The sequence below is a fragment of the Methylocystis sp. H62 genome, assembly GCF_015709515.1.
Classification (GTDB): domain Bacteria; phylum Pseudomonadota; class Alphaproteobacteria; order Rhizobiales; family Beijerinckiaceae; genus Methylocystis.
In genome coordinates this window covers 57158-114554 of the sequence record NZ_JADNQZ010000053.1, presented here as the reverse complement: position 1 = coordinate 114554, position 57397 = coordinate 57158, and the positions used below count along the sequence as shown (strand labels likewise).

51 protein-coding genes (2 of these 51 cut by a window edge) are annotated in these 57397 nt (G+C 64.2%); 37 read left to right on the top strand and 14 right to left on the bottom strand.

The window, feature by feature from the left end; genetic code table 11:
* From ahcY to addA, 6 genes are all read left to right on the top strand, one after another.
* On the top strand, positions 1–599 hold the end of the coding sequence (gene ahcY / locus IYY11_RS11395; protein ID WP_196403964.1) for an adenosylhomocysteinase. 811 nt of this gene lie to the left of the window's left edge; the window shows 599 of its 1410 coding nt (coding positions 812–1410); its start codon lies beyond the left edge, outside the window; the stop codon is at positions 597–599.
* A 354-nt stretch (positions 600–953) separates the two neighbouring features.
* Positions 954–3458 (top strand): ATP-binding protein, encoded by a 2505-nt coding sequence (locus IYY11_RS11390; RefSeq protein WP_196403963.1) that lies wholly within the window; start codon positions 954–956, stop codon positions 3456–3458.
* Positions 3455–4993: a tRNA (adenosine(37)-N6)-threonylcarbamoyltransferase complex ATPase subunit type 1 TsaE gene (gene tsaE / locus IYY11_RS11385; protein WP_196403962.1), complete on the top strand. Its 1539-nt coding sequence runs from the start codon at positions 3455–3457 to the stop codon at positions 4991–4993. The genes IYY11_RS11390 and tsaE overlap by 4 nt, the downstream gene beginning before the upstream one ends.
* A 34-nt stretch (positions 4994–5027) precedes the next feature.
* Entirely contained in the window at positions 5028–5720 is a 693-nt protein-coding gene (locus tag IYY11_RS11380; protein WP_196403961.1) for a nucleotidyltransferase family protein, read from the top strand.
* A gap of 5 nt (positions 5721–5725) precedes the next feature.
* Complete coding sequence (gene addB / locus IYY11_RS11375) at positions 5726–8833, top strand: double-strand break repair protein AddB (protein ID WP_196403960.1); 3108 nt, start codon at positions 5726–5728, stop codon at positions 8831–8833.
* The gene (gene addA / locus IYY11_RS11370) at positions 8830–12279 is read left to right on the top strand and encodes a double-strand break repair helicase AddA (protein ID WP_196403959.1); all 3450 of its coding nucleotides are present in this window, start codon (positions 8830–8832) and stop codon (positions 12277–12279) included. Before addB ends, addA begins: the two co-directional genes overlap by 4 nt.
* Positions 12280–12295: 16 nt before the next feature.
* Here the strand turns inward: addA and IYY11_RS11365 are convergent, their stop codons facing one another.
* The 5 genes from IYY11_RS11365 to IYY11_RS11345 form a co-directional block, all read right to left on the bottom strand.
* Positions 12296–13369: an AI-2E family transporter gene (locus tag IYY11_RS11365; protein ID WP_196403958.1), complete on the bottom strand. Its 1074-nt coding sequence runs from the start codon at positions 13367–13369 to the stop codon at positions 12296–12298.
* A 190-nt stretch (positions 13370–13559) separates the two neighbouring features.
* Positions 13560–15710 (bottom strand): polyribonucleotide nucleotidyltransferase, encoded by a 2151-nt coding sequence (pnp, locus tag IYY11_RS11360; protein ID WP_196403957.1) that lies wholly within the window; start codon positions 15708–15710, stop codon positions 13560–13562.
* Positions 15711–15905: 195 nt separating this feature from the next.
* Positions 15906–16175 (bottom strand): 30S ribosomal protein S15, encoded by a 270-nt coding sequence (gene rpsO, locus IYY11_RS11355; RefSeq protein WP_029648958.1) that lies wholly within the window; start codon positions 16173–16175, stop codon positions 15906–15908.
* Positions 16176–16323: 148 nt separating this feature from the next.
* Positions 16324–16776 carry a PAS domain-containing protein gene (locus tag IYY11_RS11350; RefSeq protein ID WP_196403956.1) on the bottom strand — a complete coding sequence of 151 codons (453 nt, stop codon included), beginning with the start codon at positions 16774–16776 and terminating at the stop codon, positions 16324–16326.
* Positions 16777–16788: 12 nt separating this feature from the next.
* Positions 16789–17316, bottom strand: coding sequence for an SRPBCC family protein (locus IYY11_RS11345; RefSeq protein ID WP_196403955.1), 528 nt, complete (start codon positions 17314–17316; stop codon positions 16789–16791).
* A gap of 220 nt (positions 17317–17536) precedes the next feature.
* Between IYY11_RS11345 and IYY11_RS11340 the strand changes: the two genes are divergently transcribed.
* On the top strand, positions 17537–18346 hold the full coding sequence (locus IYY11_RS11340) for a sterol desaturase family protein (RefSeq protein WP_196403954.1): 810 nt from the start codon (positions 17537–17539) through the stop codon (positions 18344–18346).
* Positions 18347–18466: 120 nt separating this feature from the next.
* On the opposite strand, the gene IYY11_RS11335 is transcribed toward IYY11_RS11340, so the two are convergent.
* The 3 genes from IYY11_RS11335 to IYY11_RS11325 all read right to left on the bottom strand — a co-directional run bounded on the left by IYY11_RS11335 (position 18467) and on the right by IYY11_RS11325 (position 21839).
* Positions 18467–20245 (bottom strand): sodium:solute symporter, encoded by a 1779-nt coding sequence (locus tag IYY11_RS11335; protein ID WP_196403953.1) that lies wholly within the window; start codon positions 20243–20245, stop codon positions 18467–18469.
* 105 nt (positions 20246–20350) lie between these two features.
* Positions 20351–20953 (bottom strand): MotA/TolQ/ExbB proton channel family protein, encoded by a 603-nt coding sequence (locus tag IYY11_RS11330; RefSeq protein ID WP_409455248.1) that lies wholly within the window; start codon positions 20951–20953, stop codon positions 20351–20353.
* A gap of 64 nt (positions 20954–21017) precedes the next feature.
* Positions 21018–21839 carry a hypothetical protein gene (locus tag IYY11_RS11325; protein ID WP_196403952.1) on the bottom strand — a complete coding sequence of 274 codons (822 nt, stop codon included), beginning with the start codon at positions 21837–21839 and terminating at the stop codon, positions 21018–21020.
* 174 nt (positions 21840–22013) lie between these two features.
* Here IYY11_RS11325 and IYY11_RS11320 point away from each other — a divergent pair, with 174 nt between their 5' ends.
* From IYY11_RS11320 to IYY11_RS11230, 19 genes are all read left to right on the top strand, one after another.
* Positions 22014–23087, top strand: coding sequence for an RluA family pseudouridine synthase (locus IYY11_RS11320; protein WP_196403951.1), 1074 nt, complete (start codon positions 22014–22016; stop codon positions 23085–23087).
* A gap of 59 nt (positions 23088–23146) precedes the next feature.
* On the top strand, positions 23147–23959 hold the full coding sequence (locus tag IYY11_RS11315; protein WP_196403950.1) for an ATP12 family chaperone protein: 813 nt from the start codon (positions 23147–23149) through the stop codon (positions 23957–23959).
* Between the two features lie 184 nt (positions 23960–24143).
* On the top strand, positions 24144–24506 hold the full coding sequence (locus tag IYY11_RS11310; protein WP_014891230.1) for an NADH-quinone oxidoreductase subunit A: 363 nt from the start codon (positions 24144–24146) through the stop codon (positions 24504–24506).
* Positions 24497–25087, top strand: a complete 591-nt coding sequence (locus tag IYY11_RS11305; RefSeq protein WP_018407003.1) for a NuoB/complex I 20 kDa subunit family protein — start codon at positions 24497–24499, stop codon at positions 25085–25087. The genes IYY11_RS11310 and IYY11_RS11305 overlap by 10 nt, the downstream gene beginning before the upstream one ends.
* A 160-nt stretch (positions 25088–25247) precedes the next feature.
* Positions 25248–25850, top strand: a complete 603-nt coding sequence (locus tag IYY11_RS11300; protein ID WP_196403949.1) for an NADH-quinone oxidoreductase subunit C — start codon at positions 25248–25250, stop codon at positions 25848–25850.
* Between the two features lie 10 nt (positions 25851–25860).
* Positions 25861–27081: an NADH-quinone oxidoreductase subunit D gene (locus IYY11_RS11295; protein ID WP_196403948.1), complete on the top strand. Its 1221-nt coding sequence runs from the start codon at positions 25861–25863 to the stop codon at positions 27079–27081.
* Positions 27081–27695 carry an NADH-quinone oxidoreductase subunit NuoE gene (gene nuoE / locus IYY11_RS11290; protein ID WP_196403947.1) on the top strand — a complete coding sequence of 205 codons (615 nt, stop codon included), beginning with the start codon at positions 27081–27083 and terminating at the stop codon, positions 27693–27695. The genes IYY11_RS11295 and nuoE overlap by 1 nt, the downstream gene beginning before the upstream one ends.
* Positions 27696–27715: 20 nt before the next feature.
* Positions 27716–29020, top strand: coding sequence for an NADH-quinone oxidoreductase subunit NuoF (gene nuoF, locus IYY11_RS11285; RefSeq protein ID WP_196403946.1), 1305 nt, complete (start codon positions 27716–27718; stop codon positions 29018–29020).
* A 5-nt stretch (positions 29021–29025) separates the two neighbouring features.
* Entirely contained in the window at positions 29026–29319 is a 294-nt protein-coding gene (locus tag IYY11_RS11280; RefSeq protein WP_196403945.1) for a hypothetical protein, read from the top strand.
* Positions 29316–31376 (top strand): NADH-quinone oxidoreductase subunit NuoG, encoded by a 2061-nt coding sequence (nuoG, locus tag IYY11_RS11275; protein WP_196403944.1) that lies wholly within the window; start codon positions 29316–29318, stop codon positions 31374–31376. Before IYY11_RS11280 ends, nuoG begins: the two co-directional genes overlap by 4 nt.
* A 5-nt stretch (positions 31377–31381) precedes the next feature.
* Positions 31382–32434: an NADH-quinone oxidoreductase subunit NuoH gene (gene nuoH / locus IYY11_RS11270; RefSeq protein WP_210331315.1), complete on the top strand. Its 1053-nt coding sequence runs from the start codon at positions 31382–31384 to the stop codon at positions 32432–32434.
* A 7-nt stretch (positions 32435–32441) separates the two neighbouring features.
* Positions 32442–32930, top strand: coding sequence for an NADH-quinone oxidoreductase subunit NuoI (gene nuoI / locus IYY11_RS11265; RefSeq protein ID WP_196403943.1), 489 nt, complete (start codon positions 32442–32444; stop codon positions 32928–32930).
* Between the two features lie 109 nt (positions 32931–33039).
* Positions 33040–33642, top strand: coding sequence for an NADH-quinone oxidoreductase subunit J (locus IYY11_RS11260; RefSeq protein WP_123177172.1), 603 nt, complete (start codon positions 33040–33042; stop codon positions 33640–33642).
* A gap of 11 nt (positions 33643–33653) precedes the next feature.
* Complete coding sequence (nuoK, locus tag IYY11_RS11255; protein ID WP_409455244.1) at positions 33654–33965, top strand: NADH-quinone oxidoreductase subunit NuoK; 312 nt, start codon at positions 33654–33656, stop codon at positions 33963–33965.
* 8 nt (positions 33966–33973) lie between these two features.
* Positions 33974–36031, top strand: coding sequence for an NADH-quinone oxidoreductase subunit L (nuoL, locus tag IYY11_RS11250; protein WP_196403942.1), 2058 nt, complete (start codon positions 33974–33976; stop codon positions 36029–36031).
* Positions 36031–37539 (top strand): NADH-quinone oxidoreductase subunit M, encoded by a 1509-nt coding sequence (locus IYY11_RS11245; protein ID WP_196403941.1) that lies wholly within the window; start codon positions 36031–36033, stop codon positions 37537–37539. The genes nuoL and IYY11_RS11245 overlap by 1 nt, the downstream gene beginning before the upstream one ends.
* A 13-nt stretch (positions 37540–37552) precedes the next feature.
* Positions 37553–38986 (top strand): NADH-quinone oxidoreductase subunit NuoN, encoded by a 1434-nt coding sequence (gene nuoN / locus IYY11_RS11240; RefSeq protein ID WP_196403940.1) that lies wholly within the window; start codon positions 37553–37555, stop codon positions 38984–38986.
* A 30-nt stretch (positions 38987–39016) separates the two neighbouring features.
* Positions 39017–39805 (top strand): biotin--[acetyl-CoA-carboxylase] ligase, encoded by a 789-nt coding sequence (locus IYY11_RS11235; protein WP_210331314.1) that lies wholly within the window; start codon positions 39017–39019, stop codon positions 39803–39805.
* Entirely contained in the window at positions 39802–41472 is a 1671-nt protein-coding gene (locus tag IYY11_RS11230; protein WP_196403938.1) for a ribonuclease J, read from the top strand. Before IYY11_RS11235 ends, IYY11_RS11230 begins: the two co-directional genes overlap by 4 nt.
* Before the next feature lie 28 nt (positions 41473–41500).
* Here IYY11_RS11230 and IYY11_RS11225 read toward each other — a convergent pair whose 3' ends face one another.
* Positions 41501–41809: a hypothetical protein gene (locus tag IYY11_RS11225; protein WP_196403937.1), complete on the bottom strand. Its 309-nt coding sequence runs from the start codon at positions 41807–41809 to the stop codon at positions 41501–41503.
* 224 nt (positions 41810–42033) lie between these two features.
* On the opposite strand from IYY11_RS11225, the gene IYY11_RS11220 reads away from it, so the two are divergent.
* Both IYY11_RS11220 and IYY11_RS11215 read left to right on the top strand, forming a co-directional pair.
* Positions 42034–43245, top strand: a complete 1212-nt coding sequence (locus tag IYY11_RS11220; protein ID WP_196403936.1) for a DNA cytosine methyltransferase — start codon at positions 42034–42036, stop codon at positions 43243–43245.
* 151 nt (positions 43246–43396) lie between these two features.
* Entirely contained in the window at positions 43397–43804 is a 408-nt protein-coding gene (locus IYY11_RS11215; RefSeq protein WP_196403935.1) for a very short patch repair endonuclease, read from the top strand.
* 117 nt (positions 43805–43921) lie between these two features.
* Here the strand turns inward: IYY11_RS11215 and efp are convergent, their stop codons facing one another.
* Positions 43922–44491 (bottom strand): elongation factor P, encoded by a 570-nt coding sequence (gene efp / locus IYY11_RS11210; RefSeq protein WP_018407021.1) that lies wholly within the window; start codon positions 44489–44491, stop codon positions 43922–43924.
* Positions 44492–44587: 96 nt separating this feature from the next.
* Here efp and epmA point away from each other — a divergent pair, with 96 nt between their 5' ends.
* The 4 genes from epmA (at position 44588) to IYY11_RS11190 (ending at position 49558) form a co-directional block, all read left to right on the top strand.
* Complete coding sequence (epmA, locus tag IYY11_RS11205) at positions 44588–45631, top strand: EF-P lysine aminoacylase EpmA (RefSeq protein ID WP_196403934.1); 1044 nt, start codon at positions 44588–44590, stop codon at positions 45629–45631.
* A gap of 135 nt (positions 45632–45766) precedes the next feature.
* On the top strand, positions 45767–47245 hold the full coding sequence (locus tag IYY11_RS11200) for a hypothetical protein (RefSeq protein WP_196403933.1): 1479 nt from the start codon (positions 45767–45769) through the stop codon (positions 47243–47245).
* 175 nt (positions 47246–47420) lie between these two features.
* Positions 47421–49241 carry a translational GTPase TypA gene (typA, locus tag IYY11_RS11195; RefSeq protein WP_196403932.1) on the top strand — a complete coding sequence of 607 codons (1821 nt, stop codon included), beginning with the start codon at positions 47421–47423 and terminating at the stop codon, positions 49239–49241.
* Positions 49242–49258: 17 nt separating this feature from the next.
* Complete coding sequence (locus tag IYY11_RS11190; RefSeq protein ID WP_196403931.1) at positions 49259–49558, top strand: hypothetical protein; 300 nt, start codon at positions 49259–49261, stop codon at positions 49556–49558.
* A gap of 40 nt (positions 49559–49598) precedes the next feature.
* Here IYY11_RS11190 and IYY11_RS11185 read toward each other — a convergent pair whose 3' ends face one another.
* On the bottom strand, positions 49599–50615 hold the full coding sequence (locus IYY11_RS11185; RefSeq protein ID WP_196403930.1) for a ribonuclease T2 family protein: 1017 nt from the start codon (positions 50613–50615) through the stop codon (positions 49599–49601).
* Positions 50616–50767: 152 nt separating this feature from the next.
* Between IYY11_RS11185 and IYY11_RS11180 the strand changes: the two genes are divergently transcribed.
* Both IYY11_RS11180 and IYY11_RS11175 read left to right on the top strand, forming a co-directional pair.
* Positions 50768–51013: a type II toxin-antitoxin system ParD family antitoxin gene (locus IYY11_RS11180; protein ID WP_196403929.1), complete on the top strand. Its 246-nt coding sequence runs from the start codon at positions 50768–50770 to the stop codon at positions 51011–51013.
* Complete coding sequence (locus tag IYY11_RS11175) at positions 51010–51300, top strand: type II toxin-antitoxin system RelE/ParE family toxin (protein ID WP_196403928.1); 291 nt, start codon at positions 51010–51012, stop codon at positions 51298–51300. Before IYY11_RS11180 ends, IYY11_RS11175 begins: the two co-directional genes overlap by 4 nt.
* Here the strand turns inward: IYY11_RS11175 and IYY11_RS11170 are convergent.
* Complete coding sequence (locus tag IYY11_RS11170; protein WP_196403927.1) at positions 51297–52346, bottom strand: RluA family pseudouridine synthase; 1050 nt, start codon at positions 52344–52346, stop codon at positions 51297–51299. The genes IYY11_RS11175 and IYY11_RS11170 overlap by 4 nt on opposite strands.
* 76 nt (positions 52347–52422) lie before the next feature.
* Between IYY11_RS11170 and IYY11_RS11165 the strand changes: the two genes are divergently transcribed.
* Positions 52423–53799: a TIGR03862 family flavoprotein gene (locus tag IYY11_RS11165; RefSeq protein WP_312029720.1), complete on the top strand. Its 1377-nt coding sequence runs from the start codon at positions 52423–52425 to the stop codon at positions 53797–53799.
* On the opposite strand, the gene IYY11_RS11160 is transcribed toward IYY11_RS11165, so the two are convergent.
* The gene (locus IYY11_RS11160; protein WP_246719871.1) at positions 53727–54197 is read right to left on the bottom strand and encodes a DUF411 domain-containing protein; all 471 of its coding nucleotides are present in this window, start codon (positions 54195–54197) and stop codon (positions 53727–53729) included. The two genes, IYY11_RS11165 and IYY11_RS11160, sit on opposite strands and share 73 nt — an antisense overlap.
* A 167-nt stretch (positions 54198–54364) precedes the next feature.
* On the opposite strand from IYY11_RS11160, the gene IYY11_RS11155 reads away from it, so the two are divergent.
* Entirely contained in the window at positions 54365–55549 is a 1185-nt protein-coding gene (locus tag IYY11_RS11155; RefSeq protein ID WP_196403925.1) for a hypothetical protein, read from the top strand.
* A gap of 57 nt (positions 55550–55606) precedes the next feature.
* Positions 55607–56422: a creatininase family protein gene (locus tag IYY11_RS11150; protein WP_196403924.1), complete on the top strand. Its 816-nt coding sequence runs from the start codon at positions 55607–55609 to the stop codon at positions 56420–56422.
* A 3-nt stretch (positions 56423–56425) separates the two neighbouring features.
* On the opposite strand, the gene IYY11_RS11145 is transcribed toward IYY11_RS11150, so the two are convergent.
* Positions 56426–57397: the 3' portion of a glucan biosynthesis protein gene (locus IYY11_RS11145; RefSeq protein WP_196403923.1), read on the bottom strand. It continues 597 nt past the right edge of the window; only the last 972 of its 1569 coding nucleotides appear in the window; its start codon lies beyond the right edge, outside the window; it ends in the stop codon at positions 56426–56428.

The window sequence follows — 57397 nt, the reverse complement described above, 5'->3', positions numbered from 1 at the left end:
TGCGCAACGCCGGTTGCCGCGTGCTGGTCACCGAAATCGACCCGATCTGCGCCCTGCAGGCGGCGATGGAAGGTTATGAAGTCACGACGATGGAAGACGCTGCGCCGCGCGGCGACATCTTCTGCACGGCGACGGGCAATGTCGACGTCATCACCGTCGACCATATGCGCGCCATGAAGGACCGCGCCATCGTCTGCAACATCGGCCATTTCGACTCGGAGATTCAGGTCGCCGGCCTGAAGAACCTGAAGTGGCACAATGTGAAGCCGCAGGTCGACGAGATCGAGTTCGCGGACGGCAAGCGCATCCTGCTGCTCGCCGAAGGCCGCCTCGTGAACCTGGGCTGCGCGACGGGTCATCCCTCCTTCGTGATGTCGGCGTCCTTCACCAATCAGACGCTGGCGCAGATCGAACTTTGGACCAAGCAGGGCCAGTATCCGGTCGGCGTCTACACGTTGCCCAAGCACCTCGACGAGAAGGTCGCCTCGCTGCATCTCGACAAGATCGGCGTGAAGCTGACGCAGATGACCGATGAGCAGGCCAAATATCTGAACCTGCCCAAGAACGGCCCCTTCAAGCCGGAACATTACCGCTACTGAACGCAGTTCAGGTTTTTGCCCATTTTGCGGCCTCGCTCCTTGCCTGGAGCGAGGCCGTCTTTTGAGATGGCTCGGCTTATGGCCGAAACGCCGATTCCGTTTTGAGCAATTGCGCTTTAGATTGGGGTTGATTCGTGTGCGGCGCGGCGGGCCACCGACGGAGCCCTCCGTCTTCCTGTCGTCGGAGCCTATCCGCATCCTGCGCCCGGCAGGCTGCGTCCGCGTTCTGCAAGAAACCGTTTACGGCGTTGTTGTGTTGAGCACCCGCAATTGATCGTGGAGACCGGTTCTCATGACGCGCCAATTCGATCGTTTGCAACAATTCGATCGCTTGCAAGCGGAGTCGTCCTCGCAATGACGAGACGGCGGCGCGCGATCAACCACTCTGGCGCTCCTCCCTTTGCTGGCGCTTCCCTCGGGTCTTTGCTTCTATGGCTCGAGGCGACGCCGGCGCGCGCGGCAGGCTTCCTCGAGGATCTGGCGATTGATCCGCAGATCGTCAGCTTCGCTTTTAGCGGCGGACTGGCGATTTTCGCCGCTGCGATCGTTGCGACGCATGTGCGCGAACGCGCCGCCTGGTGCCGCCGCGAAGCCGCCTTGAGCGTCGAGCTCGACGACGCCCGCGCCCAGCTCGGCCGGGCGAAAACCTTCCTCGCGTCCGAGCCGCAGATCTTCGTCGCGTGGACGGCGCCCGACGCCGAGCCCGATATCCATTCTTCGTCTCTGATCATGACCGGGGCTGTCGCCGCGCCGCGCCGCATATTGAGTTTTGGCGCCTGGCTTGCGCCCAAAGACGCTCAGGCGCTCGAAAACGCCGTCGACCGTCTGCGCAAGAGCGGCGAAAGCTTCCGCCTGGCGCTTGCCGGCGTCGCCGGTCGGCATTTTGACGCCGACGGTCGAGCGGTTGGCGGCAGCGTCGTGTTGCGCGTCCGCGAAGTCTCCGGCGACCGGTTGGAGCTGATCGGCCTTCGTGCGCGCCACGCGTCGGCGCAATCCGAACTCTCCGGTCTGCGCGCGATGCTCCAGACGCTGCCCGCGCCATTCTGGATACGCGACGACAAGGGCGAACTCATCTTCGTCAACGACGCCTATGCGCAGGCGGTCGAAGCCAAGAACCCCGAGGACGCCCTCGCCCGCAAACTGGAGTTGCTCGACCAGACGGCGCGTAGCGCCGCCGAGGAAGCGCGCGCCAAGAACACCGTTTGGCGTGAGCGCGTCAACGCCGTCGTCGCGGGCGCGCGCCATCGGCTCGACGTCACACAGGCCTCCGCCGCGGGCGCCGCCGCCGCCATCGCGATCGATCGTCATGAGGTCGAGACGGTGCGCGCCGATCTTGAGCAGCAGATGCAATCGCATGTGCGCACGCTCGATCAGCTGCCGACGGCGGTCGCGAGCTTCGATCGCGCGCGGCGACTCATTTACAGCAACGACGCTTACGCCAAGCTGTGGCAGCTCGACCCAAGGTTCCTCGAACAACGGCCGACCGACGGACAGATTCTCGACCGTCTGCGCGCCGAGCAGCGCGTGCCCGTCGAATCGGATTACAGGGCGTGGAAGGAGCGGCTGTTCGAAGCCTATCGCTCGCCAGAGCCCATACGCCACACATGGCATCTGCCGGATGGCCGCATCATCGACGTCGTCGCGCATCCGAACCCCAAAGGCGGCGTCACCTATCTTTATGACGACGCCACCAAGGCTTACGATCTCCAGACCCGTTTCAACGCGCTCGCCCGCATGCAGAGCGAAACGCTCGAGACGCTGCATGAGGGCGTGGCGGTTTTCGGTTCCGACGGGCGTTTGAAATTCAGCAATCCCGCCTTCGCCCATTTGTGGCGGCTCGATCCCGAGGAGCTCACGAAGCGGCCGCGCTTCGACGCGCTCGCCGCGAAATGCCGCGCGCTGCACGCCACAGAGGAGACATGGGCGGCGTTGCAAGGCTTCGTCACCGGTCTCAATGAGCTGCGCGAAGGCTTTACCCGGCGCATCGAACGCAGCGATGGCGTCGTCTTGGACTGTACGGCGCAATCACTGCTCGATGGCGCGGCGCTCCTGACCTTCGTCGACGTTTCCGCCGACGTGAATGTCGAACGCGCATTGACGGACCGCAACAAGGCGCTGCTCGCCGCAGAAAAGCTGCGCAATGACTTCATCCATCACGTCAGTTACGAGTTGCGCTCGCCGCTCAACAACATCAACGGCTTCGTGCATCTCCTCGGAGAGGATTCAACCGGCCCGCTCAATCCGCGCCAGCGCGAATATCTCGGCTATGTCAACAAATCCTCCGCGGCGCTGCTCGCCATCGTCGACGATATTCTCGATCTGGCGACCATCGACGAGGATGCGCTGGAGCTTGAAGTTTCCGAGGTTGACGTCGAGGCGACGATGCGCGCCGCGATCGAAGGCGTGCAGGATCGGCTCGCCGAGAATTCGATCGACGTGCAGATCGTCGCCATGGACGATGTCGGATCGTTCCGCGGCGACGCCAAACGCGTGCGCCAGATCCTGTTCAATCTTCTTTCGAACGCCATCGGATTTTCGCGTCCGGGGCAGACGGTGACGCTTGCCGTGTTGCGGCGCGAGACCGAAATCGTCTTCAAAGTCACGGATCGCGGCCGCGGCATTTCGCCGGAAATCCTCGAACGCATCTTCGATCGCTTTGAGTCGCACACCGCCGGTTCCCGCCACCGCGGCGTCGGGCTCGGCCTTTCCATCGTGCGCGCCTTGATGGAGCTTCATGGCGGCAGAGTCTTGATTGATTCCGCCCCTGGCGAAGGCACGACCGTCACCTGCATCTTTCCCGCGCATGCCGCGCAAGAAGAGGTGCCTCTTCTGGCGGCGAGCGCTGGAGGCGCGGAATGAGCGAGGAGGCGGCGCCGAAATCTGTCTGGCGCCTCGATGTCGCCAGCGAAGCCGAGACGATCGAACTCGCGCAAGAACTTTCGACGCTCGTTCGCAACGGCGACGCCGTCATGCTTTCGGGCGATCTCGGCGCCGGCAAGACCACGTTCGCACGCGCGATGATCCGCGCCTTGGTCGAAGACCCGCGGCTTGAGGCGCCAAGCCCGACCTTCACGCTGATGCAAATCTACGAGGGCGCAGGCAATCGTATCGTCCACGCCGATTTCTATCGGCTGGAGAACACTGGGGAGCTTGAGGGACTAGGCTGGGAGGAGGCGACCGACGACGCGATCGTGCTCGTCGAATGGGCGGAACGTGCGCGCGAAGCGCTCTCGCCCGATCGTCTCGAAGTGCGACTAAGCTTCGTCGACGGCGACAATCGCGAGGCGCGTCGGTTCACGATTTCCGGCTATGGCGGCTTCGTGTCGCGCCTCGCGTCGTTCAAGGCGCTGTACGAGCTTGTGCGAAAGGCGGGCTGGAGCGACGCCAAGCGCAGCTTTTTGCAAGGCGACGCCTCGACGCGCGCCTATGAGCGGCTCGAAAAGGAAAATGGACAGCGCGCGATCCTGATGATCTCGCCGGCGCGTCCGGACGGACCGCCGATCCGCTTCGGCAAATCCTATAGCGCGATCGCGCGCCTCGCCGAAAATGTCGCTCCTTTTGTCGCGATGTCTCAAGGGCTGCGTGGCTTGGGGCTCTCGGCTCCGGAAGTCTACGCCAAAGATGTCGACGCCGGCCTGCTGATCATCGAGGACTTTGGCGGCGAGGGCGTCGTCGATGGGAGCGGCCCGATCGTCGAGCGCTATCTCGAAGCGGCGGGCGCGCTCGCCTATCTTCACGCGCAGCGCCTGCCGGATACGGTCATGATCGAGGGCGACGGCGATTACCGCATCCCGCCCTATGACCTCGACGCATTGCTGATCGAAGTGGAATTGCTCGCCGACTGGTATCTCACGCGCCAGAAGGCGTCGGTCTCGTCCGGCGCCAAGGCCATCTTTCTCAATCTTTGGCGCCAAGCGCTTGTTGATGTCGCGAGCGCCGCGCCGACATGGACTCTGAGAGACTATCACTCTCCCAATCTTTTGTGGCTCGCGCAGCGGAATGGTCTGGCGCGGATCGGCATCCTTGATTTCCAGGACTGTGTGTTCGGCCATCCCGCCTATGACGTTGCTTCGCTTGGGCAGGACGCCCGCGTCGACGTGCCCGACGATTTGGAGTTGAAGCTCCTCGCCCATTACGCCAAACTGCGCCGCGACGCCGACTCCGCATTCGACATGGCCGCTTTCGCCAAGGCTTATGCGATCCTGGCGGCGCAGCGCGCGACAAAGATCCTGGGGATTTTCGCGCGGCTGGATCAGCGCGACGGCAAGCCGCAATATCTCGCGCATCTTCCGCGCGTTGAATCCTATCTCAAAAAGAGCCTCCGCCATCCGGCGCTGGCCGACATCAGGGCGTGGTATGAGGCCAACATCCCCGGCTTGTTTGGCGACGCCTGAGAAGCGCGCGCGCGCGCCTGCGCCGAGCGTCGCGATGGTGTTCGCCGCCGGATTTGGCGCGCGCATGCGGCCGATCACCGAGAAGACGCCAAAGCCGCTCGTTTCCGTCGCCGGCCGCACGCTGATCGATCGCGCGCTCGATGAATTCGAAAGCGCTGGCGTCGAACGCGTCATCGTCAACGTCCATCATCTCGCCGATCAGATCGAAACGCATCTCGCGAGCCGCGTCCGTCCGCGAGTCGTCATTTCTGACGAACGCGCGCTGCTGCTGGATCAAGGCGGCGGGATCAAGAAAGCGCTTCCTTTGATCGGAGACGATCCATTTTTCGTCTGCAACACCGACGCGTTCTGGATCGGCGCGGCGCGCTCCAATGTTCTGGCGCTCGCGGACGCCTTTGACCCCGACATGATGGACGCGGCGCTGCTGCTCGCGCCGACATCGGGAAGCGTCGGAGTCGACTGGGGCGGCGATTTCGATCTGGACGCGGAAGGGCGCATCATTCGCCGCGATGGCCAGAAACCTTATGTGTATACCGGCGTGGGCCTCATGAAGCCGCAGCTCTTCGCCGGCGTCGCGGATGATGTCTTCAAGCTCGCGCCCTTCTTCTTCGAGGCCGCGCGCAAGGGGCGGCTCTATGGAGTCGTCTCCAGCGGTCTTTGGCTTCACGTCGGCACGGTCGCAGCTATTGCAGACGCCGAGCGTGCGATCGCCGCGCGCCGGGACTGAGCGCGATGCTCGCTCGTCGCCGCAATCTTTTCACCATTGCGCCTGGCGCGCCGTTTCTGCAGACGTTCGTTTCGGCGCTGCTCGACGGCGAGATCGTTCCCGCCCTCTCGCGCGACACGCCGCCGCTGACAATGGCGCGCGCCACGATCTATGTGCCGACCCAGCGCGCGGCGCGGGCGCTCGCGGCTGAATTCGCGCAGGCGCTGGATCGGCGCGCGACGCTGCTGCCGCGCATCCTGCCGCTTGGCGCGCTGGAGGAGCGCGAGAACGCCGCGTTTTTCGGCGCAGACTTTGACGTCGAGGCGGACGCGTCCCTCGGCGCGCCGATCGAAGAGCTGGAGCGACGCCTGCTGTTGTCGCGGCTCATTCTGCAATGGGCGGAAGCGATCGGGCGCGCGCTCATCTCGGTTGATGCAAGCGGCGCGCCCAGCCTGCATGAGAGCGAGCCGCTTCTCGTCGCATCGACGCCGTCGGCGGCCTATGCGCTGGCCGCCGAGCTCGGCGCCCTCATCGACGAATTGCACATCGAAGATATTTCGGTCGACAGGTTCGATACTTTGAGCGACGACGCCTACAGCGATTTCTGGGCGATCACGACGAAATTTCTGCAGATAGCCTTGCGCGAATGGCCGCAAATTCTCGCCGACCGCGGACGGATCGACGCCAGCGCCTATCAAAAACGCCTCGTTGAAGCGCAGATCGCGGAACTCGTCCGCACGCCGCCGACCACGCCGGTGATCGCGCTTGGCTCCACCGGCGCGCAGCCGACGACCACGCGGCTGCTCGCCGCCATCGCCGGGCTCGAAAATGGCGCCGTGGTCCTGCCGGGACTCGATCAGATCATGAGCGCGGAGGCCTGGGCGGGCGTGGGTCAGACGGAGAGAGGCGGAGAACCGGCATTCACCCATCCGCAAACGATGCTGAAACGCTTGCTCGCCGCCATGGGCGCGGCGCGCGACGAGCCGCGGGAACTCGCGCGCGTGACCCCGGCTCTCGCGGCGCGCCGCGCGTTTGTCTCGCAAGCGATGACGCCTGCCGACGCGACGTCAGCGTGGCGCGGCTATCAGGCTTCGCAGAGCGGCGGCTTCGCACAGGCGCTCGACGGCGTCATTGCGCTGGAAGCGCCGGACGAGCGGCTCGAAGCTTTGGCGCTTGCGCTCTTCATGCGCGAGGCGCTGGAGACGCCCGGCCGAACGGCGGCGCTTGTGACGCCGGACCGGCTCGTCGCGCAGCGCGTCGCCGCCGAGTTGCGACGCTTCGACATTGAGATCGACGATTCTGGCGGCATGCCGCTCGCAAGAACGTCCATCGGCGCGCTGGCGCGGCTCGTCGCCGCGATCGGATCGGATCGCGCCGGCGCCGTGAACGTCGCCGCGCTGCTCGCCCATCCGCTGACCGCGCTCGGCCTTTCGCGCGTGCATGTCGCATCGCTCGCGCCGCTCGTCGAGATCGGCGTGCTGCGGACATTCGCGCAGCCTGACGGCGGCTGGGCGGCGCGCGTCCCGCCGGCGCGCGAAGTGGCGCGCGCGCCGCATGCGCATCCGGCGGCGCGCCGCATCAGCGACGACGACTGGCGCGCGATCGAAGTCGCGCTTGCGCGTATTGACGCCGCTTTCTCGCCCTTCGCCGCGCTGACGCCGTCGGCGTCGCTGTCGGACCGCGCGCGCGCGCACAGCAGCGCGCTTGAAGCGGTGATCGCCGGCGCCGACGACGCTGATGCAGAGGGCGCGTCGGCGCTGTTCGAACTCCTCGATCGGCTCGCGCATGCCGAGGCGCCGGCAGGCTTTGACTCGCAAAACTACGCGGCGCTCTTCGACCGCGTCGCCGCCGAGACAATACTGCGCGGTCCAAGACGCGCCCATCCGCGCTTAAAAATCCTTGGCCCTTTGGAGGCGCGGCTCATCGAGGCCGACCTCATCCTGCTCGCCGGGCTCGATGAAGGCGTATGGCCGCCGCAGACGGACACCGGAGCTTTTCTCAATCGCTCGATGCGCGCGCAACTCGGCTTGATGGCGCCGGAGCGACGCATCGGCCAAAGCGCGCATGACTTCATCATGGCTTTGGGCGCAGCGCGCGTCGTGCTCAGCCGCGCCATCAAGCGTAATGGCGCGCCAACCGTTCCTTCCCGCTTCATCGCGCGCCTCTCGGCGCTTGCCGGCGACGCGTTCGACGACTGCAGGAAACGCGGCGACGCGATGCTCGCGATCGCCGCGGCGCTTGATCGTCCGGAAAAGACGATTGCGATCGAGCGGCCGCAGCCGCGCCCGCCGGCGGCGCTGCGCCCGCAACGCTTGAGCGTCACCCGCGTCGAGCGCCTGCGCCGCGATCCTTACGCGATCTTCGCCGAATATATTCTCAAACTCACGCCGCTGCCGCCGATCGGCGCTGAGGCCGGCGCGCGCGAAATCGGCGTTGCGATCCATGCGGCGCTTGCGGCGTTCGTCGCGCGCCATCCGCGCGGCGCGCTTCCCGCTGGCGCCCGCGACGTTCTCCGCGATCTCGCGCGCGAGAAACTCGACGGGTTCATGGCCGATCCCGCCTTCGTGAGTTTTCAATGGCCGCGCATCGAAGCGGGGCTCGATCATGCGTTCAGCTTCGAACAGGAGCGGCGCGCTTTGGACTGCGACATTCATGTCGAAACGCGGGGCGAGATCGCGCTTGCGCTCATTGACGGAACGACCTTTCGCCTGACCGCGATCGCCGATCGCATCGAGGTGGATCGCGAGGGCCAGGCCTATGTCTTCGACTACAAGACCGGCGCGCCGCCGTCGAAAAAGCAGGTCAAGGCCGGCTGGTCGCCGCAGCTGACGTTGGAGGCGGCGATGATCGAAGCCGGCGCTTTCGAAAAGATCGGCCCGCGGCCGGTCGCCGGCGCCGCCTATATCGGCTTGCGAAAGGGCGGCGAGACTCTCTGGCTCGAATGGAAAGACACGCGCTTCGCCGACGTCGTCGCGGCGCATCGCGCGCAGCTCGAAGAGCTGCTGTCGCAGTTTTCCAGTGAATCGACGCCCTATGCGTCGCGGCCGCATCCAGCCTTTATGAGCGATGTCGGCGACTACGACCATCTAGCGCGCGTCAAGGAATGGATGCGCGGCGGCGGAGAGACGGCATGAGCGAGCGGCCCGTCGGCGCCCTGACGATCCGGCGCCAGCAAACGGCGTCAGATCCGTTCACGTCCGCCTGGGTGTCGGCGCATGCTGGCTCCGGGAAAACGCATGTGCTCGCGCAGCGCGTTTTGCGGCTGCTGCTTGCCGGCGCGCGGCCGTCGCAGATTCTCTGCCTCACTTATACGAAGGCGGCCGCCGCCAATATGGGTTCGCGCGTCTTTGATGCGCTCGCGCGCTGGGCGACGCTCGACGATGCAGCGCTGGCCAATGAAATCGCTCAGATGGGCGCGACGGTCGAGTCGCGCATCGATCTTGATTTCGCCCGGCGGCTTTTCGCGCGCGCCGTCGAGACGCCCGGCGGCCTCAAGATTCAGACGATCCACGCCTTCTGCGAAAAGCTGCTGCATATCTTTCCTTTCGAAGCCAATGTTCCGGCGTCCTTCCGCGTCGTCGACGATCTGGAGCGCGCCGAGCTGATGGACGCAGCGCGCCGGCGCGCGCTCGAGGCGGCCACGCGAGACAATGGATCGCTGCGAAAAGCGCTGGAGCTTGTCGCCCGTGAGACGACGGCCGCGGGATTCGACGCGCTCTGCGAAGAATTGCTGCATCATCGCCAAAAGATCGCGCGCATGCGCGAGCAGGACGACTATGAGGCGCGTGTCTTTGCTGCGCTTGGTTTGACGACAGATGAAACGCTGGCGCGAATCGAAGCGGCGATCATCGAGGACGGCGAGCCGCCGTCCGAATGGCCGACGCTCGCCAAAATGCTGCGCGGCGGTTCGACCAACGACGGCAAACTCGCCGATTCACTTGAGACCGCAGCCGCTCTTGCCCCGCATCCGGACTGTATCGAAAGCTATCTCGCGGCCTTCTTCAAAACAGATGGCGATCCGCGCGGCCTGGGAAAAACAAAAATCATCACCGGCCCGCTCGCCAAATGCGAGCCACAGCTTCTTGCGCGCATGGAGGCCGAGCGCGACAGACTCGTCACACTCATCGAAAAGCGCAAGGCCGCGGCGGCGGCCGAACGCTCGCTGGCGCTGCATGTTCTCGGCGACGCCATTCTTGGCGAATATGAGCATGCCAAAAGACGTCGGGGACTACTCGACTATGACGATCTGATCGAGGGCGCGCGCCGCCTGCTTCATCGTTCGAGCCCGTCCTGGGTGCTCTATAAGCTCGACGCGCAGATTGACCACATCCTGCTCGATGAGGCGCAGGATACGAGTCCGGCGCAGTGGGACATATTGGCGGCGATCGCTGACGAATTTTGCGCAGGCGCCAGCGCGCGCGAAGCGAGGGGGGGGCCGCCGCGCAGTTTTTTTGCGGTCGGGGACGAGAAGCAATCGATCTTTTCCTTCCAGGGCGCGGCGCCGGAAAGATTCGACGAGATGCGGCGCGAGTTTCGCCGAAGATTCGAATGCGTCGAACGCCGTTTCGAAGCGGTGAGGCTCACGCAATCCTTCCGCTCTTCGCCCGGCGTCTTGCAAGCCGTCGACGACATTTTCGCGATCGAAGAGAATCGCCTCGGCCTGTGCTGCGATCCCCAGGAGCCGGCGCCAAGGCATGAGGCGTGGAAATCCGATGTCGCGGCGCTCATCGAAATCTGGGAGCCGATCGGCGCGGAAAAAGCGCAGGACCCGAGCGATTGGCGCCTGCCGCTCGACTATGTCGACGCGAGCGACCCCAATGAGCGTCTGGCGGAACGACTGGCGCGCAAAGTCAGGGCGCTGCTTGCGCCGCAGAGCGGCGAATGCGTGGAGGACGGCGGCGCGCTGCGTCCCGTCGAACCTAGCGACATATTGATTCTCGTGCGCAAGCGTGGCCCGCTCTTCGAGGCGATCATTCGCGCTCTGAAAAACGAACATGTCCCCGTCGCGGGCGCCGACCGGCTCAATCTCGCCGACCACATCGCCGTCCATGATCTCATCGCGCTTGGACGCGCCGCGCTGTTGCCGCAAGACGATCTGACGCTGGCGTGCGTGTTGAAGTCGCCATTCTTTGGCTTCGACGACGACGATCTCATCGCGCTCGCGCCAGGCCGTCGCGCGTCACTGATCGACGCGCTTGAGCAGTCCGAAGACGCGCGCTGCCGGGAGGCCGCGGCGCGGCTGCAACGCTTACGACGCGATGCGGCGGCTCTGGCGCCGTTCGATTTCTACAGCAGCGTTCTCGGCCCTGAGGGCGGGCGCGCGCGGCTCATGGCGAGACTGGGCGGCGAAGCCGAGGACGCCATCGACGAATTCTTAAAGCTCGCAGCGAGTTTCGAACGCGAACAGCCGCCATCGCTGACGGCCTTCCTGGCGATGGCCGAGTCGCTCGATCTTTCCATCAAGCGCGACATGGAATCGGCCGGCGGCGCCGTGCGGGTGATGACCGCTCATGCGGCGAAGGGTCTGGAGGCGAAGATCGTGTTTTTGCCGGACACCTGCGGGGCGTCCGCCGGCAAGCATGATCCGAAGCTCTATGCGCTCGGCGAGGTTGACGAAGCGGCGCTCCTCTGGTCGATCGGCAAGGACAGCGACCCGATCGCCCTCCACCAGGCGCGCGAGGCGCATCGGCGCGGCGAGCGCGAAGAAAGCCAGCGCCTGCTTTATGTCGCGCTGACGCGCGCCGAGGAGCGGCTTTACATTTGTGGCGCTCACGGCGTGAGCGGGCGCGCTGACGGCTGCTGGTACGACGCCGTACGCGACGCGCTCGAACCCAATTGCGAGATTGTGCCCGACCCCCTCGATGCGACATCGACGATTCTGCGCCGCGGCGCGGTTCCGCCGCGCTTCGATCTTGCGAGAAGAGCGCTGCGGACCGACGCCGTGGACATACCGGCCTTCGCGAGGACCAAGGCGCGGCCCGAAGTCGCCCCGGCGCCGCCGCTGCGTCCCTCGAGCGCGCTGGCTGGCGCAGACCTCATCGCCAATGGCGCGGACGGCGTGGCTGCGCGCCGAGGCGAAGCGGAACGTCTGCTGCACGGCCGTCTCGTCCATGCGCTGCTGCAGCATCTGCCGGCCTGCGCGCCCGACCATCGGCAAAGCGCGGCGCGGCGCTTCCTTGCGGCGCGTGGCGGCTTTCTGGTCGAAGACAGGCGAAAGGCGCTGGCGCAGTCGGCGCTCGCGGTTCTCGCCGATCCGCGTCTCGCGCCGCTCTTTGGCCCAGACTCGACTCCTGAGGTCGACATCGTCGCGACGCTCGAAAACGGAGCCGTCGTTTCGGGCCGCATCGACCGGCTTGCCGAAACGGCGAGCGAGGCGCTCATCGCCGAATTCAAGACGGGACGGCCGCGCGCCAAGCTCGAAGATGCGCATTTGCGCCAGCTTGCGCTCTATCGCGCCGCGATCGCGCCGCTCTTCCCCGGCAAGCGGCTGCGCTGCTTTCTGATCTACACGCAGAACGCCAGCGTGCTCGAAGCCGATGAATCGGCGCTGGCCGATGCGCTCGCTTGCGCGCTGACGTAGTTCCCGCAGGCTGAGGCTAAGCCGGCTGATCGGGTCCGACGCGACGTCTCCAGAATTCCAGCAGCAACGGACTGAGCGCCATAACGATGGGGCCAAGGACGATGCCCGAAGCGCCGAACAATTGAAGGCCGCCGAGCATGGCGATGAACGCGGGCACCGTATGGAGCCGCAAGCTGTCGCCGATGAGCAGCGGTCGAACCAGATTGTCGATGCTGGAGATCACCACGCCGCCCCACAGCCCGAGAATGATGGCTTCAACCCAACGGTCCTCGATCAAAAGGTAAATCGTCGCCGGAATCCAAATGATGAAAGAGCCGAGCACCGGCACGATCGAGACAAGCCCCATGATCAACCCCCATAGCACCGGCGAGTTGAAATCCAGCAGCCAGAACATGATTCCGCCAAGCAGGCCTTGCAGCGCCGACACCGCCAGCGTGCCAAAGAGGATTGCATTGATCGTATCGCGCACGCGCACGATGATCTTGCCGGTTTCGATGTTCGAGAAGGGCGACAATCGCGCGAGCGTCTGCAGCGCCACGGCGCGGTCGCGCAGGAAAAAGAACAGGAGGTAGAAAGCCAGAAGAGTGGTGATGATCTGACCGGTAGACGCGCGCAAAAAGTTTGCGGCCATATTGGTGACAAAGCCGCCCAGCTGCGAGAACGTCGCTTGCAGATCGAACCTGCGTGCGATCCAGCTTTGGAAACCGCCGAGCCAAGGATGCCCGTCGAGCATCGTTTGCCAGTCGCCTTGCTGCACCGTTTTCTGAACATAGTCGACGCCTGCGGCGGCCTCGCTGACGAGCCGTTCGATCACCAGCAGCAGCGGTCCAACGACGACGAGCCCGACGATCAGCATGGATGCGGCGGCGGCAAGGGAGGGCGGCAGGAAACGCTCCAGCAGGCGATGCGGAGCAATGAATACAACCGCGAGCACGAGCGCCCAGGTGAGCGCCGGCAGAAATGGCGCAGATATCAGAATCGCGGCGGAGAGAAACGCAAGCGTGACAGCAAGCCTGGCGAGAACAAAAACGTCGATTGAGAGGTTCTGATCCTGTTCGACGAGCGCCGCCGCTTCCAGCTCCTCGTTCATGTCCGCCCCTGTCGCTGCGTTCCACCCTATAGACAGGGCGCGCCGCGGGCTTGGCAAGGAGGCGCGGAGCGCGAGCGCGCTTAAATCGCGCTGCGGGCGGCGGCGGCGCGCCGATACAATCGTGAATTCGCGCGTCCGTTTCCGCGCGTTAAAAAAACGGGCGGCTTCGAAAAGCCGCCCGGTGAATGTCCTATTCCCCGCCGTTCGCCGCGACGGCTTCGGCCTTTTCCTTGGCCTCGAGGTCTTCGCCGGTCTCCTGATCGACGACGCGCATCGAGAGGCGGACCTTGCCGCGGTCATCGAAGCCGAGGAGTTTGACCTTCACGCGGTCGCCTTCCTTCACGACGTCGGTCGTCTTGTTCACGCGCTGCTTGGAAAGCTGCGAGATGTGAACGAGGCCGTCCTTGGCGCCGAAGAAGTTGACGAAGGCGCCAAAGTCCGCGGTTTTCACCACCGTGCCCTCGTAGATCAAGCCGACCTCGGGATCAGAGGCGATGGACTTGATCCAGTTGATCGCCGCCTTGATCGAATTGCCGTCGGCGGAGGCGACCTTCACCGTGCCGTCGTCCTCGATATTGATTTTGGCGCCGGTCTTCTCGACGATCTCGCGAATGACCTTGCCGCCGGTGCCGATCACGTCGCGGATCTTGTCGGTCGGAATCTTCAACGTCTCGATGCGCGGCGCGAATTCGCCAAGCTCGGCGCGCGAAGCCGTGATCGCCTTCGCCATCTCGCCGAGGATATGCAAGCGGCCGTCGCGCGCCTGGGCGAGAGCGACGCGCATGATCTCTTCGGTGATCCCGGCGATCTTGATGTCCATCTGCAGCGAGGTGACGCCGTTCGACGTGCCCGCCACCTTGAAGTCCATGTCGCCGAGATGGTCCTCATCGCCCAAGATGTCGGAGAGCACCGCGAAGCGCTCGCCCTCGAGGATGAGGCCCATGGCGATGCCGGCGGTCGGCGCCTTCAGCGGCACGCCCGCGTCCATCAACGCGAGCGACGTGCCGCAGACAGTGGCCATCGACGAGGAGCCGTTCGATTCGGTGATCTCGGAGACGACGCGCAGCGTGTAGGGGAACTCCGCGGGGGCCGGCAGCATAGGCCGGATGGCGCGCCAGGCGAGCTTGCCATGGCCGATCTCGCGTCGGCCGGGCGAACCCATGCGGCCGGTCTCGCCGACGCTGTAGGGGGGGAAGTTGTAATGGAGCAGGAAGCGCTCCTTATAGGTGCCCTCGAGCGAATCGACATATTGCTCGTCCTCGCCCGTTCCGAGAGTGGCCACGACTAAGGCCTGAGTCTCGCCGCGGGTGAAGAGCGCCGAGCCATGCGTGCGCGGGAGAACGCCGACTTCGGAGACGATCGGGCGAACGGTCTTGACGTCGCGGCCGTCGATGCGGACGCCGGTGTCGAGAATGTTCCAGCGGACGACCTTGGCCTGAAGCTCCTTAAAGGCCGCGCCGACTTCTTCCTTGGTGAACTTGGCTTCGCCGCCTTCCGGGAAGAGCGCGGCGGTCACCTTCGCCTTCACGGCGTCGACGGCGGCGTAACGCTCCTGCTTGACGGTGTGCTTATAGGCTTCGCGCAGCTCGGCTTCGGCGATCTGGGCGACGGCGCTCGCGACCTCCGTCGTGTCTGGAATGATGAGGTCGCGGGGGTCCTTGGCGGCGCGCTCGGCGAGGCGGATGATCGCGTCGATCACCGGCTGAAAGCCGCGATGACCGGTCATCACGGCCTCGAGCATCATCTCTTCTGACAGCTCTTTGGCTTCCGACTCGACCATCAGCACGGCGTCCTGCGTGCCGGCGACGAAGAGATCGAGCTCGGAGAGCTTCATTTCCTCGATCGTCGGATTGAGTTTCAGCGCGCCATTGACCAAGCCGACGCGCGCGCCGCCGATGGGCCCCATGAAGGGCACCCCGGAGAGCGTCAGCGCCGCCGAGACCGCGACCATGGCGAGAACGTCGGGATCATTTTCCAGATCATGCGACAGCACGGTGATGACCACCTGCGTCTCATTGCGATAGCCGTCGGGAAACAGGGGGCGGATCGGCCGGTCGATGAGTCGGGAGAGGAGCGTCTCGCGCTCCGACGGGCGTCCCTCCCGTTTGAAATAGCCGCCGGGAATACGGCCCGCCGCGAAGGCTTTTTCCTGATAATTGACAGTGAGCGGGAAGAAGTCCAGGCCGGGCTTCGGCGCCTTGGCGGAAACCACTGTCGCGAGCACGGTGGTCTCGCCCCAACTCGCCATCACGGCGCCGTCGGCCTGCCGGGCGACCTTGCCGGTCTCGAGCACGAGCTTACGCCCCGCCCAATCGAGTTCTTCGCGGTGAATCTGGAACATGCTGGTCTTTCTCCGATGAACCTGCGGTTCGTCATGAGCAAGACGGCGAGAAGCTGCGGCAGCGGTGTTTCGTAAAGCGTCGACGCAGCGTCCGGCGATCCTGCCATGACTTTACGCGTTGGTCGTGGCGAGCGCCCCTCTGGACGCCCATCTTGGGGAAAGCGGCGCATCGTCGCGCCGCTTTCGCTCAGCTGGTTAGCGGCGGATGCCGAGCCGCTCGATCAGGCTCTTGTAGCGCGGTTCGTCCCGCACCTTCACATAGTCGAGGAGCTGGCGGCGCTGGGAAACGAGCTTCAGGAGCCCGCGACGCGAGTGATTGTCTTTCGCATGGGTCTTGAAGTGTTCGGTCAGATTGGTGATTCTCTCGGTGAGAATCGCCACCTGCACCTCGGGCGAGCCCGTGTCGTTCGCCTTGGTGGAATATTCCTTGATGAGCGACTGCTTGCGCTCCGCCGAGATCGACATCGGATTGTCCTTGTTTTTCGGGGGTGATCCGCGCTCCGCGGCCAAGGCCGGGATGTCGTCCAGCAGGGTCGCGCGAAAACGGAGCCGCCCCGGCGGACCGGGGCGTGCCGAGGCCTTATAGCAGAAATGCAGGAGATGGATAGAGGTCTTACGCCTTCTCCAGCGCCTTCAGTCGCTGGTCCAGCCTGTTGATTTCCGCTTCCGCGCGAACAAGCTCGGTCACGTCATATTGGACGCCGAGATAGTAGATCACCGCGCCGCGACTATCGAGCAGCGGCGTGATGTTGAGTTTGTTGAAGAACAACTCGCCATTTTTCCGATAATTGCGCAGCGTCACTTCGATGTGGTGATGCTTGCGCATGGCCTCCCGCAGCGGCGCGAGCCCCTCCTGATCCCGGTCGTCGCCTTGCAGAAAGCGGCAGTTGCGGCCGATGATCTCCTCCTGGCCATAGCCGGTCATGCTTTCGAAGGCCTTGTTCGCATAGACGATCGGCGCGTCGGGTTGATCCGGGTCCGCCAGCGTGACGCCGTTGACGCATGAATCGAGAATCTGCGTCAAAATCTTCGGGATGATCCCTTCATCTTTCTGAACGACGAACATTTTTCGCTGACCTCAGTTTGATTGTGATGCGCCGGCGGGTTGGGCTGAAGTCGCGCCGGTTTCGATAAGCGCCCGAAGGTTCTCGACGATCTGCTCTGCGCCGTCCTGCAATGCGGCGCGAATCAATTTGACGAAGGGTCGCATCGACAACTCGATCTCGCGCAATTCGAAGGTGAAAATCAGCGTGGTTCCTTGCGACTCGCACTCGAATTCGTAGGAGGACGAGAAGGGTTCGGAAATTCCTTCCAGTGCGAGAAGGCGCGGGCGTTCGAGGTTCACGATCTCGAATGTGCTCTCGCTGCGTATGCCCCGTTCCATCGTGACTTGACGCGCCGTCATCCCGACGCGCACGGGCGCGCTTCCATTCGGCTCCAGCTCCACCACTTGCGGACACCATCGCGGATAATTCTGGAAAAAATCGCGCGCGACAAAGTCGAAAGCAAAATCGCGCGGCCGTGAAATTACGGTTCTTGCAATGCCGCCGACGGCTGGCGGGCGGGGCGGGCTCATTCCTTTGAGATTTACGTTAAGTCCCAACATGCGACGCCCTTCCTGAAAGATGATGGGCTCCCTCAGACGAGCTAAGCGTTTTCCGGCGACTGACAAGGGCGATCAAGGCGACTTCCCCCGCGCCGTCTAAAAACGGCGGCAGTTTGGCGAACATTGGCGGTCTTCAGGGGGCTAGGGCGCCTATTTCATTGGTTGGGCCGCGGTCGCCGCGCGCCTTGAAACGGCCCATCCCAAACCAGCGAGGTCGGCGATGAGCGCTCCGCCACATATCGAGAACCTGTTGCTTATCGCCGTATTCGGTTTTTTCGCGATCCTGCTCGTCATCGAAAAATTCCGTCCTTACAAGAAATTCGCGGGCGCGGGGCTGAAGGCGTCATTTTCCACCAACACCTCCGCTTTCCTGATCAACAACGTCATCATGAATCTCTTGTCCGTTTCCAGCTTGCTCGTCGTCGCTTCGAATTATTCGAGCTATGGCCTGCTATCGAGCCTGCCTGACGCGCCGTTGAAATGGATCGCAAGCTTCGTGTTGTTCGATCTGGCGGTGTATGCGTGGCACTATCTGGGACACAAATCCGAAGCGCTCTGGCTGTTTCACAAGATTCATCACAGCGACAAGAGCTTTCACGTCACGACCGGGCTGCGTTTCCACGTCTTCGATCAACTGCTGGAGGTCGTCGTGAAATGCGTCTGCGCCGTCGTCATCGGCGCGCCGGCGTATGTCGTGGTGTTATGCGAAGTGACGCGCATGTTCTTCGTGCTGTTCCACCACGCCAACATCGCGATTCCCGGGGAGAGGATTCTGTCCTATTTCATCATCACGCCGTCTCTGCACCGCGCCCACCACTCGACGCTGCGCAGCGAGCACGACAGCAATTATGGAATTGTCCTTTCGATCTGGGACATCATCTTTCGCACGCGAAAGGTTCTGACGCCGAAATCCATCGGCCTCGAACTGATCGAGGCGGAAAACTTCCTGCAGCTGTTCAGTTTGGCCTTTCTCACCGAGCGCCGGCTTGCGCGCGTCATGCATCTTGTTCCCCGAAAGCCGCTTCCTTAGGCCGTGTGCGCGGATGCAAAGCGCGCGCGACTCGAAGGGCTCACGATATCGATAAAAAAGGGATCAAATATTGGAGCAGGCTCCCACCGAAAAAGTCCGTCAACTTTTTCGGAACCTTCCTTAGGCGCCCTTGTCAGGTTGAAGCATCTGAGCGTCGCCGCGCAACATGCGGGTGATGAAAGCGCGGGCCGCAGGCTTGTCGCTTCTCGACGTCAGTCCTGACAACAGTCCAAGCGCGCCGCCAAGCGTTATGCCCGCAAGCGCGCAGAGCGCATAGATTTCGATGCGATTGGGGGATCCGGCTACGGCCAAGGCGCTGAACAGGCCCACCGCGCCGCCGCAGAGCGCGACGAGCGCTTCGCGATCGCCCGCCCGCGCCCAAAAGGCCAGGGCGAGAGGCGGCGCGAGGCAGGCGGCCGATACTGCGAGCGCCGCCGCCACGAGCGCGCCTGGCGTGAAGACTCCGGTGACGGCCGTCACGTAAGCCAGAGTCGACACGACCACGAGCGTGACGCGGTTGACGGCGAGACGCCGGCTCGTCAGGTCGATCTCGCCGCGCAGCCGATAGAGCGCGTCATGGCCAAAGGCTGTCGCGCAGGCCTGCAGGCCCGCGGTGGCGAGCGCCAGCCCGAGAGCGACAAGAGCCGAGGCGATAAGTCCCGAAGACGCCGCGCCGAGCTCCGCCGCCTGCGGCAGCGCGCCCAGCAGAAAGTCGCCGTCGATCGGTCGAATCTCCTCCGCGGCGAGCGGCGCGCCAGGCGCATAGCCCTTTGCCGCGCAGGCCCGCTGAGCCTCCGACGGCCCACGCACGTAATAGCCGCAAACGCTGAGAAGCCCGCGCTCGCTCGCCTGATAGACTGCTTGCGGCAGACGTTCCGGCGGCTGTCCCGCCGTAGCCCGGGCGAGCGACAGCGCCGAAGCGGCGATCGCCGCGGCCGCCAGCAGCGCGATGACGACGCTCCAGAAGAGGGCGGAGACTCCGGCGCGCCGCGCGCTGCGCCCGTCGGCGGTCGCCACCGAGGCGGCGAGCACGGGCGCGAGCGTCGCGATCCCGAGCGCCACGGCGATCGTCGTGACGAATTCCACCGGCAGGCCCATGGGCGTTGGCGTCACCCCCCAGCTCTCCAGCAGTTTCGCGGCCTCCGCGGAGGCGCCGCCGCCAAAGATCAGACCGCTCGGCAGCGCGTCATGGAGACTGAGCGCCGCGATCGGCCAGCCAAAGCCCAGCGTCGCCACGCCAGCGGCGGCGGCGGCCGCCCACATGACGCCTGAAAGTCCGCCGGGACCGGCGATGATCAGGCTGGCCGCGGCGATCAAAAATGCCGCGAAGCCCCGGTTGGCGCCGGTGTGCTCGACAAGCGCATTCACCGCAATCAGGCCGCCGGCGGCGGCAAGCAGCGTTGAAGACAGCGCCACCGCGCCGATGAAGCCGACGCGCGTCGCGGCGCTTGCAAAACGTGCGCAAAGAAGCTCGGAAATCGAAAAAACGCCGGTTTTACGCAGCAGCGGGCCGACATAAAGACCCGCCGCGGCGAGACCGATGAAGACGCCGGCGACGGCGCCTACAGCCCAACTGCCTCCCGCAAGCCGTGCGCCGAAAGGCAGCATCAGGGCGATCACGACCGCGGCGTTGGCGAAGCCGGCATAGGCGGCCGGCAGTCCGCGGCCGGCGGTGTAATAGACCGACGCGCGCATCGAATGCAGAAGGAAACCGAGCGTGGCGAGGCCGAGGATGGTGAAATAGGGCGGCGCCGCGCCGACAAAGCGCTCCGGCGCGCCGACGCGGTCGAGAAGCGCCGCAAAGGCGTAAGCCAGCAGAAAGCTCGCGGCCACGAAGGCGATTCGGGCGTCAAGATTGGCTCTTTCGAGCGCCGCCTGCTCGGTCGACCGATCGCTCATCCTGGCCCTCGCTAAATCAGAAACGCTGCGACTCTAGATGAGGACGTCTCGCCGGCCAAGATGCCGGCCAAGATGCCAGCCAAGATGGCGCGCGCGTCTTCGCCGCTAACCAATCGACGTCGCATAGGTCAGGATGTAGCGGCTCATTCTCTCTTTGAGACCGCCGAACGCCATGCCCATGCGGTTATAGCCGATCGCGGCCGGAATCGCCGCGGCGAGTCCATAGGCCGTCGCGGCGAGCGCATCGGCGATGCCCGGGGCGACGATCGCAAGACTCGTGTCTTGAGTCTGCGCGATCCCCGAGAAGCTCGACATAATGCCCCAAACCGTGCCGAACAGGCCGACAAAGGGGCCCGCCGAAGCGACGATGGCCAGAACCGGGAGCCCGCCTTCGGCGTCGAGCATGAATTCGCGCGCGGCGCGGTTCATCTGCTGCAGGACTCGTTCGCGCTTTTGATGAATGGTTTCGTTCGGCAATTGAGCTTGCGACGCTTCACGCGCGGCTTCGGCGATCGGCCAAAGGACGCCAACGTCGCCACCGGCCCGCACGCGATCCAGCGCCTTGGAAAGACGCCGCAGAACAAAGACTCCGTCGATGATGAGCACCCAGGTCCAGACCGCCGCGGCGAGAAGCAGCGCCATCACCAGTTTGCTGACGGGTCCGGCATAGATGAACATGCCGAGGGGCGACATCGGCGCAAGCGACATGGGCGCAAGCGACATGGGTGCAAAATCCATTACAACGCTCTCCTGAGACTCGCGGCGTTAAGCGCTATTGAAACGTGATTCCCTGCCGCGCATACACGGCCCCGCAGCTGCTTGGCCCGCGCGAAGAGGCGACGATGCGCCGCGCCAGCGCCGCATGCGCGGGGCTTCCGCCCGAGACTGAAATGCTCGAAATGCCGCCGCCGGAGTTGATATAGAAGGAGACGGAGACGGTCCCCGGGCCAAGGCTCGTCACAGCTGGCGTACGCCCGCGAATTGAGGCGGCGACCTGGGCGATACAACTCGCCTGCCCAGCCGTCGAGGCGTCGCCGCGGCCCCCCGGCAAGCCGAAGCGGCCGGCGACTCTCGCCGTTCCGGATCCTTGACCGGTTCCTCCCGGGAGGCCATAGCGCCGACCCTTCTCGGCCGTGCGGCGTCCATCAGCTGCTGTTTCTCGGCGCTCGCGGACGTTTTTCTCCGCGTTCTTCGGCTTCTCGACCTTCTCTTTCTTCTCGGCCTTTTCTTTTTTGGCGGGCGTCGGCGCCGCATCGGGCTCCATGATCAGCGGCGGCGGCGGCTCGTCGGAGATCAGTTCGTCCATCCCTTCCTCGGTGAGGGAGGCCGTTTCAATCGGCAATGGATCGTCCAGCGAATCTCCTTCGGGCGCCGGATCTCCCGCCTCGAGCGAAACGCCTTCCGGGATGAGGTCTGCATTTATGCTGCTAAGGTCGACGACCGGCGACTGCGGCCAGTAAACGCCTGAAGCGAAGAAGGCGCAGAATATCCCGACGACCGAAGCGGCTGCGACCGGATGCAGCCAACGGGGCCTGAGCGGGGGGCGTTTTTCGAATTGCGCGCCCACGGTCGAACTTTTAGTCGTCTTATTCACTTGCGAAGCGCTCCGCCGCCGATGCGCCTAAAAATCGTTCGGCATCATAGGCGCGTGAAACAGCGCGCTTCAAGCCGTGGCGGCGTGGGTGCGGCTTTGTGTGGCGCCCGGATCGCCGAGCGCCGCGGCTGTATCCTGATCGACATAGAGGCGGCTTTGGCGGATAAGGCGGCCATGTCCCTCATTCCAAATTCGCAGACGCCCGCCGCCGCGGGCGGCGTCTCCACCGCCGTCGTCACCGAGGACGAGGCGGGGATGCGTCTCGATCGCTGGTTCAAGCGACGTTATCCCACCCTCGCTTTGTCCCATCTCGCCAAAATCTGCCGCAAAGGCGAGGTTCGGGTCGACGGCAAACGCGTCGAAACCTCGACGCGGCTCGAAGAGGGCCAAAAGATTCGGGTGCCGCCTTTGAAGATCGAGGCGCCCGCTGCGCCGGCGGTGAAACGCGCCGACCCCACGGACGCGCGGGCGCTGGCAGACATGACGCTGTTCGAGGACAAGGATGTGCTCGTCCTCAACAAGCCCTATGGGCTGGCGACGCAGGGCGGCTCAGGTCAGACGCGGCATATTGACGGGATGCTGGAATCGCTCGCCAAGGGCGATACGCGGCCCGTGTTGGTGCATCGCCTGGACCGCGACACCTCTGGCGTGCTGCTCGTCGCCAAGAACCGGCGGATGGCCGCCGACCTCGGCGAGATTTTCCGCTCCCGGCAGGCCAAGAAGATCTATTGGGCGCTAGTCGAAGGCGTGCCGAAGCCGTCGCAGGGCCGGATTTCGCTTTATCTGGCGAAAGGCGCCGGCATGGAGAAATCCAGAGGCGGCGCAAGGGAGCTTGAGAAAATGCGCGTCGCCAAACATGGCGAGGCCGATGCGCAGCATTCGCTGACCTACTATGCGATCGTCGACAAGGTTGCGCCGCGCTGCGCCTGGCTGTCGATGAAGCCGCTCACCGGACGCACGCATCAGTTGCGCGCGCATGCCGAGGCGATCGGCCACCCGATCTTCGGCGACCCCAAATATGGCCATCGCGCCGAGGACGAGGTCCGCCGTCGTGACCCGCTGCGCTCCGTGCCGGAGGGGATCGAGCGCAAGCTCCACCTGCTCGCCCGCCGGCTCGTCTTGCCGCACCCAAGGGGCGGCGTTCTGGACGTGACCGCGCCGCTGCCCGATCATATGCAACAGAGCTGGGAGCTTTTCGGCTTCGACGTGAAGCGTCATGACCCGATCGAGGACGCGCCGGACGCTTAAGGGAAAAGCCCGGCCGGGCGGCGGCGTTTCCTTGGGGCGCCTCAGGCGAGGAATGACAAATGTCAAAGCAGCCGACCGGACTCGAGGCCGATTTCTTCGTTCCCCCGGAGGAGCGCGATCCGGTGAAGGCCGCGCGTGATCCGGCGCGCCCCTTGCCGAAGCGCTTCTATAAGGAAGCGGTCGCGGCCCCCGTCGAGGGCGGCTACGGGATTTTCCTTGACGGTCGGCCGGTCAACACGCCGGCTAGGCGGCCGCTGGCCGCGCCCGCGCAGCCGCTGGCGGACGCGCTCGCCGCCGAATGGGCGAAACAGGGCGAAACCATCGATCCGGCGACGATGCCGCTCACCAAGCTGATGAACGCCGCGCTCGACGGCGTGGCGGCGCAAATGGCCGAGGTCGAAGCCGACGTCGTCAAATATGCCGCCTCCGACCTCATCTGCTACCGCGCCGGCCAGCCGGAGAGCCTGGCGGCGGCGCAATCCTCGGCCTGGGACCCGCTCGTCGCCTTCGCGCGCGAGAAGCTTGGCGCCAAGCTCGCGCTCGCCGAAGGCGTCATGTTCATCGAACAGCCGCAGGAGGCGCTCGACGCGTTTGCGCGCGCCGTGCGCGATTATGTGGGAGAGGGCGCCGGGGCGCCGCTCAGGCTCGCGGCGCTGCACGTCATGACGACGCTATCGGGCTCTGCGGTCCTTGCGCTTGCCGCCGCCCGACACGAAATAGACGCGGGCAAGGCCTGGGAGGCGGCCAATGTCGATGAAGACTGGCAGATGCGCGCCTGGGGCGAAGACGCCGAAGCCATAGCCCGGCGGTCAGCACGCTGTCAGGAATTCGAGGCCGCGGCGACTGTGGCGCGCCATTCCGCTCCTGACTGACTGACGCGCAATGTAGAGGCGCCTCGCCAAAAGGCTGCGGCCAATTTGCCGACGGCGCGCTTCCTCTCTTGCTTTGCACAATGGCCTTTGTTACGGAACGCGCGGCCTGGAGTCGTTCTAAGGAATAACGCCAAGGAAACGCTCCCGCGACCGGCCCTCGCCCCGCCGAAGTCGGACCAGACTCATGCCGCTGCTCGAACAATATCTGCCGCTGGTGATCTTCATCGCCCTTTCGGCCGTGATTGCCGGCGCATTGCTCGTTGCGCCCTTCCTGCTTGCGTTCAAGGCGCCGGACCCCGAAAAGCTCTCCGCCTATGAATGCGGCTTCAATCCCTTCAATGACGCGCGCATGAAATTCGACGTGCGCTTCTATCTCGTCTCTCTGCTTTTCATCGTTTTCGATCTTGAAGTGGCCTTTCTCTTTCCCTGGGCGGTGGCCTTCAAGGAAGCGGGCGCCTTCGGCTTCTGGTCGATGATGGCCTTCCTTGGCGTGCTCACCGTCGGCTTCGTCTACGAGTGGCGCAAGGGAGCTCTGGAATGGGACTGATCGAAAAGGAAGGCGTGCGCCAGACTCTGATCGCGCCGCAGCCCAAGGGACTGATCGATCCGCGCACCGGCAAGCCTGTCGGCTCGGACGACCCGTTCTTTCTGCATCTCAACGACGAACTCGCCGACAAGGGATTTTTCGTCACCGCCACGGACGACGTCATCAATTGGGCGCGCACCGGCTCGCTGATGTGGATGACGTTCGGTCTCGCCTGCTGCGCCGTCGAGATGATCCAGGCGGCGATGCCGCGCTATGATCTGGAGCGCTTCGGATTTGCGCCGCGCGCAAGCCCGCGCCAGTCCGACTGCATCATCATCGCCGGCACGCTGACGAACAAAATGGCGCCGGCGATGCGCAAGGTCTACGACCAGATGCCGGAGCCGCGTTACGTGATCTCGATGGGCTCCTGCGCCAACGGCGGCGGCTACTACCACTATTCCTATTCGGTGGTGCGCGGCTGCGATCGCATCATTCCGGTCGACATCTACGTGCCGGGATGCCCGCCTTCGGCGGAGGCGCTCGTCTACGGCATGCTGCTGTTGCAGAAGAAAATTCGGCGCACGGGCACGATCGAGCGCTAACGACGCGAAACTGAGGAGTTGTCCGCCCTCGTCCTTCGAGACGCCCGCTTGCGCGGGCTCCTCAAGATGAGGTCGGGTCAAGCAATTCGCTCATCCTGAGGAGGCGGCGCAGCCGCCGTCTCGAAGGACGAGGGAATGGCGGCAGGCCAAGGAATTTAGAATGTCGGCTGAGTTGGAAGCTCTCGGCGCTAAAATCAGCGGCGCCTTGCCCGGCGCGGTGACGGAGCTGAAGGTCGCCTATGGCGAACTGACGCTGACCGTCGTGCGCGACCGCTGGCTTGAGGTCGCCGCCCATCTGCGCGACAGTCCCGACTGCCTTTTCTCGTGCTTCATCGACGTGACGGCGGCGGATTACCCGCAGCGGGCCGAGCGTTTCGAGGTCGTCGCGCATTTCCTCTCGCCTAAACACAACCGCCGTATCCGCATCAAGACGCCGGCGTCGGAAGAAACGCCTGTCGCCTCGCTCGTCACGCTCTATCCCGGCGCGGACTGGTTCGAGCGCGAGACTTACGATCTCTTCGGCGTGATCTTTTCCGGCCATCCCGATCTGCGCCGCATCATGACCGACTACGGCTTCGACGGTCATCCGCTGCGCAAGGACTTCCCGATGACGGGCTTCGTCGAGGTGCGCTACGACGACGAGCAGAAGCGCGTCGTCTATGAGCCCGTTCGGCTCAGCCAGGAATACCGCAATTTCGATTTCCTCTCGCCGTGGGAGGGCGTGCATTACGACCTTCCCGGCGACGAGAAGGCGAGCAAGTGAGCGCGTCGAGATGAACGATCAAACCCCCGCGCCAGCGAAGCCCGAATCGCAAGGCTTGCGCAACTTCAACATCAACTTCGGACCGCAGCATCCGGCGGCGCATGGCGTGCTGCGCCTGATCCTCGAGCTCGACGGCGAAGTCGTCGAGCGCGTCGATCCGCATGTGGGCTTCCTGCATCGCGGCACCGAAAAGCTGATGGAGTCGCGCACCTATCTGCAGAACGTGCCCTATTTCGATCGGCTCGACTATTGCGCGCCGATGAATCAGGAGCACGCCTTCTGTCTCGCGATCGAGCGCCTGCTCGGCGTCGAGGTTCCGCGCCGCGGCCAGCTCATTCGCGTGCTTTACGCCGAAATCGGCCGGCTGCTCTCGCATCTGCTCAACGTCACTTCGCAGGCGATGGACGTTGGCGCGCTCACCCCGCCGTTGTGGGGTTATGAAGAGCGCGAGAAGCTGATGGTGTTCTACGAGCGCGCCTCGGGCGCGCGCATGCACGCAAATTATTTCCGGCCCGGCGGCGTCGCGCGCGATTTGCCCGACCAGCTCGTCGAGGATATCGGCGCGTTTTGCGATCCGTTCCTCAAGGTCCTCGAAGATCTCGATACGCTCTTCATCGGCAACCGTATCTTCAAGCAGCGCAACGTCGACATCGGCGTCATCTCTCTCGAAGACGCCTGGAAATGGGGCTTCTCGGGGGTGATGGTGCGCGGCTCGGGCGCCGCCTGGGATCTGCGCAAGGCGCAGCCTTACGAATGCTACGAGGAGATGGAGTTCGACATCCCGGTCGGCAAACACGGCGATTGCTACGACCGCGCCGTGATCCGCATGGAGGAGATGCGGCAGTCGACCTCGATCATGAAGCAATGCGTCGAAAAGCTCATGCGCGCCGAAAACCGCGGCCCGGTGATGGCGCCCAATCATAAGATCACGCCGCCCTCGCGCGGCGAGATGAAGCGTTCGATGGAAGCCTTGATCCATCACTTCAAGCTCTTCACCGAAGGCTTCCACGTGCCGCAGGGCGAGGTCTACGCCGCGGTCGAAGCGCCCAAGGGCGAGTTCGGCGTCTATCTCGTGTCTGATGGCGGCGACAAGCCCTATCGCTGCAAGATTCGCGCGCCGGGCTTCGCGCATTTGTCCGCCATGGATTTTCTCTGCAAGAACCACATGCTCGCCGACGTCTCGGCGATTCTGGGTTCGCTCGATATCGTGTTCGGGGAGGTCGATCGCTAATGTCCGTCCGTCGTCTCGCCGAAAAACAGACAGAGAGTTTCGAATTCACGCCCGAGAACAAGGCGTGGCTCGAGCATCAGATCGCCAAATATCCCGACGGCCGCCAGGCCTCGATGGTCGTGCCGGCGTTGTGGCAGGCGCAAAAGCAGCATGACAATTGGCTGTCGCAGGCGGCGATCGAAAAAGTCGCGGACGCGCTCGGCATGGCGAAGATTCGCGTGCTCGAAATCGCGACCTTCTATTCGATGTTCAACCTCGAGCCCGTCGGCAAATATTTCATCCAGCTTTGCGGCACGACGCCGTGCCTGCTCGCCGGCTCGGATGAGATCATTGACGTGCTGCATCGCCGGGTGGGCCCTCAGCGGCGCGTGACCGACGATGGGCTGTTTTCCTGGCTCGAGGTCGAGTGCCTCGGCGCGTGCTGCAACGCGCCGATGGTGCAGATCAACGACGACTATTACGAGGATCTGACCGCCGAGAATTTCGAGAAGCTTCTCGACAATCTCGCCGCGGGTCGACCGGTGAAGATCGGCTCGCAAATTGGGCGCGTCTCTTCGGAGCCGGTCGGCATGCTCACGAGCCTGACCTCGCTTTACGGCGACGGCGCGAAGTAGCGGAGGGAAGAGGAAAAACCATGCTTTCCGACGCAGATCGTATCTTCACCAATCTTTATGGCCTGGGCGACAGATCGCTTGCCGGCGCGCGAAAGCGCGGGCAGTGGGACAACACCAAGGCGCTGCTCGACAAGGGCCGCGACTCGATCATCAATGAGATCAAGGCGTCGGGTCTGCGCGGGCGTGGCGGCGCCGGGTTTTCGACGGGCCTGAAATGGTCCTTCATGCCCAAGGAAATCGATCCCAAGCGGCCGCATTATCTCGTCATCAACGCCGACGAGTCGGAGCCCGGCACGTGCAAGGATCGCGAAATCATGCGCAACGATCCGCATACGCTGGTCGAAGGCGCGCTCATCGCGAGCTTCGCCATGGGCGCGCATGCCTGTTACATTTACATTCGCGGCGAGTTCATCGCCGAGCGCATCGCGCTGCAGAAAGCCGTCGACGAAGCCTATGAAGCGCGGCTGATCGGCAAGAACAACATCCACGGCTATCCGTTCGACCTCTACGTTCATCATGGCGCGGGCGCATATATCTGCGGCGAAGAGACCGCGCTGCTCGAAAGCCTCGAAGGCAAGAAGGGCATGCCGCGCTTAAAGCCGCCATTCCCGGCCAATGTCGGCCTCTATGGCTGCCCGACGACGGTCAATAACGTCGAGTCGATCGCCGTCGCGCCGACCATCCTGCGCCGCGGCGCCGCCTGGTTCGCCGGCATCGGCAGACCCAACAACGCCGGCACCAAGCTCTTTTCGATTTCCGGCCACGTCAATCGGCCGTGCAATGTCGAAGAAGCGATGTCGATCTCGTTCCGTGAACTGATCGAGACGCATTGCGGCGGCGTGCGCGGCGGCTGGGACAATCTGCTCGCGGTCATTCCCGGCGGCTCATCGGTGCGCTGCGTGCCCTCGCACGAGATCGTCGATTGCCCGATGGATTTCGACAGCCTCGTGGCGCTGAAGTCCGGCCTTGGCACGGCGGCGGTGATCGTGATGGACAAGTCCACCGACATCATCCGCGCCATCGCGCGTCTCTCTTACTTTTACAAGCACGAAAGCTGCGGTCAGTGCACGCCCTGCCGCGAGGGCACCGGCTGGATGTGGCGCGTTTTGCAGCGCATGGTCGAAGGCCGCGCGCACAGACGAGAAATCGACATGCTGTTCGACGTCTCGAAGCAGATCGAGGGCCACACGATCTGCGCGCTTGGCGACGCCGCGGCCTGGCCGGTCCAGGGACTCATTACGCACTTCCGCGACGTGATCGAGAAGCGCATCGATCAATATGCGGCCAATCCGCATCCCGATCCGATCCGCGTGGCGGCCGAGTGAGAATCATGGCCCAAGAGCCCGACAATCTCGTTCTTGAGTTGCTGCGCGGGATGCGCGGGGACATCGCGGACCTTCGTGAAGGCGTTCGTGGGGTTCAAAACGACATTCGGTCCGTTCGCAATGTGCAGGACACGCATACCCTGCGTTTCGACTTTATCGAAGGGCGGGTCGAGACGCTTCGCGAAGCGATGATGACCGCGCTCGGCTTTGCAGTGAACGCGGATGAAAAGCACAAGAAAATCGAGGTTCGCCTGGCGGAGCTGACCGAACGCGTCGAGAAGTTGGAGAAGGCGAAGTGACCAAGATTCTCGTCGATGGCGTCGAAGTGGACGTGCCCGGAGAGTTCACGCTGCTGCAGGCCTGCGAGCAGGCCGGCGCCGAGATTCCGCGCTTTTGCTATCACGAACGCCTGTCGATCGCCGGCAATTGCCGCATGTGCCTCGTCGAGGTGAAGGGCGGGCCGCCGAAGCCACAGGCGTCATGCGCCATGTCGGTGAAGGATTTGCGCCCGGGTCCGAACGGCGCGCCGCCGGAAGTGCTCACCAAGTCGCCGATGGTGAAGAAGGCGCGCGAAGGGGTGATGGAGTTCCTGCTGATCAACCATCCGCTGGATTGCCCGATCTGCGATCAGGGCGGCGAATGCGATCTGCAGGATCAGGCGCTGGTCTTTGGCGTCGACAGCTCGCGTTTTCATGAAAACAAGCGCGCGGTCGAGGACAAATATATCGGCGTCCTGGTCAAGACCGAGATGAACCGCTGCATCCATTGCACGCGTTGCGTCCGCTTCACGGCGGAGGTCGCCGGCACGGGCGACATGGGCGCGATCGGCCGCGGCGAAGATATGGAGATCACCACCTATCTCGAAAGCGCGATGACCTCGGAGCTGCAGGGCAATGTCGCGGATCTTTGTCCGGTCGGCGCGCTGCTGCCCAAGCCGCAAAGCTTCCGTGGCCGTCCCTGGGAATATCAGAAGACCGAGACGATCGACGTGATGGACGCGCTTGGCTCGGCGATCCGCGTCGACTCGCGCGGCCGTGAAGTCATGCGCATTCTGCCGCGCATCAACGACCTCGTGAATGAAGAGTGGATTTCCGACAAGACGCGCCAGATCGTCGACGGTCTCAAGACGCAGCGCCTTGATCGCCCCTATATCCGCGAGAATGGCCGGTTGCGCCCGGCCTCCTGGCAGGAGGCGCTCGCCGCCGTCGCCGCCAAGACGAAGGCGACGTCCGCGTCGCGCATCGGCGCGCTCGTCGGCGATCTCGCCGCGGTCGAAGAGACCTATGCGCTGAAGCTTCTCGCCGAGCAGCTTGGAACGCCCAATCTCGATTGCCGTCAGGACGGCGCCAAACTCGATCCGAAATTCGGTCGGGCTTCATATCTCTTCAACGCGACGGTCGCGGGGATCGAGCAGGCGGGCGCCGCGCTCATCATCGGCGCCAATCCGCGCAAGGAAGCGCCTGTTCTCAATGCGCGACTCCGCAAGCGCTGGCTCAGAGGCGACTTCAAGATCTCGCTTGTCGGCGAGCGCGCCGATCTCACCTACGACTACGACTATCTCGGGGCCGGACCGGAATCGCTGTTGCAGTTCATCCGCTCCGCAAAGCCGGCTGAAAAGCTGCTGGTCATCGTCGGGCAGGGCGCTCTGTCGCGTGACGACGGGGAGGCGGCGCTCACGCTCGCCGCTCAGGCCGCGCAAAGGCTCGGCGGTCTCGGCGACGGCTGGAACGGCTTCTCGGTCCTGCATACGGCGGCCGCGCGCGTCGGCGCGCTCGATCTCGGCTTCACGCCGGGCGCCGGCGGATTGGATGCGCGCGCGATGGCGAAGGCCGGCGCGCTCGATCTCATCTTCAACCTCGGGGCCGACGAAATCGCCATCGAACCCGGCGCCTTTGTGGTTTACATCGGCACGCATGGCGATCGCGGCGCGCATCGCGCCGATGTGATCCTGCCCGGCGCCGCCTATACGGAAAAGTCCGGGCTTTACGTCAACACGGAAGGCCGCGTGCAGCGCGCCTTCCGCGTCGTCTTCCCGCCCGGAGAAGCGCGAGAAGATTGGGCGGTGTTGCGTGCGCTTTCCGGCGCGCTCGGCGCTCCGCTGCCCTTCGACTCGCTTGCGGCGTTGCGCCGGCTGCTCATCGAGTCCCACCCGCATTTTGCGGAACTGGATGAGATTGCGCCCGGCGAGGCCGCGCAGGTCGTCGCGCTCGCCAATCATCCGGCCGTGGCGATGAAGGATTCCTTCGCGCCGGCAATCCAAAACTTCTACTTCACAAATCCGATCGCCCGCGCCTCGGCGGTCATGGCGGAATGTTCGGCGCTGGCGCAGGGCCGGCTTGCTCAGGCGGCGGAATAGGAGCTTTGGACGTGAACGGTTGGGCGAGCGCCATTTCGGATTTCTTCATCGCGTATCCGCTTGTTCTCGCGCTCGTGAAGAGCGTTTTGCTCGCGGTCGCGTTGCTGATCTACGTGGCCTATGTGATCCTCGCGGACCGTAAAATCTGGGCGGCGGTGCAATTGCGCCGCGGACCGAATGTCGTCGGGCCCTGGGGGCTGCTGCAGAGCTTCGCGGACTTTCTCAAGTTCGCGCTCAAGGAGCCGGTGATTCCGGACGTCGCCAACAAGGGCGTTTTCCTGTTCGCGCCCTTCATCATGGCGACGCTCTCGATCGCCGCCTGGGCCGTCATTCCGGTCGCTGACGGCTGGGCGGTCGGCGACATCAACGTCGGCATCCTCTACATATTCGCACTGTCCTCGCTCGGCGTTTACGGCGTCATCATGGGCGGCTGGGCGTCGAACTCGAAATATCCGTTCCTGTCGGCGCTGCGCTCGGCGGCGCAGATGGTGTCCTACGAAGTCTCGATCGGCTTCGTCATCATCACGGTGCTGCTCTGCGCCGGCTCGCTCAATCTGACCGACATCGTCAACGCGCAGGATACGTCCTACGGCATGGCCGGCTGGTATTGGCTGCGGCTCTTCCCGATGTTCGTCATCTTCTTCGTTTCGGCGCTCGCCGAGACCAATCGTCCGCCGTTCGATCTCGTCGAGGCGGAGTCGGAGCTCGTCGCCGGCTTCATGATCGAATATTCTGCGACGCCCTACGTTCTGTTCATGCTCGCCGAATATGTGGCGATCGTCACCATGTGCGCGCTGCTGACGATCCTGTTCTTTGGCGGCTGGCTGCCGCCGATCAAAATCGCGCCATTCACCTACGTGCCAGGCGTGATCTGGTTCACGCTGAAGGTGAGCTTCTTCTTCTTCTTCTTCGCCATGGTGAAGGCTTTCGTGCCGCGCTATCGCTACGATCAGCTGATGCGTCTGGGCTGGAAAGTCTTCCTGCCGATCTCCCTCGCCATGGTCGTCATCGTCGCCGCCGTGCTGCAGTTCTGGCCGGCGGGACCGGCAGGCAGTTGAGGCCGTCATGAAACTCGATCAAGCCGCCAAGTCGCTCTTCCTCACCGAATTCGTCGGCGCATTCCTGCTGTCGATGCGCTACTTCTTCAAGCCGAAGGCGACGCTCAACTATCCGCACGAAAAGAATCCGCAGTCGCCGCGCTACCGCGGCGAGCATGCGCTGCGCCGCTACCCCAATGGTGAGGAGCGCTGCATCGCCTGCAAGCTGTGCGAGGCGATCTGTCCTGCGCAGGCGATCACCATCGAAGCCGGACCGCGCCGTAACGACGGCACCCGCCGCACGACGCGCTACGACATCGACATGGTCAAATGCATCTATTGCGGCTACTGCCAGGAGGCCTGCCCGGTCGACGCCATCGTTGAGGGGCCCAATTCGGAATTCTCGGTCGAGACCCGCGAGGAGCTTTACTACAACAAAGATCGTCTGCTCGAGAACGGCGACCGCTGGGAGCGCGAGATCGCGCGCAATATCGCGATCGACGCGCAGTACAGGTAATTGGATTTGCGAGCCTGGAGGCTCGCGGTCCAGGGCAGGAATTGGACCGCGAGCCTCCAGGCTCGCATGTGAGCGGCGCGAAAGCGCAGCGCTCGAGAGGACGAAGAACGTGCAGGCCGTATTTTTCTATCTCTTCGCGACGATCATGATCGCCTCGGCCGGCGTCGTGATCTTCGCGCGCAATCCGGTGCACTCGGTGCTCTTTCTCATCCTCGCCTTCTGCAATGGCGCGGGGTTGTTTCTGCTCGCCGGCGCGGAATTCCTGGCGATGATCCTGATCGTCGTCTATGTCGGCGCGGTCGCGGTGCTGTTCCTGTTCGTCGTCATGATGCTCGACGTCGATTTCGCCGAGCTGAAGCAGGGGTTCGCCAAATATCTTCCCGTTGGCGTCGGAGTCGGCGTCGTCGTCCTTGCGGAATTGGGTTTCGTGGCGCTCGGCTGGAGTTCGGCGCCCTCGGCCGCGGACGCCGCCGCCAATCCGATCATTCCGCAAATGAGCAACACCGCGGCGCTCGGCCAAATCCTCTATACGAAATATGTGATTTTCTTTCAGGCGTCGGCGCTTGTGCTGCTCACCGCCATGATCGGCGCCATCGTGCTGACGCTCCATCACAAGCCCAACATCAAACGGCAGAAGATCGACGAGCAGAACGCGCGCACGCGCGAAAATGTGATCGAGATCAAGAAAGTTCCGTTCCGGACCGGCGTCTAACGAGGACATCCATGCTGACCATCGGCCTTACGCATTACCTCGTCGTCGCAGCGGTCCTGTTCACGCTCGGCGTCGCCGGCATCATCCTCAACCGCAAGAACATCATCGTCATTCTCATGTCGGTTGAGCTGATCCTGCTCGCGGTCAAACTGAACTTCGTCGCCTTCTCGCAGTCGCTCGCCGATTTGACGGGTCAGGTGTTCGCGCTCTTCGTGCTCACCGTGGCGGCGGCGGAAGCGGCGATCGGCCTCGCGATTCTCGTCACCTTCTATCGCAACCGCGGCACGATCGCCGTCGAAGACATCAATTCCTTGAAGGGCTGACCCCAGCGATGATTTACGCCATCGTCTTTCTTCCGCTTGTCGGCTTTCTGATCGCAGGCGCGCTCGGACCTTGGATCGGGGTGCGCGCCTCGGAACTCGTCACGACGGGCTTCTTGATGATCTGCGCCGTGCTGTCGTGGATCGTCTTCTTTGACGTCGCGCTCGGACACAATCACGGCTATGCGCCGATCATCGGCAATTGGATGACCGTGGGCGACCTCAAGGTCGATTGGGCGCTGCGGGTCGACACGCTGACGGCGGTGATGCTCGTCGTCGTCAACACGGTGTCGAGCCTCGTGCATCTTTATTCGATCGGCTACATGCACGAGGATCCGGATCGCCCGCGCTTCTTCGCTTATTTGTCGCTGTTCACCTTCGCCATGCTGATGTTGGTGACGGCCGACAATCTCGTGCAGATGTTCTTTGGCTGGGAGGGCGTCGGTCTCGCGTCCTATCTGCTCATCGGCTTCTGGTATCAAAAGCCCTCCGCCAACGCCGCCGCGATCAAGGCCTTCGTCGTCAACCGCGTCGGCGACTTTGGTTTCGCGCTCGGGATTTTCCTCGTCTTCCAGCTGACGAAGTCGCTTGGCTTTGAGGAGGTCTTCGCCGCCGTCCCGGGGCTTGCCGGCAAGACGATCCATGTCTTCGGCATGGATCTCGACGCGCTGACGCTCGCCACCTTCCTGCTCTTCATCGGCGCGATGGGCAAGTCGGCGCAATTCCTGCTGCACACCTGGCTGCCGGACGCGATGGAAGGCCCGACGCCCGTCTCGGCGCTCATTCACGCCGCGACGATGGTGACGGCCGGCGTCTTCATGGTGGCGCGCCTTTCGCCGATTTTCGAATACGCGCCCACGACGCTTGAATTCGTGACTCTGGTTGGGGCGGTCACGGCGATTTTCGCCGCGACGGTCGGCCTTGTGCAAAACGACATCAAGCGCGTCATCGCCTATTCGACCTGCTCGCAGCTCGGCTATATGTTCGTTGCGGAAGGCGTCGGCGCCTATAGCATCGGCGTCTATCATCTTTTCACCCACGCCTTCTTCAAGGCGCTGCTCTTCCTGGGTGCGGGCTCCGTGATCCACGCCATGCATCACGAGCAGGACATGCGCAACATGGGCGGGCTGCGTAAGGATATTCCCTTCACCTTCGCGATGATGATCATCGGCACGCTCGCGCTCACGGGCTTCCCGTTCACCGCCGGTTTCTATTCCAAGGACGCGATCATCGAAGCGGCCTACGCAGCGAGCGAACATCATCACGTGGCGATGTTCGCCTTTATCGCGACCGTGGCCGCCGCCGGCCTGACCTCCTTCTATTCCTGGCGGCTGGTGTTCATGACCTTCTTTGGCGCCCGTAAGGCCCATGCTGTTCAATCGGACCATGCGGATGAGGAGCCGACGGCGGCGCAATTAGCCCATGCGGATGGCGATCACACCCATCAGGATCATTCGCACGACCATGACCATGGCCATGGCCACGACGACCATGGCCATCACGCGCCGCACGAGTCGCCGATCGTCATGCTGGCGCCGCTGGCGGTGCTCGGCCTTGGCGCGCTCGGCGCGGGCATCGTCTTCGGCAAATACTTCATCGGCCATGATTACGATGAATTCTGGAAAGGCGCTCTCTTCACCGGCCGCGACAATCACATCATCCATGAGTTCCACGACGTGGCGCTCGGCGTCGGTCTGGCGCCGACTGTGGTGATGGCTCTGGGCTTCGTCGTTGCGCTCTATTTCTACGTGCTGAAGCCGGGAACCGCGCAGGCGCTGGCGAGGACCTTCCCGCGTCTTTACCGGTTCCTGCTCAACAAATGGTATTTCGACGAGCTCTACGACTTCCTGTTCGTTCGGCCGGCCTTTGCTCTCGGCAGACTGTTCTGGAAGGGCGGCGACGGCGCGATCATTGACGGCCTCGGGCCTGACGGTGTGGCGGCGCGGGTCGCCGATGGCGCCAGGCTCGCGGTGCGCTTGCAGACCGGCTACGTCTATCACTACGCCTTCGCCATGCTCATCGGCGTCGCGGCGGTCGTCACATACTTCATCGCCGGGGGGCTGCGCTGATGTTTGGTTTCGGCATTCTCTCCGGAGTCACCTTTCTGCCGCTCGTCGGCGTCGCCTTCCTGCTGACGCAGAAGGGCGACGATGCAGCGAGCCTGCGCAATATCCGATGGGCGACGCTGGCGACCACGCTCGCGACCTTCGCATTGTCGCTTTACATCTGGTCCGGCTTCGATACGACGAGCGCGGCGTTCCAGTTCGTGGAGCAGAAGAACTGGCTTGGCTCGGGCCTGGTCTACAAGCTGGGCGTCGACGGCTTTTCGATGCCCTTCGTTCTCCTGACGACCTTCCTGATGCCCTTCGCCATTCTCGCCTCCTGGGACTCGATCCAGAAGCGCGTGAAGGAATATATGATCGCCTTCCTGGTGCTCGAGACGCTGATGGTCGGCGTCTTCTGCGCGCTCGACATCGTGCTGTTCTATCTCTTCTTCGAGGGCGGCCTTATTCCGATGTTTCTCATCATCGGGATCTGGGGCGGCAAGCGGCGCGTCTACGCGAGCTTTAAATTCTTTCTCTACACGCTCGTCGGCTCGCTCCTCATGCTGGTCGCGATCCTCGCCATGTACGGCAAGGCCGGCACGACCGACATCACCGTACTGCTGCATACCGACTTCCCCAAGGAGATGCAGACCTGGCTGTGGCTGGCCTTCTTCGCCTCCTTCGCGGTGAAGATGCCGATGTGGCCGGTGCACACCTGGCTGCCTGACGCGCATGTCGAGGCGCCGACGGCCGGCTCCGTGATCCTCGCGGCGATTCTCCTGAAGATGGGCGGTTACGGTTTCATCCGCTTCTCGCTGCCGATGTTTCCTGACGCGTCGACCAATTTCGCGCCGCTCATCTATGCGCTGTCCGTGATCGCGATCGTCTACACGTCGCTCGTCGCGCTGGTTCAGGAAGACATCAAGAAGCTCATCGCCTATTCGTCCGTCGCGCATATGGGCTTCGTCACGATGGGCCTCTTCACGCTCAATGCTCAAGGCATGCAGGGCGCGATCTTCCAGATGATCTCGCACGGCCTCGTCGCCGGCGCGCTGTTCCTTTGCGTCGGCGTGATCTACGACCGCATGCATACGCGCGAGATCGCGGCCTATGGCGGCCTCGTCAACCGCATGCCGCTCTACGCCTTCGTGTTCATGCTGTTCACCATGGCCAATGTCGGCTTGCCGGGAACGACGGGCTTCATCGGCGAATTCCTGTCGCTGACCGGCGCGTTCCAAGCGAACAGCTGGGTGGCGCTGATCGCGACGAGCGGCGTTGTCTTGTCTGCGGCTTACGCGCTCTATCTCTACCGACGCGTGATCTTCGGGGTCTTGGACAAGGCCAGCCTCAAGAACATCGCCGATCTGACGCCGCGCGAAATTGCGATCTTCACGCCGCTTGTTCTGCTCACGCTTTACTACGGCATACAGCCGCAGGCCATTTTGAACGCGACGCAGGCGTCGGTCGACAATCTCATCCAGACCCATACGGCGCTCATCGACGCGGTTAAGCTCGCGGCCGCTGGCCAATGACGGATCGCTGACGATGCCCTTCTTCGTTCAACTCGCGCATCATTTTCTTCCCGAGACGATTCTCGCCGTCGGCGTGATGGCGCTCATCCTCATCGGCGCCTTCCGCGGCGAGCGCGGTTTTGGCCTTGTCGACGAAATGGCCGTCGGCATTCTGGGCCTCGCCCTGGTCGCGATCGCTCTGTCGAGCACGCCCGACACGAGCATCTTCGACGGCGCCTATATCGACGACGGGTTTTCGCGCTTCATGAAAGCGCTGACGCTCATCGGCGCGATCGTGTCGATTCTGCTGTCCGTCGACTGGCTACAACGCAACGGGCTCGAGAAATTCGAGTATCCGGTGCTCATCATTCTTTCGACGCTCGGCATGTTGCTGCTGATTTCGGCCGATAATCTCATCGCGCTCTATCTCGGCCTCGAACTGATGTCGCTGGCGCTCTATGTCATGGCCGCCTTTGCGCGCGACGACGGGCGATCGTCGGAAGCCGGCTTAAAATATTTCGTCCTCGGCGCGCTCTCTTCCGGCATGATGCTTTACGGCGCGTCGCTGCTCTACGGCTTCGCCGGAACGGTGTCTTTCGCCGGGATCGCGGCGGCCGTCTCGACCTCCCCGCCGATCGGGGTGATCTTCGGGCTGGTCTTCGTCCTGGCGGCGCTGGCCTTCAAAATGTCGGCGGCGCCGTTCCATATGTGGACGCCCGACGTCTATCAGGGCGCGCCGACGCCGGTCACCGCCTTCTTCGCTTCGGCCGCCAAAATGGCGGCGGTGGCGATCACCGTGCGCATTGTCATCACCGCCTTCCCGGGCGTGAAGGACCAGTGGCGCCAGATCATCATCTTCATCGCCATCGCTTCGATGCTGCTGGGCTCATTCGCGGCCATCGGGCAGGAGAACATCAAGCGGCTGATGGCCTATTCCTCGATCGGCCATATGGGTTTTGCGCTGATCGGACTCGCCGCCGGCGACGAGGCGGGCGTGCGCGGCGTCGCGATCTACCTCACGATCTATCTGATCATGACGCTCGGGACCTTCGCCGCCATTCTCGCGATGCGGGTCGAAGGCAGATATGTCGAGAATGTCTCCGACCTCGCCGGCCTGTCGCGCACCAATGGCTGGATGGCCTTCTTCCTGGCGATGCTGATGTTCTCGCTTGCCGGCGTTCCGCCGCTCGCGGGCTTTTTCGCCAAATATTACGTGCTCCTCGCCGCGGTCGACGCTGGCCTCTTTGGCCTCGCGGTCATCGGCGTCCTGGCGAGCGCGGTCGCGGCCTATTACTATCTGCGGGTCGTCAAGGTCATGTATTTCGACGAGCCGGCGCCGGCCTTCGACCGCGCGCCGATGGCGCTGCGCGCGGTGCTTGCCGCGTCCACGCTGGCGCTGCTTGGCTTTTGGGTCTATCCCTCCCCGGTCATGGATGCGGCGGCGGCGGCGGCGAAGTCGCTTTTCTAGGGAGGTAATTCGCGCGTGGAGTTGGGATCATTGGCGCGCGCCCGCGGCGTGCGCCTCCTCGCGCTGGAGAGCGTCGATTCGACCAATGACGAAGCCCGACGTTTGATCGAGGCGGGCGAGCGGGGACCTTTATGGGTGGTCGCCGCGCGGCAGACGCGCGGCCATGGCCGTCTCGGACGCGACTGGATTTCGCCGCCGGGCAATCTCCATGCGAGCCTTGTTCTTGGCGATTTCGGCGAAGCCGCCGTGGCGCCGCAGCTTGGCTTCGTGGCGGGCGTCGCGGCCATCCGCGGCCTGCGCGCCGCGACGGGGAACGCTGGCCGCTTCGCGCTAAAATGGCCCAATGATCTTCTGCTCGAGGGCGCTAAGCTCGGCGGGATTTTGCTTGAGAATGTCGGCGTGCCGACAGGCGATGCGCGCGCGCCGCGCGCCTTCGTCGCGATCATCGGCCTTGGCGTCAACTGCGCCGAGGCGCCGCGCGATCTGCCCTTCGAAGCGCGCGCGCTGGCGTCAATCGGGCCGAACGCGCCGGACGCCGCGACGCTCTTTACGCATCTGTCGGACGCGCTCGTCGAAACGCTTGATCTTTGGCGCGGCGGCGAGGGCTTCGCCTATATTCGAGACGCTTGGCTCAAGGACGCCGCCTATCTCGGCGCCCATATCCGCGTTGAGCTGCCGCGCGAGACCGTCGAGGGGCGCTTCGCGAGCATCGACGCGATCGGCCGGCTGGTTTTGGCGACGCGTGACGGCGAGCGCGTCATCGAGGCGGGCGACGTGTCGCTCGGCCCGCGCCAGACCACGGCGGGGGGCGTCGCATGACGACGCCGGAAACAGACCTCGTCTTCGTGCCGCTCGGCGGCTTGGGCGAAATCGGCATGAACATGGCGCTCTACGGCTATGGGCCGCCGAAAGCGCGCAAATGGCTGATGGTCGACTGCGGCCTCGGCTTTCCCGGGCCGGAGGCGCCCGGCGTCGACCTCGTCTTCGCCGACATCGCCTTCGTCGAGAAGATCGCGCGCGATCTCGTCGGCATTTGCATCACCCATGCGCATGAGGATCATATCGGCGGGCTCGCGACCTTATGGCCGCGGCTCAAATGCAGGGTGTTCGCCACGCCCTTTGCGGCGGGCCTCCTGGAAGTGCGGCGGTTGAACGAACCAGGCGCGCCGAAGATCGACATCTCGCTGACGCATGCCGGCGCAAAGCTCGATCTCGATCCGTTCCAAGTCGAATATGTCGCCGTGGCGCATTCGATTCCGGAAGCGAATGCGCTCGCGATCCGAACGCCGCTCGGGCTGCTGGTCCACACCGGCGACTGGAAGATCGATCCGCAGCCCGGCGTCGGGACGCGCATCGACGAGGCGCGGCTCCGCGCGCTCGGCGACGAGGGCGTCACGGCGCTGATCTGCGACTCGACCAACATCCTGCGCGAGGGCGACAGTTTTTCGGAAGCCGACGTCGCGCGCACGTTGCGCACGCTGATCGCCGAAGCCCCGGGCCGGGTGCTGGTCACCACCTTCGCGTCCAATATCGCGCGGCTGCGCGGCATCGGCGAGGCGGCGCAGGCCTGCGGGCGCACCGTCGTCGTCGCCGGGAGGGCGATGGATCGCGCCATCCAGGTTGCGCGAGACTGCGGCTATCTCGACGGGCTGCCCGGATTTCACGCGCCCGAATTGCTGCCGACCTTGCCGCGCGACAAGACCGTCGTCATTGCGACCGGAAGCCAGGGCGAAACCCGCGCCGCCATGGCCCGGGCGGCGGTGAACGAACATCCGGCGATCAAGCTTGTCGCGGGCGATCGGGTGATCTTTTCGTCGCGCGTCATTCCCGGAAATGCACGCGAGGTCCTTCGCGTCATCAACGCGCTCTGCGACATCGGCGTCGAGGTCATCACCGACCACGACCACCTCGTGCATTGTTCAGGCCATCCGCGGCGCGGCGAAGTCACGCAAATGTACGAATGGATCCGGCCGCAGATCGCCATCCCGGCGCATGGCGAGGCGCATCATCTCACGGCGCATGCGGCCTTCGCCAAGTCGCATGGCGTGTCGCAAGTCGTCTCGGCGCGCAACGGCGACATCGTGCGACTGGCGCCCGGTGCGCCGGGCATTATCGGCAAGGCCCCGCACGGCCGTCTGATGAAGGATGGCGACGTCGTCCTGACCGAAGACGACGGGGCCGTGCGCGACCGCTTGCGCCTCTCTGTCACCGGCGTCATCTCCATCGCGCTCGCCGTCGACCGCAAGGGCGAGCTTGTCGGCGATCCGGACGTCGTCTTCGCCGGCGTGCCGAAACGCGGCAAATTCGGCGAAGAGATGGGCGAAGTCATTGACGAGGCGCTGTTCGCGGCTTTCGAGGGATTGTCGCGGCCGCGGCGCCGCGACGCCGACGCCGTTTCGAAGGCGATCGAGCGCGCGGTGCGCGGCGCGGTGTCGTCCGTCTGGGGCAAGAAGCCCACCGTGCATGTGATGGTCGTGGCCACCTGAGCAGCGGCGCGCTCAGGTGGATCGCCTTTTAGAAGGCGTAAAACTTTTGGGTCTTGCCGTCCGTCGTCGTGATGGTGAATCCGCTGACGTAGAAACACTCAAGCGCGCCCGGCAGCTTGAACTTGTCGCCCTTCTTCATGGCCTTTCCGTAGACCTTCGAGGAGGTCGGCGCGGCGCATTCGCCGCCGTCGATCGCCACGGCTTTAACCGCGACCTTGTCCTTCTTGACCTTGCATTCGACCTCGCCGTCGAACTTTTTACTGCAGTCGAAGGCCTCCTCCGCGTGAGCAAATGCGGGCGTAAAAATCAGCGCTAAGAGAGGCAGGAACTTTTTCATTATTTACTCCATTATCGCTGAGCAGGCGCAGGCGCGTCAGGCAGCGGCTGCACGAAATTGTCGCCCCGGTTGGGCCCAGCCAGCAGGTCGGGAGTTTTCCCAATCACATAAGTATAAAAACCATGTGACAGCGTTCTCGGTTTCGCGTTCGCAAAGCCGTCACCCTTCTTTTGGGTCGCGGCGGCGGCGCCGGGCGGATACGCTGCACGTGGAGCGAATCGCGCATGGACGATCGGCCTGCCTATTATGAATTCTTCGCCGGCGGCGGCATGGCCCGCGCCGGGCTTGGCGACGGCTGGCGCTGCCTGTTCGCCAATGACTTCGATCGCAAAAAGGCGGAGAGCTACCGCGCCAATTGGGGCGGCGAGGCGCTGCACGTCGGCGACGTGCGCGCGTTATCCACAGCACAGTTGCCCGGCCGCGCCGATCTCGTCTGGGCGTCCTTCCCCTGTCAGGACCTGTCGCTCGCCGGCGCCGGCGCTGGACTGGCTGGCGAGCGATCGGGGACCTTCTGGCCGTTCTGGGATTTGATGAAGGCGCTGCGCCAAGAGGGGCGCGCCCCGTCGCTCATCGTGCTCGAAAATGTCTGCGGCGCGCTGACCTCGCATGGCGGCAAGGATTTTGAAAAGATCTGCGAGGCGCTGGCGAAGGAGCGTTACAGATTTGGCGCGCTGGTCATCGACGCGGCGCTGTTCGTTCCGCAATCGCGTCCGCGGCTGTTCATCATCGCCGCGCGAGAGGATGTCGCGGTTCCCTCGTCGCTCGCCATCCGTCATTGCGAGGCGCGCAGCGACGAAGCAATCCATAAATCGCCTCACGGCCCTGGATTGCTTCGCGTCACTCGCAATGACGCGCCGTTTCACACCCGCGCGCTTGTCGCCGCGCATGAGCGCCTGCCGAAGCGGCTACGCGACAACTGGCTCTGGTGGAATTTGCCGGCGCCGCCGCTGCGCAATAAGTCGCTGATCGACGCGATCGAAGACGCTCCGACGGATGTGGCGTGGCATAGCGTAAGCGAGACAAATGCGCTCATCGCCATGATGAGCGACGTCAATCTGGCGAAGATCGCCGAGGCGAAACGCGCCGGGCGCAAAATGGTTGGAACGCTCTATCGCCGCACGCGCTATCAGAATGGCGCAAAGGTCCAGCGCGCCGAGGCGCGTTTCGACGAGATTGCCGGTTGCCTGCGCACGCCGGCCGGCGGCTCGAGCCGGCAATATGTGCTGGTCGTCGACAAGGGCAGGGTGCGCGCGCGGCTGATGTCGGCGCGCGAGACCGCGCGGCTGATGGGCCTGCCGGAGGATTATTTGCTCCCCCCGACCTATAGCGACGCCTATCATTTGACTGGCGACGGCGTCGTCGTTCCAGTCGTGCGGCATATCGGGCAGTTGTTAGAGCAGTTGCTGAAGACGCGCATCGAGCGGGAGGCGGCTTGAGCCCCCTCCCTAACCCTCCCCTGCTTCGCGGGAGAGGGAATCGTCGCGATCAGCGCTGCCGCGCCAGCCGCAACCTTTATGACGAGCGGTCTCTGCTCCCTCTCCCGCAAGCGAAGCGCCACGGGGGAGGGCTGGGGAGGGGGTCTTACGCGTGAGCGTGAAAGAAAGTCCCGAACAGCGCTCCGCCATCATGCGCGCGGTGAAGGGGCGCGACACCGCTCCTGAAATCGCCGTTCGGACGATGTTGAGGCGTTTCGCGCCGTTCTATCGGCTGCATCGCAAGGACGTTCCCGGCACTCCCGACATCGCCTACATCGGCCGCAAGCGCGCGATCTTCGTCCATGGTTGTTTCTGGCACGGGCATGAGTGCCCGCGCGGCGCGCGCAGCCCCAAGGCTAACGCCGACTATTGGCGCGCCAAGATCGCGCGAAACGTCGCGCGCGACGCGGCGCATCAGACGGCGCTCGCGGCGCAGGGCTGGCGCGCCCTCACGATCTGGGAATGCGAGCTGAAGGACGCCGCGGCGACGGAGAAGAAGCTGCGCGAATTCTTGGGGTAGGGGCGCATACCTCCCCCTTGCGGGGAGGTCGCGCCGCAAAGCGGCGCGGGTGGGGGCTTTTCACCTCACCCGGTCGCCTCCGGCGACACCCTCTCCCGATGGGAGAGGGACACGCCCTCAATCCTTGGCGCGCTCGACATAGGCGCCGTCCTCGGTCTGGATCACGACGCGCGTGCCCGGCTGAATATGCGGCGGGACCATCACGCGCGCGCCATTGGCGAGCTTCGCCGGCTTATAGGACGAGGATGCGGTCTGGCCCTTCATCGCCGGCTCTGTCTCCATGATCTCCAGCGTCACGCGCGGCGGCAACTGAATGCCAACGGCCACGCCGTTGAACATCGACAGGATGCAGACCATGCCCTCCTGCAGCCATTGCGCCTGATCGCCGATCACGTCGGTGGGCACGATGATCTGCTCATAGCTCGCCTGATTCATGAAATGATAGCCGTCGCCGTCATTGTAGAGATAGCTGAAATCCTGATCCTCGACGAAGGCGCGCTCGACCTGTTCGGTCGTCTTGTAGCGGTCCGACGTTTTGACGCCGTCCGAGAGGCGGCGCATGTCGATCTGCGTCGTCGGCGTGCCCTTGCCGGGGAAAAAACTTTCGGCGGTCAGGACGACGTAAAGCTGCCCGTCATCTCTCTCGATGATATTGCCCTTGCGAATCGAACTGGCGATGACTTTCACGTCGATATCCCTTATTGCCGGCTTGGTTTATGAACGGCGGTCAGACCATATTTCGGGCGCGCCGGCAATCCGGGGCCCCGCCTCGCGGGAGGCCTTATGACGCGCGCGTCGCCTTGGTGGGCTCGGGATGTTTATGCCGACCGCAAGCCTTTTCTCAAGGCGCGCGCGGCGATCGCCGCCGCCACCCGACGCTTCTTCGCCGCGGAAGGCTTCGCCGAGGTCGAAACGGCGGCGCTTCAGCTATCGGGCGGCAATGAAACGCATCTTTCGGCCTTCGCGACGGAGCTGATCGGTTCGGGTGGCGAGCGGAGCCGGCTCTATCTCCACACCTCGCCGGAGTTTTCCTGCAAAAAGCTGCTCGCGGCGGGCGAGGAGCGGATTTTCACGCTGGCGCGGGTCTTCCGCAATCGCGAGCGCTCGGCCCTGCACCATCCGGAATTCACCATGCTGGAGTGGTATCGCGCCGAGGCGCCGACGCTGCGGCTGATGGAGGACTGCGCCGGACTGCTGGCGAGCGCGGCGCGGGCGGCGGGCGCGACGGACTTCGCCTGGATGGGACGGGTTTGCGATCCCTTCGAGGAACCGCAGATCATCAGCGTCTGCGAGGCCTTTGCGACCCACGCCAGCATTGATCTGGAATCGCTGCTCGACGACCGCGACGGGCTGGCGCGCGCCGCCGCCCGCGACGGCATAAGAGTTGTCGAAGACGACGGCTGGTCGGATCTCTTTAGCAAGATCATGTCCGAAAAGATCGAGCCCATGCTCGGTCGCGAGCGGCCGACCATTCTGACGGATTATCCGTTGAGCGAGGCGGCGCTCGCCCGCGCCAACACGGATGATCCGCGCTTCGCCGATCGCTTCGAACTCTATGTCTGCGGCGTCGAGCTCGCCAATGGCTTCGCCGAACTGACCGACGCGGCGGAGCAGCGCCGGCGCTTCGAGGCGCAGATGCAGGAGAAGCGCCGCATCTATGACGAGACCTATCCAATCGACGAGGATTTTCTCGCCGCTCTGGCTGAGATGCCGCCGGCCTGCGGCGTCGCGCTCGGCTTCGACCGGCTGGTGATGCTCGCGGCGGGGGCGGCGCGCATCGAACAGGTGCTGTGGACGCCAGTGGCCGAGTCCGGCACGGCGCACTAGTTTCTCATTCGAATAAACGACGCAACGCTGGCGCGTACATCCTACGCTGGCTAGGACGTCCATATTGGCGCCATTTGACGGCGAACGCGGGCGGTACGCGCTTGCACGCCGCGCATGATTTTAATGGAGGGCGCGATGGGCCTTAAATTATTGCTGAAAACTGTTGTGGCCCTCGCCATGACGATTGCGACAGCCGCCTCGGCTCAGCAGAACCAAGCGCCCGCAGCGCCGCCGGCCGCGCCCGTCTCCACCTTCGACGACAAGCTCGTGAAAATTGGCGAGCAGGCGCCCGGTTTCGGGGGGATGTATTTCGACGAGAAGGGCGCGCTGCAGGTCTATATGAAAAACGCGCCGGAACTGCGCAGCGCGGACGCAATGAAAGCCGCGCGGTCGCGGGTCACGTCGGCCATCGCCAGCGTGCTCGGCGCAGATTTCCTGGCGCAAAACGCCGCCGCCAAAGGCCGCGCTCAAGAACCGAATATCATCAAGGGCGACTACGACGTCGTCGAACTCGCCAAGTGGAAGAAAAGCTTCAGCCCGGCGCTCGACGGCCAGGAGATCGTCTTCGTCGATCTCGACGAACGCCGCAATCGCGTGACCGTCGGCGTCGTCGGCGATCCATCGCGCCAGAGGTTCGAAGCCCTGGCGAAATCGCTCGGCGTTCCCTTCGAAGCGCTGATCATCGAAGAGACTCAGCCGATCCGTTTCCACGCCTCGTTGCGCGATAAACGTCGGCCGGTGCCCGCAGGCGTTCAGATCGAAATCGACACCGGCGTTTTCGCCTTTAAGCTCTGCACGCTCGGATTCAATGTCGTGCGCAACGGCCGCGACGGCTTCGTGACGAATTCTCACTGCACCAAGAATCGCGGCGTCAGCAATGACGACGATTTCCATCAGCCGAATGATCCGCTGCTTTCCGGCAATAAGATCGGCGATGAGGATAGCGATCCGCGATACTTCACCGGCGGCGTGTGCCCATCGGGCAAGAAATGCCGCTTCAGCGACAGCGCCTACGCCGATTATCGGATCGACCGCGGGCGTTTCGAAATCGCGCGAACGACGAACAATACCGGCTCGCTGACGATCAACGGCTCTCCGAGCACATTTCTGATCGTCAGCGAGACGCCGGACTCCGTGGTGGGCATGAGGCTCAACAAAATCGGCCGCACGACGGGCTGGGCCTTTGGCGATGTGCGCGCGACCTGCATCGACGTCAATGTCGCGGACACTGACGTCAGGCTGCTGTGCCAGAGCCGCGTCGGGCGAGTGACCGGAACGAACAAGCTGACGGACAATGGCGACAGCGGCTCGCCCGTCTTCTCCATCCTGCCGACCGGCAGTCAGGCGAGCCTGCACGGAATCTTGTGGGGCGGGCCCGACGACGGCAGCTCCTTCGTCTTTAGCCCGATGAGCCTGATCGAGCAGGAACTCGGAGAGCTCACCACCTTCACCGCGCCACGGCCTCCGCCGCCCCCGCCGCCGGAGCCGACGCCGCGGGAGCAGTGCCTGCGGGAATGCAACGCCGAGCGCGACGCCTGTCTGGCCGATGGCGGCCTGGGCTCGCAATGCATCCCCGCCTGGCGCCGCTGCCGGGAGCAGTGCCCGGCGCGGTAGCCCGCGGGTTCGGGCAGGGTCTGGCCCTGGCGGGATCGCCCAGGCCGGCTCCGCTTCCAAATTCCACCGCCTTGGGGTATGAGACGCTGCATCGCAACAACAGCCAGCGTCTCCAGTTCCCGGCCGCTCTCGGGCGGCCGCAGAGGCGGCTGTTTTACCTGGCCGGCCTTTAAACATGCAGCTGCGCAACATCGCCATCATCGCCCACGTCGACCATGGCAAGACCACGCTCGTCGACCGCCTGCTCCAGCAGTCGGGCGCCTTTCGCGAAAACCAGCGCGTCGTCGAGCGCGTGATGGATTCCAACGATCTCGAAAAAGAGCGCGGCATCACCATCATGGCGAAGGCCACCTCCATCACCTGGAAGGATGTGCGCATCAACATCGTCGACACGCCCGGCCACGCCGATTTCGGCGGCGAGGTTGAGCGCATCCTGTCGATGGTCGACGGCGCCATCGTGCTCGTCGACGCCGCCGAAGGCCCGATGCCGCAGACCAAATTCGTCGTCGGCAAGGCGCTCAAGATCGGCCTGAAGCCGATCGTCTGCGTCAACAAGGTCGACAAGCCCGACGCCCGCGTCTCGGAAGTCGTCAACGAGGTGTTCGATCTCTTCGCCGCGCTCGACGCCACCGACGAGCAACTCGACTTCCCGATCATCTACGGCTCCGCCAAGCAGGGCTGGATGGCCGAGGAGCCGACCGGCCCGCAGGACGGCATGGCGCCGCTGTTCGATCTCGTCGTCAAGCATGTGCCGGCGCCCACCGTCGAGGACGGCGGTTTCCGCATGCTCGGCACGCTGCTCGAGGCCAACCCCTATCTCGGCCGCATCATCACCGGCCGCGTCTTCGCCGGCAGCGTGAAGCCCAATCAGGCGGTGAAGGTGCTCGACCGCACCGGCAAGATCGTCGAGCAGGGGCGCGTGTCGAAAATTCTCGCCTTCCGCGGCATCGAGCGCCAGCCGATCGAGGAGGCGGAAGCCGGCGACATCGTCGCCATCGCCGGTCTCGAAAAATTCAACGTCGCCGACACGCTCTGCGCGCTGGAAGTCAACGAGCCGCTGCAGGCGCAGCCGATCGATCCGCCGACGCTCTCCATGACCTTCCTCGTCAATGACAGCCCGCTCGCGGGCACGGAAGGCGACAAGGTGACGAGCCGCATGATCCGCGCGCGCCTCTTCAAGGAGGCCGAAGGCAATGTCGCGCTGCGCGTCGAGGACGCGCCGGCGGGCGACGCCTATATCGTCTCGGGCCGCGGCGAATTGCAGCTCGGCATTCTGATCGAGACCATGCGCCGCGAGGGCTTCGAGTTGGGCGTCTCGCGCCCCAAGGTCGTTTTCAAGAAGGATGAGAGCGGCGATATTCTGGAGCCGATCGAAGAGGTCGTTATCGACGTCGACGAGGAGCATAGCGGCGTCGTCGTTCAGAAGATGAACGAGCGCAAGGCCGAGATGATCGAGATGCGCCCGTCGGGCGGCAATCGTCTGCGTCTCGTCTTCCACGCGCCGACGCGCGGGCTGATCGGCTATCAGGGCGAACTTCTCACCGACACGCGCGGCACGGCGATCATGAACCGCCTGTTCCATGAATATGCGCCCTACAAGGGCGAGATTCAGGGACGCCGCAACGGCGTGCTGATCAGCAATGACTCCGGCGAAGCCGTCGCCTACGCGATGTGGAAGCTGGAAGATCGCGGCCCGATGATGATCGAGCCGGGCTGGAAGGTCTATAAGGGGATGATCGTCGGCGAGCATACGCGCGACAATGATCTCGAGATCAATGTCTTGAAGGGCAAGCAGCTCACCAACATCCGCACCCAGTCGAAGGACGAAGCGGTGCGCCTGACGCCGCCGATCCAGATGACGCTGGAAAAGGCGCTGGCCTATATCGAGGACGACGAGCGCGTGGAAGTGACGCCGAAGTCGATCCGCTTGCGCAAGGTGTTTCTCGATCCGAATGATCGCAAGAAGGCGAAGGGCAAGGCCGCGCTGGTGGAGTGAGGGCGTCGCTGAAGAAAGTGCAACGCTACGAAGACGACGCTGCAATGATCGACTGGGGCCCGGTAATTCTGCAATGCATGGAGTTGCTTTTTACGCTTGGCTACATTCTTGGCTGGCCGGTGATCTGGCTTCTTAGTTTCGGTCGTTACCGCCCGCTGGGCGTCTCGGAAGATGAGTCGAAGCTCAAGCCGCTCGGCAGGTGCAGGTTCGAAGACGAAGACGGCGCCATCGTTCTTAGCAGGGAGTTGACCGCCGTGATCGGCGCCACGATCATCTTGAGCGCCGCGCTTTTAGCGGGCGTTCTCGCCCAGCCATGAGCGCAACTAGACGCGAGCCATCGAAAGCTTCAGCCTTTTTCTACTGCAGCCCCACTGCATCGACCACCCCGCTTGGGCAGCCGGGGTCTGTCGTCGGCGCGGCGGCGATGAGGTCGGCGAGTTTGCTGTCGGGTTTGACGTCTCCCACCAATCCGATGGTCATCTCGACAATGAGATTGCGGCCGCCGTCTCTCTTGCAGGCGACGCGCACCCGATCGGCGGCGCCGTCGCCGAAGGTTTCGTTGAACGCCGCCTTGAGTTGATCGCGCGTGATTTCCTCGCCGATATGCGCCGCGAAAAGCCCCTGAACCTTGGAGCTGTTCAGCTGCGACATCAGCGCCAGCATCCGTGAAAAATAGATTTCCGCCGCGCTTCCCGGAAAGCACGTGCCATGTTTGATCCACTCGTGCCGTTCGAGCAGCGACATCGTTCCCGGCATGACTTCCGACAGCGCATGCCGTGTCGCGTCGGAGAGTTCGGGCTCGGGCAGGCCGTTCCACCGGTTGTCCTTATCGGCGGCGACGATGTGGCGATCGACGTTGCAATATTGTTTTTTGGGCCAGAGCCCATGCAGCGCGAAATGCGTCGCGTCGAACCGGTCGGGTCTTTGCGTTTCGCATTCCGTCTTGTCGGGCTTGCCTTCGCAAAACGCCGGCTGCCAGCTCACGGCGAGGATGTAATCCGGCTTTTGCGCCGCGGCGCCGCCGTCAGGCTCTTGCCCGCCCGAGGCTTCTTCGCCGCCGCTCTCCGGCTTGCCGCCGCCCTCAGCGAGCCTCGCCTCGCCGCATCCGACCGCGACCCACCGGCGCCCCGGCTGAGCGTCGGGGACATCGATGAGATAATGAGTCGCGTTCGGCTTGTTCTTGGCGAAAATGGAATAATGCCCATTCTGCTCGACGCTGATATTGCCGGGATTGGCGCCGGTTCTGATCGATTGAAGCGCGGGACAGGACTGACGGGCGACGAAAGTTCCCGATGCAGGCGTATCCGCCGTCGCGCCTGAGGCGACGAGCGACAATGACGAACAAAGCAGGATTCGAACAGCGCGTGCGCGCATGACAAAAACTCCACAAAATCAGCAACGCGCGGAAGGGTAATCTGGGCGGCGTGTGCGAGCAAGCATCGCCTGATTGCGCGAACGCCTCCCGAAGTTGCGCCGAACATCGCTGTACCATATTTTGGTATCCCAAAATTGGGAGCCGCCCCGCCATGGCTAAGAACACGTCCATCGTCATCGGCGATCGTCTCGCCGCCTTCGTTGAAAGCCAAGTCGCCGAAGGTCGCTATGGCTCGGCCAGCGATGTGGTCCGAGCAGGGCTGCGCTTGCTCGAAGAGCAGGAGGTCAGGCTCGGCGCGCTGCGCGTCGCCTTGATCGAAGGCGAAGAGAGCGGCGCAGCGACGCCCTTCGACATGGAGGCGTTTATTGCGCGCAAGCGCGCTGAAGTTAAGGGATGAGACGTTACGCGTTAACGCCGCGCGCGCAGGCTGACCTTGAGGACATCTGGACTTACACGGTCGCCCGTTGGGGCGCCGATCAAGCGGAAAAATATCTTCGCCAAGTCGCGGTCGCGATGGCGTATGTCGCCGCCGATCCCGAGCGCGGCCGCGCCTGCGACGATGTTCGCGCCGGCTACTGGAAGCACGCTGTCGGCGCTCATGTGCTCTTTTACCGGAAAGCGCCAAAAGGCGTCGAAATTGTCCGCAGCCTGCATCAGCGGATGGATTTCCAGCGTCACCTTTAAGAGCCGCGGGCGGTTCCGCTATTCGCTGTGGCGCGAAGCGCCTCCCGCAGCCCCGCCAAATCCTCCGGCAATTCGCTTTCAAACATCATCTCCTCTTTCGTCACCGGATGCTCAAACCCCAGCGTCGCGGCGTGCAGCGCCTGGCGGCCCAAACGCTCGACGGTCTCGCGGGCGGCGGGCGTCAGTTTCGCGACCTTGGTTTTAAAACCCGCGCCATAGGTTTGATCGCCGATCAGCGGATGGCCGATATGCGCCATATGCACGCGGATCTGATGCGTGCGGCCGGTCTCCAGCTGGCAGCGCAGCAGCGACGCGACGCCGTAATCTTCGACCTTCTCCCAATGCGTGATCGCTTCGCGGCCGCGCGCTTCCGGCACCACCGCCATTTTCTCGCGCTGCGTCGAATGGCGGCCGAGCGGCGCGTCGACCGTTCCATGCGCGCGGTCGGGAACGCCCCAAACGAAGGCGAAATATTCGCGCGTCAGCGACAGTTTGCGGCCGTGGTCGGCGAAGAGGCGCGAGAGGCCATGATGCGCGGCGTCGGTCTTGGCGACGACCAAGAGGCCGCTCGTATTCTTGTCGATGCGATGCACGATGCCGGGCTTCTTCACCCCGCCGACGCCGGAAAGGCTGTCGCCGCAATGGGCGATCAGCGCATTGACCAGCGTGCCGCTCTCATGCGCGCTCGCCGGATGCACGACGAGGCCGGCCGGCTTGTCGATGACGAGGAGATGTTCGTCCTCATAGACGATGGTGAGCGCGATATCTTCGCCCTGCGGCTCGGCCGGAGTCGCCGGCGGCACGTCGAGCGTGACGTGATCTCCGGCGCCGAGCTTCTTGGCCGGATCGCGCGCCGTCTCGCCGGCAAGGGTCGCGCGGCTGTCCTCGATCAGCCCCTTGATGCGGCTGCGCGACAGATGCGCGGCGACGATCTCCGGCTGTTCGGCGAGAAAGCGGTCGAGCCGGGCGCCGGCGTGCTGCGGCGCAACGAGAAATTCGAAGCGCTCGGCGGATGCGTCAATTTGAGGCAGAGCCTTGACTGTCATTTCAGCTTTTTTTCCGCGCGCCGACGCGCACATGATATGAGAGCCACCGAAACGCGGGCGTGGCGCGAGCGGAGGCGTGAACCTTCGCCATTATGCGCATCGAAAAACGCCGCCCAAGGGAGGCTCTTCCATTAGCGACGCCGAGGCTCCGTTCTGCGCCGTCATCGGCGCGGGCCCCGCCGGCCTTTTCGCCGCCGACGCGCTCGCGCGCGCCGGGGCGCGCGTCGTTATCTATGAGCACAAAGCGAGCCCCGCGCGCAAATTCCTGATGGCGGGGCGGGGCGGGCTCAACATCACCCATAGCGAAGGCCTCGAGCGTTTCATCTCGCGCTATGGCGCGGGGGCCGCGAGGATCGCGCCGTTCATCCGCGCCTGGCCGCCGCAGGCGCTGCGCGACTTCTGCGCCGAGCTTGGCGAGACGACCTTCGTCGGCTCCAGCGGCCGGGTTTTTCCGGCAAGTTTCAAGGCCTCGCCGCTGCTGCGCGCCTGGCTGCGGCGGCTGACGCGGCTTGGCGTCACGATCGTGACCCGCCACGACTTCGCGGGTTTCGCCGAATCGGGGGCGCTGCGCCTCGTCGGCCCGGATGGCGAATTCACCCGCAAGGTCGACGCCCTGGTGCTCGCGCTCGGCGGCGCCTCCTGGCCGCGGCTCGGCTCCGACGGCGCCTGGGCGGCGCGGCTGGGCGCGCAAGGCGTGCGCGTCACGCCGCTCGTCGCCGCCAACAGCGGCGCGCTGATCGAGTGGAGCGCGATCTTTCGCGACGATTTCGAAGGCCAGCCGATCAAGACGGCGTTGCTGCGCCATGGCGCGTCTACGGCGCGCGGCGATGTCGTCGTCACGCGCGCCGGACTCGAAGGCGGGCCGGTTTACGCGCTCTCCTCGCAGCTGCGCGACGTCACGCAAAAACACGGCCCGACGACGCTGTCGATCGATCTGCGGCCCGACACCAGTCTCGATTGCCTGACCCGCAAGCTGTCGCGGCGTCCGCAGAAACAGTCGCATGCAAATTTTCTGCGCAAGGCCGGGTTCTCGAAAGTCGAGATCGGGCTCCTGCGCGAGGGGCGCGGGGAGGGCCTGCCGCGCGACGCGGAAACGCTTGCCGGGCTCATCAAGAATGCGCCGCTCACCGTCACAGGCGTCGGCGGTCTCGAGCGCGCCATCTCAACCGCCGGCGGCGTCTCCTTCGACGAATTCGACGACAATCTGATGCTCAAGAAGCTGCCGGGCGTTTTCGTCGCGGGCGAGATGCTCGACTATGACGCGCCGACGGGCGGTTATCTGCTGCAGGCGGCCTTTTCCACCGGACTGGCGGCGGGACGCGGGGCCGCCCGCTATCTCGGCCTTTCGCCAGATCAATCGGTCGCGCCGTCCGAGCCCGGTCAGACGGGCTTGTCGCCCCGCCAGTCGCCAAACGGGCGCGCCCCGGAAGCATCGAACAAATACAGCCTGTAGACCTCCGCTGCGCCGCCCTCCATGCCGGGCGATCCCGCCGGCATGCCCGGCGCGGCGAGGCCGACGGCGTCCGGCCGCTCCTTCAAGAGCCGCGCGACCGCCTGCGGGGGAACATGGCCTTCGACGATGTAGCCGTCGATCTCGGCCGTGTGGCAGGAGGACAGCGGCTCAGGCACGCCGAGGCGCTTCTTCACCGACGGCATATCGGCTTCGACGATCTCCTCGACGATGAAGCCGGCCTCGCGCATGCGCGCGCTCCACGCGCCGCAGCACCCGCATGTCGGGCTTTTATGCATTACGACCTTCGTCGCGTCTTCGGCGCGCGCCCATCCGGGGATAAGCGCCGCGACGGCGGCAAGCCGCAGCGTCTCGCGTCGGGTGAAGAGGTTATTGGCCATGAGCGTCGATCCTTGTCTCGCGCGCTCCATGCGCGCCCGCTCCGAATTCGGATGCATCGTCGGAATGGCATTCGCGCGAAGTCGCTTGCGGTAGTATGTCGTTGTCGCCGGCAAAAGCGGCAAGACGTCGCCCGAACGAACCCAGCGCTTACCATCGGAAGGGGTGCATGAGCCAATCCGCCACGAGCCCGCACATCGCCGACGACCTGCTCAGCGAATTCTCGCTTCTTGGCGGCCCCCTTCACAGGCTCGGACGGCGGCTTGGCCTCGTCCGTCCGGGGCCGAATACGCTCCCCCTCGGGATCGCCCTCGGGCTGGTCCCCTGGATCGTCCTCGTCGCCTTGGCGGCGCTTGAAGGCGATCGCGGGAAGTTCTTTACGCTCTCGGTCATCGGCGGGCACATTCGGTTGCTGGCGGTCATTCCGCTGCTGTTTTTTTGCGAAACCACGTTTGATCGGCAAGCGCGGGAGTTTCTCTCGACCTTGTTGCGTTCCGGCGTGGCGTCGAAAGCGGCTTTTCCCGCCTTGCAGGCTGAAGTTCGCAGCCTCGCCCGCTGGAGCAATTCCTGGATTCCGGATGCGACCTCGCTCGCGGCGACAGTGCTGATGTTTCTTTTCGCGGCGCAGCTTCATCTGTCTGGAAAGACCGCGTCGCCCGAATCGGGCCGCGCCTTGGCCCTCATGCCGCTTGCCGGTTTGTGGTACTGGATGGTCTGTCTGCCGCTGTTTCGCTTTCTGGCGTTTCGTTGGGTTTGGCGACTCGCGCTCTGGTGGCGTTTCCTTTGGCGCTTGGCCCGAATGGAGCTTCACTTGACGCCGACGCATCCCGACGGCGTTGGGGGCCTCGGATATCTCGAAGTCGTCCAAAACCATTTGGCGCCTCTGGCGTTCGCCATCTCACTGCTCGTCGCCGCCGGTTTCGCCGAGGAAATGTCGGCGGGCGCGTCTTTTGACCCGATCTATCTGGCGACGGCCATCATTGTGATCCTCGACATCGTGCTGTTTCTCGGTCCGCCCTGTTTCTTCGCCTTCAAGCTGATGGAATGCAGAGAAAGGGGACTGCGCGACTACACGGTGCTTGCGGCGCGATACGTCGAGGATTTCGAGCGCAAATGGTTTGGCGAAGCGTCTCCTGACCGAGAGCCTTTGCTGGGGACGCCGGACTTGCAATCGCTTGCCGATCTCGGCAATAGCGTCGGCGTTGTGCGAAATATGCGCCTGGCGCCTGTCAGCATTCGCCTGCTGGCGATCATTCTCGCCGCGGCGCTGCTGCCGATGCCGCCACTCTTCTTGTTCAAATATCCTGTCGCCGAGATGGCTCAAAAGCTCTTCATGAAACTGACGGGACTCTGACGAACATTAAGGCGTTCCGTTGGGCGCGCCGCATTCCCCTCGGGAGGCAAGACGCATATGCTGCGCGCCATGCTGCCGTCGCCCTTCTGGTCCGAGCTCTCGATGCGCGATATGCGCGCGCATGACATGTCGCGCGTCATCGCCGTTCTGCCGATCGCGGCGGTGGAGCAGCACGGGCCGCATCTGCCGCTCGGCGTCGACGCTATGATCATGGAAGGATGCATTGATCTAGTCGCGGCGCGCCTGCCCGAAGATCTCGAAGCGGTCTTTCTGCCGATCCAGAGCGTCGGCGTCTCGACCGAGCATCGCGACTTCCCGGGCACGCTGACGCTGACGAATGAGACCGCCTCGCGCGTCCTCGCCGAGATCGCCGAGGGCGTCCTGCGCACCGGCGTGAAAAAGCTGGCGCTCCTCAATTCGCATGGCGGCAATTCCGCGCTCATTTCGCAGGCGGCGCTGGATCTGCGCGCCCGTTTCGGCGCGCTGGCGGTCATCGTCTCCTGGGCGCGTTTCGGCTATCCCGATGGACTGTTCTCTGCGGCGGAGCTGCGCCACGGAATTCATGGCGGCGAAATCGAAACGTCGCTCATGCTCGCCTTCAGGCCGGACCTCGTCGACATGGCGCGCGCCAAAAACTTCCCGCCGGCGACGCTCGACTTCGAGCGCGATTTCGCCTGGCTACGCGCCGACCGCCCCGCGGGGTTCGGCTGGATGGCGCAGGATCTCTCGCCTGCGGGCGCCATGGGCGACGCGTCGAAAGCCAGCGCCGAGAAAGGCGAAGCGGTGGCGGATTATTGGGCGACGGCCTTCATCGAATTGTTGCGCGACGTCGAGGCGTTCGATCTGACGCGGCTCAAGAGCATGGACGACTGAGCGTCACGCCGCCGGCGCTGTCCACGGATAGGTCCAGGTCTCGGTGAGCGTGCGCCCATGCGCGCGTAAAAACAGCCGAAGATCGGCGGTCTGGCCCGGCTGCACCGAAACGTCGAAGAGCGCCCGCAGTCCGCCGATATGCACGTTGGCGGCGACGCTGGCGCGCAACACGCGCCCGGCGTTCGTCGTCGCCACCGCTTCGACCTGACCCGGATCGGCCACGTAATAGGCGAGGTCGCCGCCGGCGAAATCGACGATGAAACGATGTGCGGCGGGATCGAGGGGCTCGGCCGAGCCAAGCGCCCGCGCCGGCGCCTCGAAGGTGTTGACGACCATGCCGTTGGGCGCGAGCTGCGGCATGTCGAGTCCGGCGGTGATACGATAGGCGTAAACGAAGGGCGCGCCGGGCTCAGGCGACTTCGCCGGCGTCCAGCTCGCAACGATATTGTCGTTGGTTTCGTCACGCGTCGGCAGTTCGAGCAGTTCGACGCGGCCTTCGCCCCAGTCGCCGACAGGTTCGACGAAATAGCTCGGGCGGTTTTCATAGGCGAGATCAAGATCCTGATAGGATTCGAACGTTCTGTCGCGCTGCAGCAGCCCAAAGCCGCGATTGTTGTTGTCGAGAAAGGACGAGATCCGCGTTCGCGGAGGATTGGTGAGCGGGCGCCATAACCATTCGCCGGCGCCGGTGCGGATCAAGAGCCCGTCGGAATCGTGCAATTCGGTGCGAAAGCCGTCGCGCACGTCCCGGTCGTTTTCGCCGGTCAGATACATCGACGTGAGCGGCGCGAGGCCGAGCTTCATCCCCGCGCGCCGCGGGAAAAGCGTCGCCTGGATTTCGAGCGCGCTCTCCTGTCCAGCGAAGAGATCGAATCTGAAGGCTCCTGTCGCAGCCTCGCCGTCGAGCAGCGCATAGAGCGTCGCGTGATTGCTGCCTTTCTCCGGCGTTTCGATCCAGAATTCACGGAAGAACGG

Excerpts from the sequence above, each read along its gene's own strand:
- IYY11_RS11390 (WP_196403963.1), top strand. The coding sequence starts at position 954 with ATGACGAGACGGCGGCGCGCGATCAACCACTCTGGCGCTCCTCCCTTT.
- tsaE (WP_196403962.1), top strand. The coding sequence starts at position 3,455 with ATGAGCGAGGAGGCGGCGCCGAAATCTGTCTGGCGCCTCGATGTCGCC.
- IYY11_RS11380 (WP_196403961.1), top strand. The coding sequence starts at position 5,028 with ATGGTGTTCGCCGCCGGATTTGGCGCGCGCATGCGGCCGATCACCGAG.
- addB (WP_196403960.1), top strand. The coding sequence starts at position 5,726 with ATGCTCGCTCGTCGCCGCAATCTTTTCACCATTGCGCCTGGCGCGCCG.
- addA (WP_196403959.1), top strand. The coding sequence starts at position 8,830 with ATGAGCGAGCGGCCCGTCGGCGCCCTGACGATCCGGCGCCAGCAAACG.
- IYY11_RS11365 (WP_196403958.1), bottom strand. The coding sequence starts at position 13,369 with ATGAACGAGGAGCTGGAAGCGGCGGCGCTCGTCGAACAGGATCAGAAC.
- pnp (WP_196403957.1), bottom strand. The coding sequence starts at position 15,710 with ATGTTCCAGATTCACCGCGAAGAACTCGATTGGGCGGGGCGTAAGCTC.
- rpsO (WP_029648958.1), bottom strand. The coding sequence starts at position 16,175 with ATGTCGATCTCGGCGGAGCGCAAGCAGTCGCTCATCAAGGAATATTCC.
- IYY11_RS11350 (WP_196403956.1), bottom strand. The coding sequence starts at position 16,776 with ATGTTCGTCGTTCAGAAAGATGAAGGGATCATCCCGAAGATTTTGACG.
- IYY11_RS11345 (WP_196403955.1), bottom strand. The coding sequence starts at position 17,316 with ATGTTGGGACTTAACGTAAATCTCAAAGGAATGAGCCCGCCCCGCCCG.
- IYY11_RS11340 (WP_196403954.1), top strand. The coding sequence starts at position 17,537 with ATGAGCGCTCCGCCACATATCGAGAACCTGTTGCTTATCGCCGTATTC.
- IYY11_RS11335 (WP_196403953.1), bottom strand. The coding sequence starts at position 20,245 with ATGAGCGATCGGTCGACCGAGCAGGCGGCGCTCGAAAGAGCCAATCTT.
- IYY11_RS11330 (WP_409455248.1), bottom strand. The coding sequence starts at position 20,953 with ATGTCGCTTGCGCCGATGTCGCCCCTCGGCATGTTCATCTATGCCGGA.
- IYY11_RS11320 (WP_196403951.1), top strand. The coding sequence starts at position 22,014 with ATGTCCCTCATTCCAAATTCGCAGACGCCCGCCGCCGCGGGCGGCGTC.
- IYY11_RS11315 (WP_196403950.1), top strand. The coding sequence starts at position 23,147 with ATGTCAAAGCAGCCGACCGGACTCGAGGCCGATTTCTTCGTTCCCCCG.
- IYY11_RS11310 (WP_014891230.1), top strand. The coding sequence starts at position 24,144 with ATGCCGCTGCTCGAACAATATCTGCCGCTGGTGATCTTCATCGCCCTT.
- IYY11_RS11305 (WP_018407003.1), top strand. The coding sequence starts at position 24,497 with ATGGGACTGATCGAAAAGGAAGGCGTGCGCCAGACTCTGATCGCGCCG.
- IYY11_RS11300 (WP_196403949.1), top strand. The coding sequence starts at position 25,248 with ATGTCGGCTGAGTTGGAAGCTCTCGGCGCTAAAATCAGCGGCGCCTTG.
- IYY11_RS11295 (WP_196403948.1), top strand. The coding sequence starts at position 25,861 with ATGAACGATCAAACCCCCGCGCCAGCGAAGCCCGAATCGCAAGGCTTG.
- nuoE (WP_196403947.1), top strand. The coding sequence starts at position 27,081 with ATGTCCGTCCGTCGTCTCGCCGAAAAACAGACAGAGAGTTTCGAATTC.
- nuoF (WP_196403946.1), top strand. The coding sequence starts at position 27,716 with ATGCTTTCCGACGCAGATCGTATCTTCACCAATCTTTATGGCCTGGGC.
- IYY11_RS11280 (WP_196403945.1), top strand. The coding sequence starts at position 29,026 with ATGGCCCAAGAGCCCGACAATCTCGTTCTTGAGTTGCTGCGCGGGATG.
- nuoI (WP_196403943.1), top strand. The coding sequence starts at position 32,442 with ATGAAACTCGATCAAGCCGCCAAGTCGCTCTTCCTCACCGAATTCGTC.
- nuoK (WP_409455244.1), top strand. The coding sequence starts at position 33,654 with ATGCTGACCATCGGCCTTACGCATTACCTCGTCGTCGCAGCGGTCCTG.
- nuoL (WP_196403942.1), top strand. The coding sequence starts at position 33,974 with ATGATTTACGCCATCGTCTTTCTTCCGCTTGTCGGCTTTCTGATCGCA.
- IYY11_RS11245 (WP_196403941.1), top strand. The coding sequence starts at position 36,031 with ATGTTTGGTTTCGGCATTCTCTCCGGAGTCACCTTTCTGCCGCTCGTC.
- nuoN (WP_196403940.1), top strand. The coding sequence starts at position 37,553 with ATGCCCTTCTTCGTTCAACTCGCGCATCATTTTCTTCCCGAGACGATT.
- IYY11_RS11230 (WP_196403938.1), top strand. The coding sequence starts at position 39,802 with ATGACGACGCCGGAAACAGACCTCGTCTTCGTGCCGCTCGGCGGCTTG.
- IYY11_RS11225 (WP_196403937.1), bottom strand. The coding sequence starts at position 41,809 with ATGAAAAAGTTCCTGCCTCTCTTAGCGCTGATTTTTACGCCCGCATTT.
- IYY11_RS11220 (WP_196403936.1), top strand. The coding sequence starts at position 42,034 with ATGGACGATCGGCCTGCCTATTATGAATTCTTCGCCGGCGGCGGCATG.
- epmA (WP_196403934.1), top strand. The coding sequence starts at position 44,588 with ATGACGCGCGCGTCGCCTTGGTGGGCTCGGGATGTTTATGCCGACCGC.
- IYY11_RS11200 (WP_196403933.1), top strand. The coding sequence starts at position 45,767 with ATGGGCCTTAAATTATTGCTGAAAACTGTTGTGGCCCTCGCCATGACG.
- typA (WP_196403932.1), top strand. The coding sequence starts at position 47,421 with ATGCAGCTGCGCAACATCGCCATCATCGCCCACGTCGACCATGGCAAG.
- IYY11_RS11185 (WP_196403930.1), bottom strand. The coding sequence starts at position 50,615 with ATGCGCGCACGCGCTGTTCGAATCCTGCTTTGTTCGTCATTGTCGCTC.
- IYY11_RS11180 (WP_196403929.1), top strand. The coding sequence starts at position 50,768 with ATGGCTAAGAACACGTCCATCGTCATCGGCGATCGTCTCGCCGCCTTC.
- IYY11_RS11175 (WP_196403928.1), top strand. The coding sequence starts at position 51,010 with ATGAGACGTTACGCGTTAACGCCGCGCGCGCAGGCTGACCTTGAGGAC.
- IYY11_RS11170 (WP_196403927.1), bottom strand. The coding sequence starts at position 52,346 with ATGACAGTCAAGGCTCTGCCTCAAATTGACGCATCCGCCGAGCGCTTC.
- IYY11_RS11160 (WP_246719871.1), bottom strand. The coding sequence starts at position 54,197 with ATGGCCAATAACCTCTTCACCCGACGCGAGACGCTGCGGCTTGCCGCC.
- IYY11_RS11155 (WP_196403925.1), top strand. The coding sequence starts at position 54,365 with ATGAGCCAATCCGCCACGAGCCCGCACATCGCCGACGACCTGCTCAGC.
- IYY11_RS11150 (WP_196403924.1), top strand. The coding sequence starts at position 55,607 with ATGCTGCGCGCCATGCTGCCGTCGCCCTTCTGGTCCGAGCTCTCGATG.